The 55,738-nt window shown below is 72.1% G+C and carries 54 protein-coding genes and 1 pseudogene (2 of these 55 running past the window's edge); 27 read left to right on the forward strand and 28 right to left on the reverse strand.

Annotation, left to right across the window (positions count from 1 at the left end):
• The 4 genes from ABZS69_RS03315 to ABZS69_RS03330 all read right to left on the reverse strand — a co-directional run.
• Window positions 1–1,443 carry the 5' portion of a hypothetical protein gene (locus ABZS69_RS03315; RefSeq protein WP_355365662.1) on the reverse strand. It extends 198 nt beyond the left edge of the window, so only the first 1,443 of its 1,641 coding nucleotides appear in the window; its start codon is at window positions 1,441–1,443; its stop codon lies off the left edge, out of view.
• Window positions 1,440–2,639, reverse strand: coding sequence for a sialidase family protein (locus ABZS69_RS03320; protein WP_355365664.1), 1,200 nt, complete (start codon window positions 2,637–2,639; stop codon window positions 1,440–1,442). The genes ABZS69_RS03315 and ABZS69_RS03320 overlap by 4 nt, the downstream gene beginning before the upstream one ends.
• A gap of 19 nt (window positions 2,640–2,658) precedes the next feature.
• Complete coding sequence (locus ABZS69_RS03325; protein ID WP_355365667.1) at window positions 2,659–3,537, reverse strand: dihydrodipicolinate synthase family protein; 879 nt, start codon at window positions 3,535–3,537, stop codon at window positions 2,659–2,661.
• Window positions 3,538–3,743: 206 nt separating this feature from the next.
• Entirely contained in the window at window positions 3,744–4,421 is a 678-nt protein-coding gene (locus tag ABZS69_RS03330; protein ID WP_355365670.1) for a GntR family transcriptional regulator, read from the reverse strand.
• A 176-nt stretch (window positions 4,422–4,597) separates the two neighbouring features.
• Between ABZS69_RS03330 and ABZS69_RS03335 the strand changes: the two genes are divergently transcribed.
• Entirely contained in the window at window positions 4,598–5,947 is a 1,350-nt protein-coding gene (locus ABZS69_RS03335) for an MFS transporter (RefSeq protein WP_355365673.1), read from the forward strand.
• 60 nt (window positions 5,948–6,007) lie between these two features.
• Here ABZS69_RS03335 and ABZS69_RS03340 read toward each other — a convergent pair whose 3' ends face one another.
• A complete protein-coding gene (locus ABZS69_RS03340) occupies window positions 6,008–7,132 on the reverse strand; it encodes a hypothetical protein (protein WP_355365676.1) in 1,125 nt (374 codons plus the stop codon).
• Window positions 7,133–7,250: 118 nt separating this feature from the next.
• Between ABZS69_RS03340 and ABZS69_RS03345 the strand changes: the two genes are divergently transcribed.
• A complete protein-coding gene (locus ABZS69_RS03345) occupies window positions 7,251–8,246 on the forward strand; it encodes a helix-turn-helix domain-containing protein (protein ID WP_355365679.1) in 996 nt (331 codons plus the stop codon).
• Here the strand turns inward: ABZS69_RS03345 and ABZS69_RS03350 are convergent.
• Both ABZS69_RS03350 and ABZS69_RS03355 read right to left on the reverse strand, forming a co-directional pair.
• On the reverse strand, window positions 8,243–9,775 hold the full coding sequence (locus tag ABZS69_RS03350; RefSeq protein ID WP_355365682.1) for an AlkA N-terminal domain-containing protein: 1,533 nt from the start codon (window positions 9,773–9,775) through the stop codon (window positions 8,243–8,245). The two genes, ABZS69_RS03345 and ABZS69_RS03350, sit on opposite strands and share 4 nt — an antisense overlap.
• 84 nt (window positions 9,776–9,859) lie before the next feature.
• A complete protein-coding gene (locus ABZS69_RS03355; protein WP_355365685.1) occupies window positions 9,860–10,738 on the reverse strand; it encodes an NAD(P)-dependent oxidoreductase in 879 nt (292 codons plus the stop codon).
• Window positions 10,739–10,862: 124 nt separating this feature from the next.
• Here ABZS69_RS03355 and ABZS69_RS03360 point away from each other — a divergent pair, with 124 nt between their 5' ends.
• The 4 genes from ABZS69_RS03360 to ABZS69_RS03375 all read left to right on the forward strand — a co-directional run bounded on the left by ABZS69_RS03360 (window position 10,863) and on the right by ABZS69_RS03375 (window position 15,224).
• Window positions 10,863–12,257, forward strand: a complete 1,395-nt coding sequence (locus tag ABZS69_RS03360) for a PLP-dependent aminotransferase family protein (RefSeq protein ID WP_355365688.1) — start codon at window positions 10,863–10,865, stop codon at window positions 12,255–12,257.
• Window positions 12,258–12,380: 123 nt separating this feature from the next.
• The gene (locus ABZS69_RS03365) at window positions 12,381–12,821 is read left to right on the forward strand and encodes a hypothetical protein (protein WP_355365691.1); all 441 of its coding nucleotides are present in this window, start codon (window positions 12,381–12,383) and stop codon (window positions 12,819–12,821) included.
• 41 nt (window positions 12,822–12,862) lie between these two features.
• Entirely contained in the window at window positions 12,863–14,080 is a 1,218-nt protein-coding gene (locus tag ABZS69_RS03370) for a crosslink repair DNA glycosylase YcaQ family protein (RefSeq protein WP_355365694.1), read from the forward strand.
• Window positions 14,081–14,417: 337 nt separating this feature from the next.
• Window positions 14,418–15,224: an N-acetylmuramoyl-L-alanine amidase gene (locus ABZS69_RS03375; protein WP_355365697.1), complete on the forward strand. Its 807-nt coding sequence runs from the start codon at window positions 14,418–14,420 to the stop codon at window positions 15,222–15,224.
• Window positions 15,225–15,719: 495 nt separating this feature from the next.
• On the opposite strand, the gene ABZS69_RS03380 is transcribed toward ABZS69_RS03375, so the two are convergent.
• The 5 genes from ABZS69_RS03380 to ABZS69_RS03400 form a co-directional block, all read right to left on the reverse strand.
• Complete coding sequence (locus tag ABZS69_RS03380) at window positions 15,720–16,346, reverse strand: dihydrofolate reductase family protein (protein WP_355365700.1); 627 nt, start codon at window positions 16,344–16,346, stop codon at window positions 15,720–15,722.
• A gap of 80 nt (window positions 16,347–16,426) precedes the next feature.
• Window positions 16,427–17,827 carry a serine hydrolase domain-containing protein gene (locus ABZS69_RS03385; RefSeq protein ID WP_355365703.1) on the reverse strand — a complete coding sequence of 467 codons (1,401 nt, stop codon included), beginning with the start codon at window positions 17,825–17,827 and terminating at the stop codon, window positions 16,427–16,429.
• Between the two features lie 27 nt (window positions 17,828–17,854).
• Complete coding sequence (locus tag ABZS69_RS03390; RefSeq protein ID WP_355365706.1) at window positions 17,855–19,303, reverse strand: MFS transporter; 1,449 nt, start codon at window positions 19,301–19,303, stop codon at window positions 17,855–17,857.
• A 79-nt stretch (window positions 19,304–19,382) separates the two neighbouring features.
• Window positions 19,383–20,039, reverse strand: coding sequence for an L-2-amino-thiazoline-4-carboxylic acid hydrolase (locus tag ABZS69_RS03395; RefSeq protein ID WP_355365709.1), 657 nt, complete (start codon window positions 20,037–20,039; stop codon window positions 19,383–19,385).
• A gap of 201 nt (window positions 20,040–20,240) precedes the next feature.
• Entirely contained in the window at window positions 20,241–20,765 is a 525-nt protein-coding gene (locus ABZS69_RS03400) for a hypothetical protein (RefSeq protein WP_355365712.1), read from the reverse strand.
• Window positions 20,766–20,861: 96 nt separating this feature from the next.
• Between ABZS69_RS03400 and ABZS69_RS03405 the strand changes: the two genes are divergently transcribed.
• Together ABZS69_RS03405 and ABZS69_RS03410 are read left to right on the forward strand one after the other, a co-directional pair.
• Complete coding sequence (locus tag ABZS69_RS03405; protein ID WP_355365715.1) at window positions 20,862–21,545, forward strand: TetR/AcrR family transcriptional regulator; 684 nt, start codon at window positions 20,862–20,864, stop codon at window positions 21,543–21,545.
• Between the two features lie 150 nt (window positions 21,546–21,695).
• Window positions 21,696–22,925, forward strand: a complete 1,230-nt coding sequence (locus tag ABZS69_RS03410) for a trypsin-like peptidase domain-containing protein (RefSeq protein WP_355365718.1) — start codon at window positions 21,696–21,698, stop codon at window positions 22,923–22,925.
• Window positions 22,926–22,948: 23 nt separating this feature from the next.
• On the opposite strand, the gene ABZS69_RS03415 is transcribed toward ABZS69_RS03410, so the two are convergent.
• On the reverse strand, window positions 22,949–24,244 hold the full coding sequence (locus ABZS69_RS03415; protein ID WP_355365721.1) for an FAD-binding oxidoreductase: 1,296 nt from the start codon (window positions 24,242–24,244) through the stop codon (window positions 22,949–22,951).
• Between the two features lie 129 nt (window positions 24,245–24,373).
• Here ABZS69_RS03415 and sigJ point away from each other — a divergent pair, with 129 nt between their 5' ends.
• Entirely contained in the window at window positions 24,374–25,264 is an 891-nt protein-coding gene (gene sigJ / locus ABZS69_RS03420; RefSeq protein ID WP_355366908.1) for an RNA polymerase sigma factor SigJ, read from the forward strand.
• 21 nt (window positions 25,265–25,285) lie between these two features.
• Here sigJ and ABZS69_RS03425 read toward each other — a convergent pair whose 3' ends face one another.
• The 5 genes from ABZS69_RS03425 to ABZS69_RS03445 form a co-directional block, all read right to left on the reverse strand.
• Window positions 25,286–26,038, reverse strand: a complete 753-nt coding sequence (locus ABZS69_RS03425) for a GNAT family N-acetyltransferase (protein WP_355365724.1) — start codon at window positions 26,036–26,038, stop codon at window positions 25,286–25,288.
• Window positions 26,039–26,082: 44 nt separating this feature from the next.
• Window positions 26,083–26,751 carry a response regulator transcription factor gene (locus tag ABZS69_RS03430; protein WP_355365727.1) on the reverse strand — a complete coding sequence of 223 codons (669 nt, stop codon included), beginning with the start codon at window positions 26,749–26,751 and terminating at the stop codon, window positions 26,083–26,085.
• A complete protein-coding gene (locus ABZS69_RS03435) occupies window positions 26,748–27,920 on the reverse strand; it encodes a histidine kinase (RefSeq protein WP_355365730.1) in 1,173 nt (390 codons plus the stop codon). Before ABZS69_RS03435 ends, ABZS69_RS03430 begins: the two co-directional genes overlap by 4 nt.
• Window positions 27,921–27,943: 23 nt before the next feature.
• Window positions 27,944–28,528 carry a hypothetical protein gene (locus ABZS69_RS03440; RefSeq protein WP_355365733.1) on the reverse strand — a complete coding sequence of 195 codons (585 nt, stop codon included), beginning with the start codon at window positions 28,526–28,528 and terminating at the stop codon, window positions 27,944–27,946.
• A 96-nt stretch (window positions 28,529–28,624) separates the two neighbouring features.
• Complete coding sequence (locus ABZS69_RS03445) at window positions 28,625–28,804, reverse strand: hypothetical protein (protein WP_355365736.1); 180 nt, start codon at window positions 28,802–28,804, stop codon at window positions 28,625–28,627.
• A 155-nt stretch (window positions 28,805–28,959) separates the two neighbouring features.
• Here ABZS69_RS03445 and ABZS69_RS03450 point away from each other — a divergent pair, with 155 nt between their 5' ends.
• Window positions 28,960–30,210: a sensor domain-containing protein gene (locus ABZS69_RS03450; RefSeq protein WP_355365739.1), complete on the forward strand. Its 1,251-nt coding sequence runs from the start codon at window positions 28,960–28,962 to the stop codon at window positions 30,208–30,210.
• Window positions 30,198–30,848 (forward strand): response regulator transcription factor, encoded by a 651-nt coding sequence (locus ABZS69_RS03455; protein WP_355365742.1) that lies wholly within the window; start codon window positions 30,198–30,200, stop codon window positions 30,846–30,848. The genes ABZS69_RS03450 and ABZS69_RS03455 overlap by 13 nt, the downstream gene beginning before the upstream one ends.
• 3 nt (window positions 30,849–30,851) lie before the next feature.
• Here ABZS69_RS03455 and ABZS69_RS03460 read toward each other — a convergent pair whose 3' ends face one another.
• The 4 genes from ABZS69_RS03460 to ABZS69_RS03475 are packed head-to-tail and all read right to left on the reverse strand — an operon-like array spanning window position 30,852 to window position 32,542.
• Window positions 30,852–31,100 carry a hypothetical protein gene (locus ABZS69_RS03460; protein ID WP_355365745.1) on the reverse strand — a complete coding sequence of 83 codons (249 nt, stop codon included), beginning with the start codon at window positions 31,098–31,100 and terminating at the stop codon, window positions 30,852–30,854.
• 14 nt (window positions 31,101–31,114) lie between these two features.
• Window positions 31,115–31,480, reverse strand: coding sequence for a hypothetical protein (locus ABZS69_RS03465; protein ID WP_355365748.1), 366 nt, complete (start codon window positions 31,478–31,480; stop codon window positions 31,115–31,117).
• Window positions 31,481–31,483: 3 nt separating this feature from the next.
• Window positions 31,484–32,068 (reverse strand): hypothetical protein, encoded by a 585-nt coding sequence (locus tag ABZS69_RS03470; protein WP_355365751.1) that lies wholly within the window; start codon window positions 32,066–32,068, stop codon window positions 31,484–31,486.
• Between the two features lie 15 nt (window positions 32,069–32,083).
• Window positions 32,084–32,542 (reverse strand): Hsp20/alpha crystallin family protein, encoded by a 459-nt coding sequence (locus ABZS69_RS03475; RefSeq protein WP_355365754.1) that lies wholly within the window; start codon window positions 32,540–32,542, stop codon window positions 32,084–32,086.
• 142 nt (window positions 32,543–32,684) lie between these two features.
• On the opposite strand from ABZS69_RS03475, the gene ABZS69_RS03480 reads away from it, so the two are divergent.
• Together ABZS69_RS03480 and ABZS69_RS03485 are read left to right on the forward strand one after the other, a co-directional pair.
• Window positions 32,685–33,713 (forward strand): CapA family protein, encoded by a 1,029-nt coding sequence (locus ABZS69_RS03480; RefSeq protein ID WP_355365757.1) that lies wholly within the window; start codon window positions 32,685–32,687, stop codon window positions 33,711–33,713.
• Window positions 33,714–33,829: 116 nt separating this feature from the next.
• On the forward strand, window positions 33,830–35,155 hold the full coding sequence (locus ABZS69_RS03485; RefSeq protein ID WP_355365760.1) for a hypothetical protein: 1,326 nt from the start codon (window positions 33,830–33,832) through the stop codon (window positions 35,153–35,155).
• 46 nt (window positions 35,156–35,201) lie between these two features.
• Here the strand turns inward: ABZS69_RS03485 and ABZS69_RS03490 are convergent, their stop codons facing one another.
• Both ABZS69_RS03490 and ABZS69_RS03495 read right to left on the reverse strand, forming a co-directional pair.
• Window positions 35,202–36,590 (reverse strand): hypothetical protein, encoded by a 1,389-nt coding sequence (locus ABZS69_RS03490; protein WP_355365763.1) that lies wholly within the window; start codon window positions 36,588–36,590, stop codon window positions 35,202–35,204.
• Window positions 36,591–36,692: 102 nt separating this feature from the next.
• The gene (locus tag ABZS69_RS03495; protein ID WP_355365766.1) at window positions 36,693–38,114 is read right to left on the reverse strand and encodes a glycoside hydrolase 43 family protein; all 1,422 of its coding nucleotides are present in this window, start codon (window positions 38,112–38,114) and stop codon (window positions 36,693–36,695) included.
• Between the two features lie 180 nt (window positions 38,115–38,294).
• On the opposite strand from ABZS69_RS03495, the gene ABZS69_RS03500 reads away from it, so the two are divergent.
• A complete protein-coding gene (locus ABZS69_RS03500) occupies window positions 38,295–39,317 on the forward strand; it encodes a LacI family DNA-binding transcriptional regulator (RefSeq protein ID WP_355365769.1) in 1,023 nt (340 codons plus the stop codon).
• Window positions 39,318–39,422: 105 nt separating this feature from the next.
• Here ABZS69_RS03500 and ABZS69_RS03505 read toward each other — a convergent pair whose 3' ends face one another.
• Window positions 39,423–39,803, reverse strand: a complete 381-nt coding sequence (locus ABZS69_RS03505) for a hypothetical protein (RefSeq protein WP_355365772.1) — start codon at window positions 39,801–39,803, stop codon at window positions 39,423–39,425.
• Between the two features lie 148 nt (window positions 39,804–39,951).
• Entirely contained in the window at window positions 39,952–41,046 is a 1,095-nt protein-coding gene (locus ABZS69_RS03510) for an XRE family transcriptional regulator (RefSeq protein ID WP_355365775.1), read from the reverse strand.
• Window positions 41,047–41,415: 369 nt separating this feature from the next.
• On the opposite strand from ABZS69_RS03510, the gene ABZS69_RS03515 reads away from it, so the two are divergent.
• The 3 genes and pseudogenes from ABZS69_RS03515 to ABZS69_RS03525 all read left to right on the forward strand — a co-directional run.
• A complete protein-coding gene (locus ABZS69_RS03515; RefSeq protein WP_355365778.1) occupies window positions 41,416–41,763 on the forward strand; it encodes a type II toxin-antitoxin system RelE/ParE family toxin in 348 nt (115 codons plus the stop codon).
• A complete protein-coding gene (locus tag ABZS69_RS03520; protein WP_355365781.1) occupies window positions 41,763–42,062 on the forward strand; it encodes a helix-turn-helix transcriptional regulator in 300 nt (99 codons plus the stop codon). Before ABZS69_RS03515 ends, ABZS69_RS03520 begins: the two co-directional genes overlap by 1 nt.
• Window positions 42,063–42,257: 195 nt before the next feature.
• Window positions 42,258–42,407: pseudogene (locus ABZS69_RS03525) on the forward strand (substrate-binding domain-containing protein); the annotation flags it as partial.
• Window positions 42,408–42,702: 295 nt separating this feature from the next.
• Here the strand turns inward: ABZS69_RS03525 and ABZS69_RS03530 are convergent.
• The gene (locus tag ABZS69_RS03530; protein WP_355365784.1) at window positions 42,703–43,179 is read right to left on the reverse strand and encodes a hypothetical protein; all 477 of its coding nucleotides are present in this window, start codon (window positions 43,177–43,179) and stop codon (window positions 42,703–42,705) included.
• A 434-nt stretch (window positions 43,180–43,613) separates the two neighbouring features.
• On the opposite strand from ABZS69_RS03530, the gene ABZS69_RS03535 reads away from it, so the two are divergent.
• The 8 genes from ABZS69_RS03535 (at window position 43,614) to ABZS69_RS03570 (ending at window position 50,368) form a co-directional block, all read left to right on the forward strand.
• Window positions 43,614–44,789, forward strand: a complete 1,176-nt coding sequence (locus tag ABZS69_RS03535) for a hypothetical protein (protein WP_355365787.1) — start codon at window positions 43,614–43,616, stop codon at window positions 44,787–44,789.
• Window positions 44,790–44,954: 165 nt separating this feature from the next.
• Entirely contained in the window at window positions 44,955–45,695 is a 741-nt protein-coding gene (locus ABZS69_RS03540; protein ID WP_355365790.1) for a response regulator transcription factor, read from the forward strand.
• A complete protein-coding gene (locus ABZS69_RS03545) occupies window positions 45,692–47,119 on the forward strand; it encodes a HAMP domain-containing sensor histidine kinase (RefSeq protein ID WP_355365793.1) in 1,428 nt (475 codons plus the stop codon). The genes ABZS69_RS03540 and ABZS69_RS03545 overlap by 4 nt, the downstream gene beginning before the upstream one ends.
• An 85-nt stretch (window positions 47,120–47,204) precedes the next feature.
• Complete coding sequence (locus tag ABZS69_RS03550; protein ID WP_355365796.1) at window positions 47,205–47,771, forward strand: NAD(P)H-dependent oxidoreductase; 567 nt, start codon at window positions 47,205–47,207, stop codon at window positions 47,769–47,771.
• A 10-nt stretch (window positions 47,772–47,781) separates the two neighbouring features.
• Window positions 47,782–48,750, forward strand: coding sequence for an ATP-binding cassette domain-containing protein (locus ABZS69_RS03555; RefSeq protein ID WP_355365799.1), 969 nt, complete (start codon window positions 47,782–47,784; stop codon window positions 48,748–48,750).
• Window positions 48,747–49,586 carry an ABC transporter permease gene (locus ABZS69_RS03560; protein ID WP_355365802.1) on the forward strand — a complete coding sequence of 280 codons (840 nt, stop codon included), beginning with the start codon at window positions 48,747–48,749 and terminating at the stop codon, window positions 49,584–49,586. The genes ABZS69_RS03555 and ABZS69_RS03560 overlap by 4 nt, the downstream gene beginning before the upstream one ends.
• Before the next feature lie 78 nt (window positions 49,587–49,664).
• Window positions 49,665–50,081: a hypothetical protein gene (locus ABZS69_RS03565; protein ID WP_355365805.1), complete on the forward strand. Its 417-nt coding sequence runs from the start codon at window positions 49,665–49,667 to the stop codon at window positions 50,079–50,081.
• A 5-nt stretch (window positions 50,082–50,086) separates the two neighbouring features.
• Window positions 50,087–50,368, forward strand: a complete 282-nt coding sequence (locus ABZS69_RS03570; RefSeq protein ID WP_355365808.1) for a hypothetical protein — start codon at window positions 50,087–50,089, stop codon at window positions 50,366–50,368.
• Here ABZS69_RS03570 and ABZS69_RS03575 read toward each other — a convergent pair.
• Entirely contained in the window at window positions 50,352–51,893 is a 1,542-nt protein-coding gene (locus tag ABZS69_RS03575; protein ID WP_355365811.1) for an FAD-dependent monooxygenase, read from the reverse strand. The genes ABZS69_RS03570 and ABZS69_RS03575 overlap by 17 nt on opposite strands.
• 176 nt (window positions 51,894–52,069) lie before the next feature.
• On the opposite strand from ABZS69_RS03575, the gene ABZS69_RS03580 reads away from it, so the two are divergent.
• Both ABZS69_RS03580 and ABZS69_RS03585 read left to right on the forward strand, forming a co-directional pair.
• Window positions 52,070–53,263 (forward strand): cytochrome P450, encoded by a 1,194-nt coding sequence (locus ABZS69_RS03580; RefSeq protein WP_355365814.1) that lies wholly within the window; start codon window positions 52,070–52,072, stop codon window positions 53,261–53,263.
• A 39-nt stretch (window positions 53,264–53,302) separates the two neighbouring features.
• Window positions 53,303–55,738 carry the 5' portion of an AAA family ATPase gene (locus ABZS69_RS03585; protein WP_355365817.1) on the forward strand. Its footprint extends 717 nt past the window's final position, so the window shows 2,436 of its 3,153 coding nt (coding positions 1–2,436); its start codon is at window positions 53,303–53,305; its stop codon lies off the right edge, out of view.

Raw genomic sequence — 55,738 nt, forward strand, 5'->3', positions numbered from 1 at the left:
GGTGGCCGCCCACCGCCGCTCGGTCTCCTCCTCCGGCAGCTCCACGACGGAGGCGCGGCCGATGTCGAGCTGGAGCCGGGCGTCCGCGATGTAGAGGCGGGACCAGACGATCTCGCCCGGCCTGCTCACGCCCTTGATCGTGCCGCCGCCTGCGGGGAAGTACATCGGGTTCTGCCGCCAGCTCACCGCGCCCGCGTACCCGCCCGTCAGGTGGGACGGCGGCACGGAGCCGGAGATCTCGTAGACCCAGACGAAGTCGTCGCCGTACTGCTCGCCCCAGCGCACGTCGTGCAGCGTGGTCGCGGGGTCGAGGCCCATGGCGGTCCACACCCGGTTGGTCACCAGCGCGTCCACGGCCACGCCCTCGTCCGCCTCGTTGAAGTGCGGCAGCGGGGCGCCGTCGAAGAGCACCCGGGCGCCGTCGCGGCTGGTCACCGGCGGGCGTACGACGTTGTTGAGCAGGCCCTCCGCCAGGTCGGAGGCCGGGGTCAGGTCCTTCAGCCCCTGCTGGTACTGGATCCCGACGGCGTCGAGACCGAAGTCGTCGGCGATCCGCAGCGCGGCGACGTACATCTTGAACTGCTCGCGCAGCTGCCGGTCGGTGAGCTCCGTGGTCTCGTCGGCGCCGGTGGCGAAGCTCATCCCGGCGGCGTCCAGCCACTCGCGCACGGCCGCCGCCTCGGCGTCCGGCACCTTGAGCATCTCGGCGTAGAGAGCGCTCTGCGACAGCCGCTCCTTGTAGATCCCGAGGGGGTTGAGCAGCTCGTCGTCGATGATCGCGTTGTACATACCCATGCACCCCTCGTCGAACACGCCGACGATGGCCTTGTCGCGCAGCAGCTCCTCGGCCAGCGCGACGCCGAGCTCCGACTCCGGGCCGGGCGGCGGCGAAGGCAGCGGGCGGACGTGCGAGGAGTCGTGGACGATGGTTCCGGTCCGCACCCAGCTCGCCAGGCCGTCCAGGAAGTAGCGGTCGGTGAAGTCGACCGACCAGATCGTCGAGTACGGGCGGCCCATCTTGGTCAGCCCGGCGTTGAGTCCGAGCAGACCGACCAGGCCCGGCCAGGTGCCGTCGAAGTTGGCGACAGTGAGGATCGGACCCCCGTGGGTGCGGAGCCCGGCCAGCACGTGGTGGCTGTACTGCCACACGGCCTCCGCGACGATCAGCGGCGCGTCGGCGGGGATGGTCTTGAAGACCTCCAGGCCCATCCGCTGGCTGTCGATGAAGCCGTGCCCCTTCGCGGGATCCACCTCGTGCGCGCGGACCACCGTCCAGCCGAGATCGGCGAACGCCGCCGTGACCGCCTTCTCCAGGCTCTCCTGGGCGGCCCAGCCGGCGACGTTCGCCGACAGGCGCAGGTCTCCGCTGGCGATCAGGTACGCGGTGCGCGGCGCGGCGGCCTGCTCCGCGCGGGGAACGGGCAGGCGGTACGGGCTGGTCATGGCTTCTTCGGCTCCAGATCTGCGAGGGGCAGCCGGGCGAGGACGATCCCCCTGCGCTGCCAGGTGTAGGTGACGAGGAGGTCGTCGGGGGTGACGACGGCGAAGGGGTAGCTGTACTCGGCGACGCCGCTGGTCATGACGCCGTCGTCACCGGGCGCGAACCCTGGGGCGGCGGCGCCGGACGGCGGCCGCCGGGGCACGGCCGGATCGACCGCGACCACGCCGTCGTCCAGGGTCGGCCCCGCGTGCCAGGTCAGCCCGTCGTCGTCCGACAACGAGACGACGAGCGGGCAGCGGCTGCCCCACGACTCGGCGGCCGGGTTGTGCACGCAGGCCACCCGCCCGGACGGCAGCGCGACCACCGTGAGGCCGCTGTTGTTGTTCGGCAGGCTCGTGGGCTCGGCGGGCGTCCAGGTGCGCCCGCCGTCCGGGGAGACCGAGCGGTACGCCCGCCCCTCGGTGCTGCGCATCAGCGCGACGGGGCCGTTCGCTCCCCACCACAGGGCGGGCTGGATGTGCCCGGCGCCGGTCAGCGCGCCGTGGTCGACGGGGATCGGGGCACGTGTCCAGCTCTGCCCGCCGTCGTCGGAGACGTCCACGAACGGGTCCCATCGGGGCGGCTCGCCCCACCGCTCCGTCGAGCCGGGTGCCAGCCAGGGGCCGTCCCCGGGGGCGAGCAGGGGCGGGTTCTTGACGGGGCCGCGGCCGCCGGAGCGGTCATCGGGGACGAGTTCGCGTACCGGCTCCCACGTGGCGCCGCCGTCGTGCGAGCGGGTGACCAGCGTGACCCACTCGGAGATGCGCGCGCCCGCCTTGCAGAACAGCCACAGGGCGCCGTCCGGGCCGCCGGCCAGCACGGGATTCCAGTGGGCGACCTCCCGGCCCGTCTCCAGCGTGCGCACCGCGCCCCATCCGGCGTCCGTGCGGCCCGCCTCCGGGGTGCGCGCCGCACCGCCACACCCGGCGTCCGTGCGGTCCGCCTTCGGGGTGCGCGCCGCGTCGACGCCCCGGCCGGTGTCCGTGCCGCGGGTGATGCGGATGCGGTTGTCGGGGGTGCCCTCTCTGGTGCCGGCGAACCACGCGACGACCGGAGTGCCGTCCACCACCGCGAGCGTGGAGGCGTGGCACTGCGTCCAGCGGGGGTCGTCGACGGTCACGAACTCCCGGTGGACCCGCTCGACGCCGGACTCGCTCACTTGGCCACCCGCGCCACGGTCATCGGGCGGTCCCGGCCAGCCGCGCGATGCGCTCCCGCTGGTCCGGGCCGATCTCGGGAGCCGGCATGCGGAGGGCGCCGGTGCCGCGGCCCAGCCGGCTCAGCGCCAGCTTGATGCCCTCCACGGTGCCGCCGAGCGCGGCCAGCACCTCGTCCACCTGAGCCTGGGCGGAACGTTCCGCGTCGGCGTCCCCACTGGCCACGGCGTCGGCGAGCCGCGCGAACGGGCCGGGGAACGCCGAGGACAGACCCGAGACGACCCCGTTGCCGCCGCCGCGTACGACCTCGGCGAGCCGGGTGTCCGAGCCCGACCACAGCCCGGCCGACGCGGGCAGCGCCGCACGGTACTCGGCGAACCGGTCGGCGGCCAGGCCGCTCAGCTTGGCCCCGGCCAGCCCGGTCTCGGCGGCCATCGCGGCGAAGTCCGCGGGCTCGACGACCACGCCGGAGCGCTCGCTGAACAGGTAGCCGTAGACGGCGGCCGGGCCGGCCGCGGCGGTCACGGCCGCGAAGTGCCGGAGCACGGCGCCGTCGTCGGCGGGCAGGTAGTACGGGGTGAGCGCGGCCAGCCTGCGTGCCCCCATCGCGACGGCGTCGCGGGCCAGCGCCACCGACTCCCGGGTGGCCGCGGCGCCGACGTGCACCACGACCCGGTCGGGACCGAACACGGCCAGCGCGGTCTCGGTCACCGCGCGGCGCTCGGCACGGTCGAGCGCCGGGAACTCGCCGGTGGTGCCGCACACGAAGACACCGTCGACGCGGCTCGCGAGATCCGTGAAGTGCGCCTTGGCGGTGGCGTGGTCGAGCTCGCCCGCCTCGTCGAAGAAGGTCGGGACGGCGGCGAGGATCTCGGCGCGGCGTCGGGTGTTTTCTGGCATGGCAAGGCCTCGGTTCGTCGATGGTTCCGGTCGTTGACGAGGCGCTGCGGGCCTCGGCTCGTGAGTGGTGGCAGGCGCAGGAGTCGGTGCAGGCGAGGGAGTCGGTGCGGAGGAGTCGGTGCAGGCGGAGGTGGCGGCAGGCGAAAGACGGCCCCGGACCTGGGACGGGCGGTCCGGCGCGGAGGGCGGGCGGTGCGGGGGAAGTGCTAGAGGCCGGGCTGTGCGCGCTCCCGCTCGATCAGCGTCGCGCGGATCCGGTCGCAGGAGCCGTCGAGGTGCAGCGTGAGCGCGGAGAGCGCGGCGCCGACGTCGCCCGAGCGGATGATGTCCCGCAGGTCGGCGTGGTCCTGCGCGACCGGGACCAGGTCACGGGCGGTGTTGGTGATCTCCAGCACCGCCGCGAACAGCGGCCGGTGCAGCCCCCACGTGGCGGTCAGCCAGCGGTTGTCGCCGATCACGTAGAAGCCGCTGTGGAAGTCGAGGTCGGCGGCGGCGAACTTGGCGGCGTCGCGGTCGTCCGCGGCGGCCCGCATCTGCTCGACGGCCTCGTCGATCGGGACCCAGTCGGCGGCGTCGAGGCGGGCGATGGCCTCCTTGATGGCCAGGCTCTCCAGGGCGCCGCGCAACGAGTAAAGCTCTTGGAGATCTTTGTCGGACAGCCCGCGCACGAAGACCCCCCTCTTGCGCGTCTCGACCAGTCCTTCGATCTCCAGCTGGCGAAGCGCGTCGCGGACCGGCCCGCGGCTCACCCCGAACTGCTCCGCGATCCTGCCTTCGACCAGGTGCGTCCCCACGATCAGCTCGCCACGCACGATGAGCGAGCGAAGCTGGATGAGCAGTTGGTCCCCGAGCGGTGGATTACGCAGGGGATTGGTGATCGTCACCAGCTCTCCTCTCGTCTTCCCGCCCGAAGGTTCTTCGCCGAACGGAGACTATCCCGCACAACTCCATACGGTCAACGTTAACCGATGACCGTTGACGGTTAACCGTCTCCCAAGTAATAGTGTGCGACAACTGAACCACTGCGGAAACAGAAGCCGCCGGCAGAAAGGGAGGCGCCATGGTCGCGACCCTTCCGAAGTCAGACCTTCGCTATACGTGGAAGGTCACGGCATCCAGCTTCCTCGGCAACACGCTGGAGTACTACGACTTCCTCGTCTACGGGACAGCGGCCGCCGTCGTCTTCCCCAAAGTCTTCTTCCCCGACGCCAGCGGCTTCGTGGCCACGCTGTCCGCCTTCGGCACGTTCGCCGTCGGCTTCCTCGCCAGGCCCCTGGGCGGGCTCTTCTTCGGCAGCCGGGGCGACCGGCACGGCCGCAAGTCCACCCTGATGGTCACGCTCGTCGTGATGGGCCTCAGCACCATCCTCATCGGACTGCTGCCGGGCTACGGGACGATCGGGATCTGGGCGCCGATCCTGCTGATTGCGCTGCGGCTGCTGCAGGGGTTCGCGGTCGGGGGTGAGTGGGGCGGATCGATGATCATCGTGCTGGAGTCGGCGCCGCCGAACCGGCGCGGCTTCTTCAGCGCCTGGCCCAACACCGGCGGCTTCTCGGCGCAGATCCTCATCACCGGTGTCTTCGCCTACGTCTACACGCTCTCCGACGAGCAATTGCTGAGCTGGGGATGGCGGATCCCGTTCCTGCTGTCGGCCGTGGTCCTCATCGTGACGTTCTGGATGCGGCGCAGCCTGCACGAGACCCCCGTCTTCACCGAAGCCGTGGCCGCGGACAAGGAGGGCGAGCCGGGCGCGGTCGAGGCGGCGCGCCCCAAGCACGGCCCGATCCGTACGATCTTCGTGGACGACTGGCGCAACCTGCTGCTGATCGTCGGCCTGCGCTTCGCCGAGGCGCTGCCGTACTTCCTGCTCACGGTGTTCGCCCTGTCCTACGGCAGCAGCGCGCTCGGCCTGGAGAAGAGCCAGCTGAACAACGCGATCCTCATCGCCGCCGTGCTCTCCTTCGTCAGCCACGGCGTGTTCGCCGCGATCTCCGACAGGATCGGGCGGCGTCCGGTCTACCTCTTCGGCGCGGTCGTGGTGTTCGTGATGGCCTTCCCGTTCTTCGCGATGCTGCACAGCGGCTCGATGGTGCTGATCGTGCTCGGCTACGTGCTGGTACTGAACCTCGGGCACAACGCCATCAACGCCATCCAGCCCGCGTTCTTCGCCGAGTTGTTCCCCGCCGAGCGCCGCTACACCGGTGCCGCGGCCGGCCGGGAGATCGCCTCCATCTTCGCGGGCGGCCTGACCCCGTTCGTCGCCACGGCCCTGGCCGGCGCGGACGGCTCCCGCTGGCCGCTGGTCGCCGGGTACGTCATGCTCGGCGCCCTGATCACGATGTTCGCGGTGTGGAAGGCGCCGGAGTCCTTCCGCCGCGACCTCAGCGCCACGGGCGAGACCGTCCGCTGACCAGGGTCCCAGCGCTCGACCGGCCCCCGACTGACGGGGGCCGGTCGGTTGCTTTCCCCGCTACACCTCTTCGGCCACCCCCAGGTACATCACCTTGGGGTTCGACGGGTTGAACGCGATGGAGGTGACCCGGTCGTACGCGTTGTGGGTGATGGTGACCCGGTTCTGGCGGGAGTCGTACCTGTAGATGTCGGTGCCGGTCGCCGCCCATCCCGTGCCGAAGTCGAAGTAGACCACTCCGGGGTCCGTCGGGTGGGGGGCGAGCAGCGGGCCGTTGGGGATCGTGACCCCGTTGCCCTGGTCCACGACCGGGGCGAAGCGGCGGCCCCCGTCGAACGAGCGGTAGATGTGCCGGCCGCCGGACGGCGCGCCCGCCTCGGACTCCCCGATGTCGAGGCCCATCGCGTACACGACGTTGGGGGCGGCCGGGGAGATCGCGGCGCTGAACACGTTGACCCTGCCGCCGGCCTGGCTCAGGCCGGTCGAGGCGGTCCACGTCCGGCCGCCGTCGAAGGTGACGCGGGCGCCGGTGTCCGAGCCGCCCACCACCACGTGGTTCAGGTCGTACGGGTCGAACACCGCCGTGTAGACGATGACGAGGTCGCCCTGCCCCCAGGCGGGCACCCCGACGGGCCGCCAGGTGCGCCCGCCGTCCCGCGAGTCGTACAGTTGCCCGCGCCCGTCGGAGACCCGCAGGTGGTCGTCCCGGTAGCGGTGGACGCCGAGCCCGGCCACCTCGCCGGCCGGTGAGGTGAGCGGGGTGACGCCCCCCGAGGTGGCGAGGGTGAGGTTGCCGTCGCGGTCCCAGGCGTAGGCCCGGCCGCCGCGGGCCGCGACCAGCTCGGTCTGCCGGCCGTTCAGCTTGCCTGCCGTCGTCCAGGTGCAGCCCGCGTCCTTCGAGGTCAGCAGCGCGTTGTTCGACATGGCGAGCATCTCGTCCGGGCGGTCGAGGGCGACGAGCCCGGTGGTGTAGACGACCGGCCGCAGCACCTGGCTGGTCGGCGCGATCGTCCTGCCGTCGTTGCGCGTGTACGTCACAGAACCGTCGCCGGTGACGGTCTGGCAGGCCGGCTGACGCCAGCGGCCGGAGCCGAAGTCGTCAGGCTCGTCCACCGCGACGGCGGGCCCGGCGGCCGACAGGACCGCCAGCGCGGTCGCGACTCCGATGGTGAATGCCTTCTTCAACGCTGCCTCCCCGATAGGCCGGACTTACGGGTCCGTCCTATCGGGGAGAGGAACGCCCAGGCCAGGCAATTGGATGGCGGGTTTGTGACATTGCAGGCATCTGACACACTTGCGGATCATGGACACCGATGACAACGCGTTCGCCGCCGTCGGGGTGGACGCCGAGGACGAGCGGATCTACCGCGACCTGCTGCGCCGGCCCCGCGCCACGCTGCCCGAGCTGGCCGCGCGGAGCGGCCGCAGCACGGTGGCGCTGCGCCGGGCCGTCTCCCGGCTGGAGGCACTGGGCCTGGTCAGCCGCATGGCGGGCCGCCCGGCCCGGTTCCTGCCGACCCGGCCCGACGTCGCGGTGGCCGCCCTCATCTCGCGCCGCGAGGAGGGGCTGGCCCAGGCGCGGCTGGCCGCCCTCTCGCTGCTCGCCGAGACGCCGCGTACGGAGAACCAGGCCCCCGAGGAGCTGGTCGAGGTCGTGCAGGGCCAGGCGGCGGTGGTGCAGCGGTTCACGCAGCTGCAGCAGATCGCGACCGAGGAGCTCCTGGTGCTGGACCGGCCGCCGTACGCGCAGGACCCCGGCAAGCAGAACGCCGCCGAGATGGACCGCCTCGCGCACGGCCTGCTGGTGCGCGGGATCTACGACGCCGCCGCCCTGGAGATCCCCGGCAAGCTGCGTCTCGCCCAGGAGGCGGTGGCCGCCGGCGAGCAGGCCAGGATCAGCCCCCAGGTCCCCATGAAGCTGGCCATCGCCGACCGGAAGACCGCCATCCTGCCGCTGAGCACCGCCGCGAGCTCGCATGCCGACAGCGCGGTCATCGTGCACTCCTCGACGTTGCTCGACGCGCTGGTCACGCTGTTCGAGGTCCTGTGGCGCTCGGCACTGCCGCTGCCCGCCAGGCCGGTCGCGGCCCTTCCCTCCGGCCCGGCCGAGTTACCCGACCCGGAGCTGTTCACGCTGCTCGCGGCCGGGCTCAAGGACGAGGCGGTCGCGCGCCAGCTCGGCGTGAGCCTGCGGACCGTGCACCGGCGGGTCAGCGAGCTGATGGACCGGCTCGGGGCGCGTACCCGCTTCCAGGCGGGGCTGCTCGCCGCCCGCCGCGGCTGGTGGGGCGCCGACTAGAGGGCGTCGCCGTGGGCCATCAGGTGGGCCGCCGCCAGCGACCGCCAGGGGCGCCATCGGTCCATGGAGGTGGCGGGGTCGAGTCCGAGATCTTCCAGGGCGGCGCGGAGAGCGGGGTCGGCCAGGGGGAACGCGTCGGGGTGGCCGAGCCGGAAGGCCAGGTCGTGGCGCAGGTCGCGATCGGCGTAGGGCAGGGCGGCCATCGTGTCCGGGCCCGTGCCGTGGTCGAGCACCTCGTGCTCACCGGCCACATCGGCCGCCAGCGCCCCGACCACAGCCGCCTCCTCCCCCGCCGGCGCCCCGACCACCGCCGCCTCCTCCCCCGCCGGCGTCGTGACCACAGCCGCCTCCTCCCCCGCGAGCGCCCCGATCACGGCCGCCTCCGACCTCGTCGGCGCCGTGATCACGTCCGTCTCCGACCCCGTTGCCGCGCCCTTCCCCGCCTGTGTGCCGGTCGCGTGCTCCTCCATCCGCTTGGCGATCGCGGTCGCCTCCGGGAAGGTGTGCGTGAGGCCGCCGGGCAGCCCGGGCACCCGCGTCCCCAGCGTGCGCACGAGCGCGCCGAGCCGGTCCGCGGTCTCCCCCGGCGTCCTGCCGCGCCCGAGCACGGCCCGGACTCCGATGTCGAGGGCGCTCCAGGCCCCCGGCACGGCGAGCCCCGGGCGGGCCCGTACCAGCGGTCCGAGCACCGGGTCGGCCGACAGCGCCGCCACCCCGGCCCCGTGGTCGGCCTCCACGCCGAGCAGCCGCGTGACCTGCCCCACCACGTGGATCAGCCCCTCCCAGTACGGCAGGTGGGCCCGCAGCAGCAGGTGTCCCTCGCCGCCCGGCGACACCTCCAGCACCCCCGGCGCGCCGTCCACGGTGATCGTGCGGCGGTAGGTGTCGCCGTCCACCTCCTCGACCCCCGGCACGGCCCGTACGGCGAGGAAGTCCCGTACCGCGGCCCAGTCGTAGCCGGGCACGAACGGCAGCCGCAGCACCAGCCCGCCGTCGGCCACCAGCCGGTCCGCGCGGCGCCGCCGCTCGCGCAGGTCGGACGGCGCGGCCCGGAACACCTCCCGCATGGTCCGGTTGAACTGCCGCAGGCTCCCGAACCCCGAGGCGAAGGCCACATCGAGCACCGTCAGATCGGAGTCGTCCAGGAGCCGCCGGGCGAAGTGCGCCCGCCGCGAACGCGCGAGCTGGTCCGGCGTCGCGCCCAGATACTTGAGGAACAAGCGGCGCAGGTGCCGCTGCGACAGGCCGATCCGCGTCGCCAGCGCCGCCTCGGTGCCGCCGTCCAGCACGCCGTCGATGATCAGCTGCCACGCCCGGCAGACCAGCTCCGGCGCGCCCGCCTCGACCGAGGCCGCCACCCGGTACGGCCGGCAGCGCAGGCACGCCCTGAACCCCGCGGCCTCCGCGGCGGCCGGATGCTCGTACGTGCGCGTGTTCCCGAGCAACGGCCTGGCCCCGCAACCGGGCCGGCAGTAGATGCCGGTGGTGACGACGGCGGAGTAGGTGGTCATGTCCCAGATGTACGTCATGCGCGGATGGCCTGCAGGTGGCTGGAGAAGTTGACGCTGATCCGGACCCCGGCCGGCGCGGCCACATCCGGACAACGAGTGCGGCTAACCCCCGAACCCGGTGCGCCAGGTGGCGTGCCGGGGCGTCCACCCGAGCGAGCGGGCCAGGCCGTTGTCGGCGCCGCGCTGCCAGCCGGCGCGGCCGCCGGTGGGAGTGGGGGCGGGGGCCCCGACGGCGGCGGCCAGCGCGGGCAGCCACTCGCGGGCGGGGGCGGGCTCGTCGTCCACGATGTTGACGGTGCCGCCCGGCCAGCCGAGCGCGGCGACGGTGGCCTCGGCCGCGTCCTCGACGTGCACGAACGAGCTGACCGCGTCGTCCGCGGCCAGCCCGCTGACGAAGACCGAGGCCGGGTCGTCGGTGGGGCCGCCGTTACGCAGCACGTCCGCCACGAGGCCGCCGGGCCGGTACCACGTGCCGGGTCCGTAGAAGAGGCCGTAGCGGAGCACGACGTGCTCCGCCAGCTCCGCGACCGCCTCTTCCAGCGCCTGGACGCCGCCGATCACGGCCGAGCGCGGGGCGGGCGCGGTCACGTCCAGCGGCGTGTCCTCGGTGGCCGGGGCGTCGCCCGCCTCGTACGCCCAGGCGATGGACTGGGCGACGATGCGGCGCACGCCGGCCCGCTTGGCGGCGTCGACCAGGTGGCGGGTGCCGACCCTGCGGATGCGGCCGTTGTCGGCGGGGGTGCCGCCGTTCAACGCGGTCAGCTGGTGGACGATCGCGTCGGGCGCGGCGTCGGCCACCGCGCGGGCGACCGCCTCGGCGTCGAAGACGTCCAGCCGTACGGCGGCGGCGCCCTGGGCGCGCAACCGGTCGAGGCCGGAGTCGGCGCGGGAGGTGCCCGTGACGCGGTGACCGGCCTCGATCAGCCCTGGGACGAGGTAATGGCCGATGGCGCCCGTGGCACCGGCGACGAAGACGTGCATGAGGGAGGTTCCTTGCGTTAGGCGGCGGGGGCGGTCGGGCGGATCGACGCTCGCACGGCCAGGCTAGGAGACAACTGTCTCAGTATTATGGTCCAGTCATCGGCCGGAAAATTGGACCATTCGCATGACGGACGCGCTCGGGCCCGAGCTCCTGCTGGAGCTGCCCGGCTGGGGCTCCCGTGGCAGGGCGCTGGAGGAGTCGCTGCGGGCCGCGATCCGCGGCGGGCGGCTCGTGGCCGGCACGCGCCTGCCGTCGAGCCGCGATCTCGCCGCCCAGCTCGGGCTGTCGCGGGGGACGGTGACGCAGGCGTACGAGCAGTTGGTGGCCGAGGGCTGGCTGACGGCGCGGCAGGGCTCAGGCACCCGCGTGGCGGCGGGCACCGCCGAGACCCCGGCTCGTTCGGGAGCGTCGGAGGGCCTGGCGGAAGCCGCCGCACCACGTTACGACCTGCGGCCAGGGCGGCCGGACGCGTACGCGTTCCCGCGCGAGGCGTGGGCCCGTGCGATGCGGCACGTCCTGCGGGAGGCGCCGACCGAGGCGTTCGGCTTCGGCGACCCGCGGGGGCGCATCGAGCTGCGTACGGTGCTGGCGTCGTACCTGGGCCGGACCCGCGGCGTCCGGGTCGACCCCGCGAACCTGGTCGTCTGCTCCGGCTACACCCAGGCGCTCGGCCTGCTGGCGGAGGTCTTCACCGAGCTGGGCGTGCGTACGGCGGGCATGGAGGACCCGGCCATGGGCGACCACGTCCGTCTCCTGGCCGGGCGGCTGCGCGTCGCCGCCGTCCCCGTCGACGCGGCGGGCCTGCGCGTGGACGCGTTGCGCGCCTCGGGCGCCGAGGTGGCCGTCTGCACCCCGGCGCACCAGTTCCCGCTGGGGATGAGCATGGCGCCGGAGCGCCGCTCCGAGCTGCTGGAATGGGCGGACGACAGCCTCGGCTGGATCGTCGAGGACGACTATGACGGCGAGTTTCGCTATGACCGCCATCCGATCGCCGCGCTCCAGTCCCGCCGCCCGTCCAGGATCGTGTACGCGGGCTCGACCAGCAAGACCATCGGCCCCGCCGTCCGGCTGGGCTGGATCGCCTGCCCGCCCCTGCTGCTGGAGCCGCTCGCCGAGGCCAAGCGCCGGGCGCACGAGAGCCGGCACCTCGACCAGCTGGCCCTCGCGCGCATGATCGAGCTGGGCGACTACGACCGCCACCTGCGCACGGTGCGCCGGGGCTACCGGTGGCGCCGGGACACGCTGGTCGCGGCCGTGCGATCGGGCCTGCCGGACGTCCGGGTACGCGGCATCGACGCCGGCCTGCACGCCGTGCTCGAACTGCCGTCCGCGCCGTCGGAGCGGGCCGTCGTGGAGGCGGCGCGGGCGGCCTCGGTCGACGTGCACCCGCTGGGCGAGTACGTGCGCGGCGACCGCGACCGGTACCCGCCGTCGCTGGTCGTCGGGTACGCCACGCCGCCGGCCCACGCGTACCCGGCCGCGCTCGACGCGCTGATCCGCGGCCTGCGGCGACTCTGACCCGTACCGGGTAGCCGCCCTGACCCGTACCGGACGGCGCCCCTGACCCGTGCCGGGCGGCGGAACCTCGCGATCGCCGCATTCGTTCCTCCATTAGCACGGGCCCCCGGGGGAGAGGCGGACATGGGCACGAGCAGAACCATCGAACGGCGGCTGAGTAAGCGCGCCCGGCGGCGGGCGGGCAGGTTCGCGTCGGAGCCTCCGGAGCCGCGCCGGCGCCTGACCGAGCGGCAGCGGCGGCGAACGGCGCGCCGGGCCAGGGCGGACGCCGGGCGGGGCAGGTCGGTGTGGCGGGAGTGGGGGCCGCTCACGGCGATCACGCTGATCGCCTTCGAGCTGATCTACTTCTTCCTGGTCGCCGACATGGTCGGGGGGCCGAGCACCACCGGCGTGATCGTGACGGCCGTCATCGGCTGCGCCACGGTCTGTTCCAGGTTCGTGCAGGAGTATGCGATGTGGCGCGGCGCGGGCTCCAGGCTCGTTCCGTTCCTCGTGGTGGGTGTCGTCTCGGTGACCGTGACGCTGGTCGCGATGGGCGCAGAGACGCTGTCGAAGACGATCTGAGCACGTCCCGTGCGAACGTGTTTTCGAGTAAGCTGCCAGCCATGCCGAACCCTCTGGCCCTCAGCCTGGAGAGCGCGCGACGCCTGGCCGTGACGTGCCAGCACCTGGCCGGCCCGCGCCCCGGCGGCGGGGTCGAGGGGCTGCGGCAGGTGCTGCGCACGCTGCGGTGCCTGCAGCTCGACCCGATCGACGCGGTGGCCCGCAGCCACCTGCTGGTGCTCTGGAGCAGGCTCGGCCGCTACGACCCCGCCGACCTCGACACGCTGCTGTGGCGGGAGCGCTGGCTCTTCGAATACTGGGCGCACGCCGCGTCGATCGTGCTGGCGGAGGACTACCCGATCCACCACGTCATGATGCGCGGCTACGCGCGGGGCGAGTCCCCCTACGCACAGCGGGTCCGCGGCTGGATGGAGGCCAACGACGGGCTGCGGCAGCACGTCCTCGACCGGTTACGCGCGGGCGGGCCGCTGCCGCCGGGGGCGTTCGACGACGTCACGAGCGTGCCCTGGCAGTCGTCCGGGTGGACCAACGGCCGCAGCGTCGAGCGGATGCTCGACTTCCTGTGGTCTCAGGGCCACATCATGGTCGCGGGCCGGGTGGGCCGCACGCGCCACTGGGACCTGGCCGAGCGCTGGCTGCCCGCGTGGGCCGACGCCACGCCGCTGCCCCCGCGGGAGGCGGTGTCGCTGGCGGTCGAGCACACGCTGCGCGCCCTGGGCGTGGCCCGCGTGGCCGACGTCGAGCGCCACTTCATCCGCGACCGCTATCCCGATCTCGCCGAGGTCCTGGACGAGCTCCGGCGCTCGGGCCGCGTGGTGACGGCCGAGGTCGAGGGCGGCACGGAGCGCTGGCACGTGCACGGCGACGTCCTCGAGCTGCTGGAGCGCGACTGGGAGCCGCGCACCACACTGCTGTCGCCGTTCGACAACCTCATCTGCGATCGGGCGCGCACCGAGCGGCTGTGGGGCTTCGGGTTCCGTACGGAGATGTACGTGCCCAAGCACAAGCGGCGCTACGGCTACTACATCATGCCGATCCTGCACGGCGAGCGGCTCATCGGCCGGCTCGTGCCCCGCTTCGACCGGCGCAAGCAGGTGCTGGAGATCGAGGGCGTGTTCCCGGAGCCGGGCTTACCCGGCGACGAGGTCTCCGTCCGGGCCGTCGGGGAGGCGGTGGCCGAGCTGGCCGCGTTCGCGGGGGCCCGCGAGGTCGCCTACGCGGACGCCGTGCCTTCGCCCTGGCGAGCCGCCTCGGGCTGAGCTTCAGCGCGTTCGATTCCCCCGATCGCAGGCAAGTAGGGCATGCTAATGATCCGTCAGCATCCGCCCTCGCACCACCACGAAAGCCGTAGTCATCCACCGCGTCACCGCCCGCAACACCCGGCGATGGATCCCCATTGGACGTCTGACCAGCGACGACGTCTCCCGCTCCATCGCCCGCGCGACGGTGCCGCCTCGCCTCCCCCCGCCCGGCCGAGAGCGCCGATCCGTGAGGCAATTACCCATTGACCTGCATTGATCACATAACGCAATCACATGGCTACTTTTTGTTAATCGGCGGTTGCGAGACTCATCGAAAAGCTTGAGGGAGGTCCCCATGCCGTACCTGACCCAGCTGGCCGACGTCGCCCGCCGCACAGGACGCCCAGTGACCGAGGTGGCCGGGTGGCAGACCCGCGGCCACGGGCCGCAGCCCGGGGTGCAGGGCATCGTGTGCCACCACACCGCCGGTCCCGCCGGCGGCGGCGACTACCCGTCGCTCGCGGTGGTCCGCGACGGTCGCCCCGGCCTCGACGGGCCGCTGTCCCACTTCGGGCTCGGCCGATCCGGCCACATCTACGTCATCGCCGCCGGACGCTGCTGGCACAACGCCCCCTCGACGTCCGCGATGCACACCAACTCCGCCTCGCTCGGCATCGAGGCGGAGAACGACGGCACCCAGCCCTGGCCCGACGTCCAGAAGGACGCGTACATCCGGCTTTGCGCGGAGCTGTGCCGCGAGTTCGGCCTGCCCGCCTCGCGCGTCAAGGCGCACCGGGAGGTCAACTCCTCCAAGCCGGACCCCCACTCCATCGACATGAACGAGTTCCGGGCGGCCGTCGCCGCCCTCATCGACGGCGCCCCCGCGCCTGCCCCATCCTGGACGGAGGAGATCGTGAAGCAACTGCCTATGATCCGGCCGGGCGACGACAACTTTGACGTCAAGACCGTCAGAGGCTGCCTGTTCGCCCGGGGCCGAGTTCCCGTGACCGCCTACGCGCAGGCCGGGCTGGAGGACTGGCTCACGTCCACCCGCTGCGACCCGGGGCTCGTCGAGCTCGTCCGCGGCTTCCAGCAGTCGGAAGGCATCGGCGCGGACGGCGTCGTCGGCCCGAAGACCTGGCCATCCCTGCTGCGCGTCTGACCCCCCACACCATCGCCCCCCGGCGGCGCCCACCCAACAACAAGCGCTTCAGCTTGCGGCCGGGCGCTCATGCGGGCCTGCCGTGGCCTCAGGTCGGCGGAGCTGCCGGAAGCCCGAGCGGCCGAACTGGCGAGCGCCTGCCGGAAGCCCAGGCGACCCGATGGCGGGCGGCGCGATGGCAAGGCCCCGGCCCATGGGCGCCCGGCGGCCCGATGGCAAGCGCGCCCGCCGTAGGCCCAGGTGAGCGGACGGCCGGGCGAGCTGACAAGCAGCCACGTGCCCGGGCGAGCTGCCGTGGCCCCACGCCGACGGGCGGCCATGCGGGCCTGCCGTGGCCCCGGGGCGGCGGAACTGCCGGAACCCGGGCGGCCCTGCCTGGCCCAAGCTGGCGGAGCTGCCGGCCGCTCGGGCGGCCGAGCTGGCGGGTGCGCCTGTCGTGGGCCCGGGTGAGCGGGCGTGGGGCGGGTGGGTGGGTGGCTTGGGTGGGTGTGAGAGTTACCAGTTGCCGGTTTCTGGGCCCATGGCGCCGTAGGCGACGGTGCCTGTGCGTTCGTAGGTTGCCGCGATGACCCCCCTGCCCGACGTCGTGCTGTTCGTGAGCCGGAGGCCGGCCGGGACGGTGCCGTGGGCGAAGAGGCGTTTGCCGGAGCCCAGGAGCACCGGGAAGACCAGCAGGTGGAACTCGTCGACGAGATCGTGCTCGATCAGCGTCTGGACGAGGTCGCCGCTCCCGTGGACCTGGATCTCCCCGCCCTCCCCCTGTTTGAGCTCGGCGACCGCCTTGGCGACGTCGCCGGTGAGCAGGGTCGAGTTCTGCCAGGTCACGCTGGACAGCGTGCGCGACGCGACGTACTTGGGCATGCTGTTCAGCTTCGCCCCGAACGGGTCGTCGGCCGGGGCGAGGGGCCAGGAGGCGGCGAAGATGTCGTACGTCCTGCGCCCGAGCAGCAGCGCGGCGCCCCGGTCGACGATCGCGGCCATCACCCGCATGAGGTCCTCGTCGAAGTGGGGCACGGTCCAGCCGCCGTGTTCGAAGCCCCCGTCGCGGTCCTCGTCGGGGCCGCCCGGCCCCTGCATGACGCCGTCCAGTGTGACGAACATGGTCACCATGAGCTTGCGCATCGCCGTTCCCTTCTCTCGTTCACGATCCTGCACCGGTACGAGGAACGGGATCCGCCGGAATCGACACCCCGCCGAAGAAATCAGCCGGAGACCTTCGGCGTGGCGCGCATCCCGACGTAGCACACGAGGGCCCCGCCGGGCAGGGTCGAGAAGACGACGGGCATGTAGTCCTCGCTGAACGACGCGCCGATGCCCGAGGCGGCGAACACCGTCTCCGAGACCGGGGTCAGGTCGGCCTCCAGCGGCGGCGACAGGTCCTTCATGCCGTCGACGAACTCGTACCGGATCCGGCTCGGGCTGATCGTGATGACGACGCCCTCGCGCCTGTACGTGCCCACGAACGGCGTCATGTCCACCACGGGCGGCTGCGCCGGCGGGCCGAACGCGTCCGGCATGCGTACCCCGGCCAGCTCGGACAGCAGCTCGCGGAACAGGGCGGCGTACACCGGCCGGGCCCCGCCCCCGTTGGTCATGAGCGCGACGGCCACGCCGGCCTGCGGAACGACGCGCAGGTAGGCGTACTGGCCGATGGCGGCGCCGTCGTGGCCGTAGCCGAAGACGCCATCCCAGTCGTAGAGAGTCCAGCCCAGCCCCCAGCCGTCCGCGCTGACGGTCCACTTGTCCGGGACGTCCACCTCGCGCCGTTGCATGGCCGCCACCGCGTCGGCGGGCACGACGCGCGTGCCGTCGGGGGCGAGGCCGCCGGCCAGGTGCATCCGGGCGAAGCGGACGAGGTCGCCGGATGAGGTGATGATCCGCCCGTACGGGCCGGCGGAGCGCGGCATCAGGTCCCAGACGGGCGCCGGGTCGGGGTCCTGGCCCGGCTCGCCCAGGTGGCTCATGGCCACGCGGAACCGCAGCGCCTCCTCCGGCAGCGTCATGGAGCGTTCGAGCCCGAGCGGCGTGAACACCAGGTCCCGCAGCGCCTCGTCCCAGGTCCTGCCGGTCAGCACCTCGACGAGGCGACCGAGCACGACGTAGCCGAGGCTGCCGTAGGAGACGGCCGTGCCGGGCCGGCAGTCCAGGGCCACGCCCCGGGCGGCCTCGACGTACTTGGCCAGGCAGTCGTCGCCCCGGCCCGAGTCGTGGGTGAAGTCGTTGGTGACCCCGCCGGTGTGGCTGAGCAGCTGCCGGACGGTGATCACCTTGGTGGCCTCCTCGTCGGGCGTGGCGAACTCCGGCAGCACGTCCACCACCCGGGCGTCCAGGTCCAGCCTGCCCTCGCCGACGAGGCGCATGACCAGCGTCGCGGTGTAGACCTTGGCGATCGAGCCGGACAGGAACACCGAGTCGGGGGTCATCGGCACGCCGGTGGCGCGGTTCAGGACGCCGGTGGCCAGCTCGTGGATGCTCCCGCCGGCCAGCACGGCCAGGGTCGCGCCCGGCACGTGGTGGGCGGCGCACAGCTCGTCGAGCCGCCGCTGCCAATAGTCGGTGGAGAAGCCTCCGGTGTCGCCCGTGGAGGTCCGGTTCAGGTTCATGATCTCTCTCCTTCGGAGCTTCAAGGGTCAGTTGCTCAGGGCGGTCTTCTTGGGCATCACCAGCAGGGCCAGCACGGCGGCCGCCACCACGCCGGCGGCGCTGATGAGGAAGGCGGACGACATGGCCGTGGTGAACGCCTCGCGGGCGGCCTGCGCGATCCCGGCGTCGCCGAGGCCGAGCGCGCTCCCGATCGACAGGCGGGCCGCCGCAGGGGCGGTCGCTGGCATCGCGGTGGTGTAGGCACTGGCGAGCACGCTGCCCAGGACGGCGATGCCGAGGGCAGCGCCGGCCTGCTGGATCGTGTCGTTCAGCGCCGAGCCGACGCCGGCGTGCTCGGCCGGGATCGTGCCCATGAGGGCGGAGACCGCGGCGGGCATGGCCAGGCCGCCGCCGGCCCCCATGAGGAGCAGCGCCACGGCCGCGGTGGTCACGCCGCTCGACTGGTCCAGGGTGCTCAGCAGGCCGAATCCGGCCGCGCTCACGGCGAACCCGGTGACGATCAGCCGGCGGTTGCCGATCCGCGTGCCGAGGGTCGCGCCCAGGGTGTTGCAGGCCAGCGAGGCGACGGCCATCGGGATGAAGGCCAGGCCCGACTCGGTGGGCGTGTAGCCGAGGACGTACTGCAGGTACTGGGTGAGGACCAGCAGCAGGCCGCCGTTGCCGATCTGGACCAGGGTGAGCGAGAAGCTCCCGCCGCTGAAAGTGCGGTTGCGGAACAGGCGCAGCGGGACCATGGGCGACGGCGTCCGCAGCTCCCAGACCACGAACCCGGCCAGCGCGACGACCGCCACGGCCAGCGCCGGCACGGACAGGCCGTGCGGCAGCTCGATGATCGTCCAGACCAGGGCCGACATGCCGGCCACGGACAGCACGGCGCCGATCGGGTCGGGCCTGGTCCGCGGGCCCTTGGACTCGGGCATGAGCACCAGCGAGGCGACGATGGCCAGTGCCGCGATCGGCACGTTGATCAGGAAGACCGCGCCCCACCAGAACCAGGCGATCAGCGCGCCGCCCAGCACCGGCCCGCCGACCAGGCCGACCATGGCGACCGCGCTCCAGGCGGCCATCGCCTTGCGCCGCTCCTGCTCGTCGAACACGGTGATCAGGATCGACAGGGTGCTCGGCATGATGAGCGCGCCGCCGATGCCCATCACCGTACGGGCGGCGATCAGCGTCACCGGGTCGGCGGCGTAGGAGGCCGCCAGCGAGGCCACGCCGAACAGGGTCAGCCCGATGACCATGACCCTGCGCCTGCCGAACCGGTCGGACAGACTGCCCGCCGTCAGCAGCAACCCGGCGAAGACCAGGATGTACGAATCCAGGATCCACTGGATGTCCTGCGCGCTCGCGCCCAGGTCGGCGGTCAGCGGCGGGATCGCCACCGAGAGCACCATGTTGTCGATCACCAGCACGAGCGTGCTGAGGCACAGCACCACCAAGATCAACCAGCGATTTGTGTACGTTGTCCTCGTCATGCGAACACTGTACGCATAAGGGATTGGCGTACGCAAGCCAGGACGGGCCCGCGACCGAACGCGAGCCCGTCCTGCCAGGTCAGCCCTGGTTACGGGTGAAATGGAACGGGCAGTGGGTGCCGCCCAGGCCGATGGTCGTGCGGCGCTCGAATCCGAAGCCGTGCCTGTCGGGCTCGATGGCCTCGATCCAGTTGGCGTCGAACGCGCACATGACCGGGGTCAGCTCGGGGACCCCGTTGGCGACCAGCACGTCGTGGTAGAAGCACCGGCGGACGTCGACGTGGTAGCGCTGGTCGTCTTCGACCGGCCGGTCGAAGACGAACCCCTTGCCGAACGCGTGCTCCTCGCGCGACCTGGACACGGCCACCATGGCCAGGAAGGGGTCGGGAGCGGTGTCCAGCATGGCCCGGGTGCCGTGCCGCGTGGCCTCGCCGAGCGGCTCGACGAACGCCACCCGCACGGCCTCGATCGTCGCCGCCCGTCCCAGCCTGGGCAGGAGCAGCTCGTACGCGGCCACGAGGGCCAGGGTCATGCGCAGGTTGTGGCGGGCGGGCTCGTCGACGATCAGGTGCCGGTTCGCCGCTTCGAGCTCCTCGTGACGGGCCCGCATGGCGGCCACGAGATCGTCGTGCTCGCGGGCGAGGTGGTCGTAGAAACCGTCGAGGAGGAGGGTGGTGTCGCCATCGGGGTCGGGAACGTAGTCGCCCTCGGCGAGCCCGAACTGGTCGGTGGACATCGCGGTCCTTTCGGTACGGGGCTCGGTCCGTACACGGCCGCGATCGCGCCCGGAGGCGGGTCTGGCCGTGCTCGCGACCGAGCGAGCACGCCAGCGCGCTCCACCGACCTACCAGGCGCTGACAAGCTTGAGTTGATGTTGTCCCGGCCAGTCTAGACCCTGAACCACCCCGAGCCGGAGCTCGTCGCGGACACCGCCCGCTCAGGCGATCGCCTCGATCAGGGCGACCACGCCTCCGACGGCCAGCCCGGCCACCACGATCAACGGGCTGCCCTTGAGCGCCGCGACCGCGTGGAAGCCCAGGTCACGGTACTCGGGCATGCCCTCGGTGCCCGGCAGCACCAGCAGCCCGGGCCGCAGCCCCACGAGCACGATCCAGTCGACCACCACCAGGTCGAACAGCGTCAGCGTGGCGAACATGACCGCCCCGGCCAGCGCCGCCGCCACGAACCCCAGGTCCGAGCCCAGCGACGAGCGCAAATGCAGGATCGCGACCGCCATCAGCGGCAGGCAGCACCCTCCCCAGAAGATCACCCCGAACCACAGCGCCACCCGCCGGCCCCGTTCGCTCTTGGGCCTGCCGTAGCGCTCCTGGATGGCCTCCGGATAGTCGTTGAGCAGGAAATCCCTGCTCAACGCCGCCCCGGCGAACACCCCCACCGTGAAGAGCACGCTCATCGCCAGCCCGTAGGCGAGCGCGTAGCCGACGACCATGGACCATTCCATGCCATTCCTCCCTGGTTAGCCTCACCTAAGTTTGGGAGGCTCGACGGCTTAAAGTCAACGCCGTGTGAAGTTCAAGGAGCTGGCTAGCATGTTCCCGTGCGAGACTCGGCTGTCCAGCGGCGCAGGCGTCCCGAATCACGTAAGGGCAGGCCCACCCTGACCAGGGAGCGCATCGCCCGGGCCGCCCTGCGGATCCTCGGCGCGTCCGGCCCGGCCGAGCTGACCATGCGCAACGTCGCCGCCGAGCTGGAGGTCTCGCCGCGCGCCCTGTACAACTACGTCGCCGACCGCGACGACCTGCTGCGCGAGGTCATGGCCGTCTGCCAGGCCGACCGGCCGCACCCGCGCCTCGACCCGGCGCGCTGGCAGGAGAGCCTGGGCCGCTACTGCAGGGAGCTGCGGGGCTGGTACCGCTCGCACCGGGGCATGCTGGCCCTGGCCCACACCGAGGACCTCACCTACCTGGTGGCCCCCGGCCATCTGCGTGCCGACGACGCGCTCGTGGGCTTCTTCCTGGACATCGGGCTGGCGCCGCAGGATGCGTACCGGGCCTGGACGATCACCGTGCTCCAGGTCGCCGGGTTCGCCGAGGTGTGGGACTCCTGGCACGACCACCCGCCCGCCGGCGCCGACCCGGCGAGCTGGACGGGGCCGCCGGCGTCGGCGGAGCTGCCGCACCTGCGGCGGCTGGCCGGCGAGGCCGCGGCGGAGCCGCCCGACGAGCTGTTCGAGTCCGTGATCGCCATGCTGACATCGGGCATCGCGGCGATGGCCGCCTAGATTTTTCCGCCTGTCCCGGCCGCTGCCGGGACGTCGCTGCCTGCGGCGATAAGGCCCGTGTCAGGGCCCGCCCGACGCGGGTATCTTGGGCTTAAGCAGGACTTACCCGCCGTTCGCCACGCTTGTGTCATCGGGACTCTAGGAGATGACATGGACGCGAACACCCCTCGCGAGGACAGCACCGGCGGCTGGAGCCAGTTCGGTGTCACGCCGCCCACCGCCGGGGGCTTCACCCGGCCGGGGCCGGTGCTGCCGCCGCCTCCGCCGCCGCGGCGTGCCGGGTTCGTGCTCACGCGCAAGACGATCGCCGGGCTCGCGCTGGCGGCGTTCACCGCGCTGACGGTGGCCGCGCTCGGGGGCGGCGCCGTCGGTGCTTACGTCGCCGCCGGCGCGCAGCCGACCCCGACCGTCACCAAGACCGTGGCGAGCCCGGTCTTCCGCGCGGCCTCCGGCCAGCTCACGGTGGCCCAGGTGGCGGAGAAGGTGCAGCCGTCGGTCGTGATGATCCAGGGGCAGTCCGCCGAGGGCTCCGGCGTGGTGCTGTCGGAGGACGGGCTGATCCTCACCAACAACCACGTGGTGAGCGGGCAGGGCAGGCAGCTGACGGTGAAGTTCAGCGACGGCAAGACGGCCAAGGCCACCGTGGTCGGCACCGACCCGGCCACCGACCTGGCCGTCATCCGGGCCGAGGGCGTGTCGGGGCTGGCCAAGGTCACGCTGGGCGACAGCGACCAGCTCAAGGTGGGTGACGACGTGCTGGCCATCGGCAGCCCGCTCGGCCTGGACGGGACGGTGACGTCGGGCATCATCAGCGCGCTCGACCGTACCGTGACCGCCGGGAACGGCGGCCAGGGCGGCCAGCAGCTCCCGCCGGGCTGGGGCGGCGGGCAGGAGCAGGCTCAGGAGAGCGAGCCGACCACGCTCGGCGGCATGATCCAGACGGACGCGGCGATCAACCCCGGCAACTCGGGCGGCGCCCTGGTGAACGCGGCCGGCGAGCTGGTCGGCATCAACAGCGCGGTCGCCGCCGACGGCGTCAACCTCGGCTTCGCGATCCCCGTGAACACCGCCAAGCAGGTCTCCGAGCAGCTCATCAGCAAGGGCAAGGTGACCCACGCCTTCCTCGGGGTGAGCGTCACCGACGCCACCGGGGACGTGCCCGGCGCGCTGGTCCGCCAGGTGAGCGCCGGCAGCCCGGCCGCGAAGGCCGGGCTGAAGCAGGGGGACCTGATCACCAAGATCGGTGACACGGTGGTCTCCGGCGGCGACACGGTGGTGGGCCAGGTCCGCGGGTTCAAGGTGGGCCAGCAGGTGCCGGTCACGTACCAGCGGGACGGCAAGACCGACACCGTGACCGTGGCCATGGAGGAGAAGAAGTAGCCCGCCCCGCGCGAACTTCCCGGTCAGGCACCGACCGGGAAGTTCGCGCGGAAGACGCCCCGCGGGTCGCGGGCGCGCTTGATCTCGCGCAGCCGGGCCAGCGTCCCCTCGTCGAAGGCGTCCGCCGCCCGCTCCCCCGCGGTCAGGAACGTGTACGGCTTGCGCCCGCTGACGCGCAGCTCCCCGACCAGCCCCGCCCGCCTGGCCGCCACCGCGTCCTTGAGGTGCGGCAGGCCGAGACCGACCAGATAGACCATGTACGGCTCCGCGACCGCGCCCCGGGCACCGCCGCCGGGCCGCTCCCGGGCCAGCGCGCCGCCCAGGTGCCGCAACTGGAGGCTGAGCAGCGGCGCGAGCGGCGCGTCGAGCAGCACCGACTCGTCCAGCTCCGTCAGCAGCTCGGCGCGGGCCATGGCCGGAGCGGGATCGGTCGGCTCGGCGGTGATGTCGGCCAGGTTCGCGACCGGCAGCGCGGCCCGCTTGTCCACGATCGCCCCGTCGATCTTGTCCAGGGCGGCCAGCAGCGCTCCGCCTTCGGCGGCGTCACCCAGGTAGGCGGCGTCCACGGCCACCATGGGCGGCGCGTCGGGGAGCTGGACCCGGTGGAACCAGACCGACAGCTCGTCCGGCGCGGCCTCGGTGATCCGCCGGTACGCGTCGAACACCTCCGCCGCCCGCGTGCCCGGCCACATCACCCGCCCGCCGTACAGCTCGGGCGCAGGATGCAGGTCGAACTCCACGGCGGTCACCAGCGCGAAGTCGCCTCCGCCGCCCCGCAGGGCCCAGAACAGGTCCGGGTCGGAGCCGGCGGTCACCCGCGACCGGTCGCCGTCGGCGTCCACGACGTCGAAGGCGCGCACGGAGTCCGAAGCCCAGCCATATTTCCTGCCGAACCAGGACAACCCGCCGCCCAGCGTGTAGCCGACCACGCTGATGGCCGGCATGCTGCCGGCCAGCCCGGTCAGGCCGTGCGGCCCGGCCGCCTGGAGCACCTGGCCCCACCGGGCGCCCGCGCCCACCCTGGCCACGCGCTGCCCCGGGTCCACGTCCACGCCGTTCAGACGGCCCGTACGCAGCAGGATCACGCCGTCGGTGTCGCCGGAGGCGCCGTGGCCGTTGGGCTGGGCCGCCACCGTGAGTCCGGCCTTGCGGGCGTACCGAACCAGTGCCGCCACGTCGTCGGCGTCCTCGGCCGTGACCACGGCGGCCACCGGCTGGGCGATCGTCAGGTTCCACGCCTTGGCGGCCGCGTCGAACTCCCCGTCTCCCGGCAGCAGCACCTCGCCCTGCACGGCGTTCCGCAGCTCATTCAGTGTCATGACTTCTCCCGTTTCTGAGACTTCGGGGGCTATGACGAAGCGGGAGAGGGGAAGGTGACCGCGGACTCCGGTCACCTTTGGCGGGTCCATCTCGTCAAGTAGGCAAAAGCCCTGATGGAGGATGTGACCGTGGACGCCGACGACTTTCTTGCCAACCGGTTCGAGGAGCACCGCACCCATCTCAAGGCGGTGGCCTACCGGATGCTGGGCTCCCTCGCCGAGGCCGACGACGCCGTCCAGGAGTCGTGGTTGCGGCTCAGCCGGACGGACTCGGCTGAGATCGACAATCTGGGGGGCTGGCTCACCACGGTCGTCGGCCGGGTCTGCCTGGACATACTCCGCACGCGTACGTCACGGCGCGAGGCCCCGCTGGAGCAGCGGCTGCCCGACCCGGTCGTGAGCCGCGAGGACGGGGGCGACCCGGAGCAGCAGGCGCTGATCGCCGACTCGGTCGGGCTGGCGCTGCTCGTGGTGCTGGAGTCGCTCAGCCCCGCGGAGCGGCTGGCGTTCGTGCTGCACGACATGTTCGCGGTGCCGTTCGAGCAGATCGCGCCGATCGTGGACCGCACTCCCGCGACGGCCAAGAAGCTCGCGAGCCGGGCGCGGCAGCGCGTACGGGGGACGGTCCCGCCGCCCGACCCCGATCTGGGCCGGCAGCGCCAGGTCGTGGACGCCTTCCTGGCCGCCTCGCGCGGCGGCGACTTCGAGGCGCTGCTCGGCATCCTCGACCCGGACGTGGTGATGCGCGTGGACGCGGGCGCCGTGGCCGCGGGCGGGATGTGGACGATTAACGGCGCGGCGGCCGTGGCGAGTCAGGCGGCGAACTTCCGGCGGTTCAGCACCACGTACACGGTGGAGCCGGTGCTGGTCAACGGGGCCGTCGGGCTCGTCAGCAGGGAGAACGGCCAGCCGCGGTCGGTGCTCAGCTTCACCGTCGCCGACGGCAGGATCGTCGCGGTGGAGATCCTCACCGACCCGGAGCGCCTCGCCCGGCTCAGCCTGAGCGCGCCGGGTGAGTGAGCACGAAGGACTGCACCGGCCTCAGCGGAGGGAGATGTAGAGGGCCTCGCCGACCTTGCGGTAGCCGACGCGGGCGTAGACCCGCGCGGCGCCGTCGTCGGCCGGAGTGAGGAACGGGGTCGTGACCCCGGCGGCCGCGCCCTCGCGGGTCAGCAGCGCCGTGACCGCGCCCGCGATGCCGCGCCGCCGGTGCGAGGGCAGCACCGCGATGCCCGCGACCTCGGCGACCCCCTGGTGCGGGCGGCCGAGCTGCCCGGCGCCGACGGCCTCCTCACCGTCGAAGGCGGCGGCGATCAGGCCGCCGCCGTCGAGGACCCGCCGGAACCGGGCGAGGTCGTGCTCGGTGGGCTCCGGCGCGTCGAACGCCGCGTTCATCACCCGCGCGACCTGCCAGAGGTCGGGCTCCTCGGTCACGAGCGCGACCCGTACGTCCACGGGCCGGCCGACCACCTCGCCCGCCGGGCACACCAGCAGCGGATAGCGCCCCTCCTGGGTGAACCCGGCCGCGAGCAGGGCGTCCTCGACCTTCGGCGACACCTGCGGCACGTATTCGAACCGGGGCGTCCTGGCCCGCTCGCGGAACGCCTCGACCAGCGCGGCGACCTCGTCGGCGGTGGGCGCGGCGCCGTCGTCGGGAACGGCGTAGTTGAACGGGAGCGCGTCGTCGTTGTCGTCGAACTTGATCACGAACGGCCCGGACCTGACCGCCCGCTCCCCTGCCATCGACCTGATATAGGCGTGCACATGAGCGCCCAGCAAATCCGTCCCCCTCATCGCGGAATGTTCGGCGCACACGTTATCGCGACGGGCGGCGCGGCCTAATCTCCCGCCCCCGGGACGGTCAGGCCGCTCTCGTAGGCGGCGATCACCGCCTGCACCCGGTCGCGTAGCCCCAGCTTGGTCAGCACGTTGCTGACGTGCGTCTTCACGGTGTGCTCGCTGACCACCATGGCCTGGGCGATCTCCGCGTTGGACAGGCCGCGGGCGATCATGCGCAGCGTCTCCCGCTCGCGTGCCGTCAGGGCAGCCAGCCGCTCCGAGGACGGCGCGGCCGGCCGGGCGGCCGTCCTGGTTGTGAACTCGGCGATCAGCTTCGTGGTGACCGACGGCGCGAGCAGCGACTCGCCGGCCGCCACCACCCGTACGGCGTGGATGAGGTCGTCGCGGCGGACGTCCTTGAGCAGGAACCCGCTCGCCCCGGCGCGCAGCGCGTCGTAGATGTAGTCGTCCAGGTCGAACGTGGTCAGCATCAGGACGCGGCAGCCGCTCTCCGCGCACACGATCCTGGCGGCCTCGATGCCGTCCATGACCGGCATGCGGATGTCGAGCAGGAGCAGGTCGGGACGATGCGCGCGGACGGCCGCGACGGCCTGTTCGCCGTCTCCCGCCTCGGCGACGACGTCGATGTCCGGCTGGGCGTCGAGGATCATGCTGAACCCCGCGCGCACCAGCTCCTGGTCGTCGGCGACCACCACGCGCACGCTCATGCCGCCACCGCCCGGCCGGCCAGCGGGAGCCGTACGAGGACGCGGAAGCCAGGACCGTCGGCGCGCCGGCCGAAGTCGGCGCTGCCGCCGCAGGCCGCGGCCCGCTCGCGGATGCCGATCAGACCGTTGCCCCCCGAGGGGAGCGAGGTGCCGGAGCCGCGGCCGTCGTCGGCGATTTCGATCATGAGGGTGTCGTCCTGCCAGGTGAGTCTGATGTCGGCACGAGTCGCGCCCGCGTGCTTGACGATGTTGGTGAGGGCCTCCTGGGTGATCCGGTAGGCGGCGACCTCCGTGTCGGGGGTCAGCGGCCCCGGCTCGCCGGAGGCCGAGTATGTCACGTCCAGGCCCGTGGCCCTGACCTGCTCGGCCAGGGTGGCGAGCGCGGCGATCGTGGGCTGCGGCGCCCGCGGGCCCTCTTCCTCCTTGAGCACGCTCAGCATGCGGCGGAGCTGGACCATGGCGTCGCGGCCCGCGGCGGCGATCGCGTCGAAGACGGCCTCCGCCCTGGCCGGGTCGCTCCTGACCACCACCGGTCCGGCCTCGGCCTGGACGACCATGAGGCTGACCGCGTGGGCCAGGATGTCGTGCATGTCGCGGGCGATCCTGGCCCGCTCGCGTTCGGCGGCCCGCTCGGCCTCGGCCTGGCGCTCGCGGGCCAGCCGGACGGCGCGTTCCTCCAGCGCGGCGGCGTGGGCGCGGGAGGCGGCGGCGGCCCGGCCGATGGCGTAGGCGGCGGCGAAGAGCACGATGCCGCGCATCGCGGTCTCGGACGAGCCGACGGTGAGCAGCCCGCCGGCCATCGTGAGGACCAGCATGATCAGGCGGGGCCACCTGGAGGAGCAGGCGGACACGGTGTAGAGCGCGATGAGCGAGCCGTACCAGACGGGCTGCGCGGCCACCTCGTCGACGACGTCGTAGAGGGCGGTCGCGGTGAGGGTGACCAGCAGGACGGTCATCGGCGCGCGGCGCCGCCAGATCAGCGGCACCGAGGCGGCGACCACGACCACGTACCCCCACCAGTGCCAGGGCCCGCCGTGCGGGCTCTCACGGGAGAGCAACGGCCACAGCTGCGCGACCAGCACCAGCAGCGCGAGCGCCGCGTCCAGCCAGATCGGCGGCAGCGAGCTCGACCACCGGCGCACTCCGGCGAAAAACCGTATATCGGACACGGCTTCCCATCTTGCCTCGTGCGTCATACGAGCGCGGCAGTGGGCCTGGACGCGGCGGGGACCTGGCGCGCGAGCGGGACGAACGAGACCAGCAGGCACAGGGCGCCGAGCGGGATGAGGTCCTTCTCGATAAACGGCAGGACGAGGTCGGCCAGGACCAGCACGGGCGCCCAGGCCTTGACCCGGCGCAGCACCGCGAGCTGCACGACGAGGGCGAGCTGGCCCGCGAAGAAGAGGAGGGGGACGATGTCGTAGACCACGAGCGAGACGCCGGGGACGCTCTTGACCTGGTCGAACAGCACGCCCATCGCGTCGTGGTCGGCGGACATGAACCCGACCACGATGTCGATGCCGAACTGGCCGAGCAGCGCCATGACGCCGACGGTCCCGGCCGCCGCGCTCGTGGTGGCCAGGGCGTTCCCGCCGGCCATCCGCCGCATCTGCCAGAAGATGGGGACGTACAGGACGAGTGCCGCCATGAAGGCGAGATGGCCGGTAGTCCACGCGATCCCGGGTCCTCGGCTGCCGTCGAGGCCGTCGAGGATCCGGATCACGCCGTAGGCGAGCACGAGCAGGGGCGCGGCGATGAAAGCTGTACGGGAGTTCATGGGGAAATCCTCGGCTTCGAGGGGGTTGTCGGGCATCGCCGGTGAGGGCGATTCCGCGGCTCCCTCTCAGGAGCGAGGACGGGTCCGTCGCACCGGTCAGCTGCGCCGCTGCGCGTAGTGCTGCTGGACCAGCGCGGCCGCGCAGGCCAGCGTGGCCAGGCCGAACCCGATGCCGACGAACATGTTGAGGTCGGAGGTCGAGGTGACCATGTTGCAGACCGCGAAGATCGCCAGCAGCAGCCACAGCACGGGACGGGGGATACGGATGGGGGCCATGATGTGCTCCTCACAAGATCGGGTGACACTCCTAGACGCTACGGATCGCCGCCCGCGACGGGCGATCCCGCCAGTGAGACAGCCGAGGTACAGCAGGCTGTACTGTTCGCCCGGGTATGCCTCCTGTGCCATATGAGATGCCCTATGGTCTGAGGATGCCGACTCCCGACGTAAGGCTCGTACGCCGGTGGGATCTCGTGGCACGGGCCCGTGTCACCCTCGACGCCCTCGAACACATCGTCGGCGGGGTCGGCACCACGATCCTGGCGAGCCTGGCCGTGTTGGGCCTGGTCCTCACCGCGCTGGCCTGTCTCGTCGGCGTGGGCCTGTACCTGGTGCCCGGCGCCCTGCGCATCCTGCGCATCGTCGCCGACCGGGAGCGGGGGCGGCTCTCCCGCTGGGGTCCTGACGTCGTCCTCAGCCCCGACCCGGTCCCCTCCGGGTTACGCGCCGCGATCACGAACCCGGCGAGCCGGCGCGAGGCGTGCTGGGCGCTGCTCCACATGTTCTTCGGGCTGCTGGTCGGGGCGGTCGGCATGACGCTGCCGCTCAACGCGGTGCGCGACCTCACGTTCCCGCTGTGGTGGCGGCTGCTGCCGGACGGGGCGGGCGTGGACCTCTGGGTGGTGAACGACTTCCCGAGCGCCCTCGCGGTCAGCGCGCTGAGCGTGGGCTGGATCGTGCTGACCCTGGCCCTCGTCCCCGGCCTGGCGCGCCTGCAGGCGTGGCCGGGACGGCGGCTGCTGGCCGCCGACCCCAGCACGGACCTGGCGCTGCGGGTCGCGCAGCTCACCGCGACCCGCGCGGAGGCGCTCGACGCGCACGCCGCGGAGCTGCGGCGGATCGAGCGGTCTCTGCACGACGGCACGCAGAACCGGCTCGTCGCCGTCAACGTCATGCTCGGCGCGGCCCGCCGCGCGCTGGCCCGCGACCCGGCCACCGCCGACGCCATGCTCGAACGCGCGCAGGACGCCGCCGAGCAGGCACTGGCCGAGCTCCGCGCGGTCTCGCGCAGCATCCTGCCCCCGGTGCTGACGGACCGGAGCCTCTCCGACGCGCTGACCGGCCTGGCCGCCGGCTGCCCCGTCCCCTGCCGGATCGACGTCGACATGCCCGGCAGGTGCGCCGCGTCCGTCGAGGCCACGGCCTACTTCGTGGTGGCCGAGGCGCTCACCAACGTCGCCAAGTACAGCCAGGCGCGGCACGCGATCGTCACGATCCGGCGGCACGACGACCGGCTGGACCTCCAGATCACCGACGACGGCCGCGGCGGCGCGGACGAGCGGCGCGGGTCGGGGCTGGCCGGGATCCGCCGCCGCGCCGAGGCCCTCGACGGAACCTTCGCGCTGACCAGCCCAGAAGGCGGACCTACCACCATGAATGTGAGCCTCCCATGCGGATTGTGATCGCCGAGGACGACCCGCTGCTGCGCGAGGGCCTCGCGCTGCTGCTGCGGGCGGAGGGGCTGGACGTCGTGGCCACCGCCCCCGACCCGGACGGCTTCCTGACCGCGATCGACGCCCACGAGCCGGACGTCGCCATCGTGGACGTGCGGATGCCGCCGACCCACACCGACGAGGGGATCGTCGCGGCCGTCGAGGCCAGGCGGCGCCGGCCGGAGCTGGCCGTGCTCGTGCTGTCGGCGTACGTGGAGCAGGCCTTCGCCACCGACCTGCTCACCCACGGCAGCGCCCGGCTCGGCTACATGCTCAAGGAGCGGGTCGGGCGGGTGGAGGAGTTCATGGGCGCGCTGCACCGCGTCGCCGACGGGGGCACGGCCATCGACCCGGAGGTCGTCGCGCAGCTGCTGGCCCGCACCAGGCCCGACAGCCGGCTCGACCGGCTCAGCCCGCGCGAGCGCGACGTGCTGGCCCTGATGGCCGAGGGCCTGGGCAACGGCGCCATCGCCGAGCGGCTCTTCGTCACCGACGGCGCCGTGCACAAGCACATCCGCAGCATCTTCTCCAAGCTCGACCTGGCGCCGACCGACCGGACCGACCGCCGCGTGGCGGCCGTCCTGCACTACCTGGAGAACGGGAAATAGGGACTAGGCGCCCAGGTCACGGGCGATGTTGTCCAGCCTGGTCGCCAGCTCCTCCAGGGCCTCCTCGGTCAGGGGGCCCTCCGGCACCCGGCTCGCGATCTCGTCGCGGCGCACGATGACCAGCCGCTTGTGCGCGTCGTCCACCTCATCGGCCGGCAGGACCACGCAGTCACCCTGGACGAACACCAGCGTGGCGTCGGGTTGCTCCGACTGCAGCAGCCGGCGAACGCATTCACGATCGATGAGAGCCATCTCAGCTCCTCTCCTCATCCGAACGTCGGAGGGCCGCCGTCGGCGTGTGAGCGCCGGACGCTGAACGTCACCAGATACACGGCGGCCCCCAGTGCCACGATGGCGGGCGGGACGGCGAGCAGCGGCTGCCCGGCCAGCAGGGCCAGCACGGTCAGGACCACCCCCGCCAGCAGCCCGAGCGCGCCCGCCAGCAGGCGCACGCCGAGCCAGCTCGACGGCGGCGGCGACTGCGGCCACTCTCCGTGGCCGCCTCCGTGCACGTCGGGCACACCGGTGTCGCTCACCACGCCGGAGGAGGTGATCTCCTCGGGCGGCGGCGGCTCGCGCAGCACGGGGGCGAAGAACTCGTCCTCGGGATCCTCGTCGCGCCTGTTCATCATGGATCACCTCGCCGGATCGGCTTTCTCCAGCTCGTGCAGGAACGGGTTGACCACCGCGTTCAGCTCGGCCAGGAGGGCTTCGAGGGACGCCTGGGCGTCGTCGAGGTTCGGCAGGCCCGCGGCCCGCGCGTGGGTGGGCGTGGGCAGGCGGTCGACCGGCAGGGGCACGCGCAGCTCCAGCGTGCTCAGCGCGGTCGGCCGCTCGTACGGCGGCGGCACGTACGTGGGCTCCTGGCGCTGCCAGCCCGACCAGCCCGCCGGGAGCGGGACCGGGGGCGGGGCGGCCAGCTCCACCACCGCCAGCAGGCCCGGCGCCTCCTCCGGGCGGTGGCAGGTCGCGTCCAGCACCCGCGGGTGGCGGCGCACGTAGGCGTGCTCCGCCACCGGGCGCGTGGCCACCTCCCACGCGCCCAGCGCGAAGTGCAGCGGGTCCAGGGTGACGCCGCCCGCGGCCGGTTCGCCGTCCAGGGCTTCGAAGGCATGCCGCCATCTGCGCAGTTCCTCGCCGTAGCGTTCCTGCGCGCTGCCCGGCTCCGCGGCCTCGCGCCCTCGCGCGGCGCCGATCCAGAACGCCTGCGTGCCGGCCATGCGCCTCCCCCGGTGTCAGCCCTTGATCTCGATGCGGCGGGCGCGGCCTTTCTCGGTCTTGGGAACGCGGACGGTCAGGATGCCGTCCGACAGCTCGCCGCCGATGTGCTCGGTGTCGGCGTCGGTCGGCAGGATCGTCCGGTAGACGAACCGCCCGGTGCGCCGCCGCAGCATGTTGCCCTTCTCCTCCTCGTTGATCTCCCCGGACACGCACAGCTCGCTGTCGTTGACCTCGACGCTGATGTCCTCCCGCTTCAGGCCGGGAAGCTCCGCCCGCACGATGTAGGCGTCCGGCGTCTCCTCGGTCTCCGCCACCGGCCGCCAGGCGGCCACGTCGGTCTCCGCGCCCTGCTCGAAGAGCCGCCCCATCTGGTCCCACAGCTGCTGGAACTCGGTGAAGGGATCCCACGACCGCCTCTGCCATGGAACACCCGCCTGCATCGCTCCGCGATTGCGCCTAATCGGCAAAGCCACTGCTTTCTCACCTCCGTGACGCGAGGGACACCGTCGTCCCCCTCCTCCAAATTCATCCCGTACCCGCATTCGCCCGTCGTGAACGGTTTCGTCGCAGGTCAGAGGGTGTGTCGAAGCCATCGGACGGGGAAGCTGGGTGGACATGACCGAGGAAACCGGGACCACGCCGGGCGCGGGCGCCGGGGAATCCGCCCTCCCCACGGTCACGCTGGCGCTCGCGGGCGACACCATGCTCGGCCGCGGGGTGGCCGAGCGGATGAGGCTGACCGCGGACCCGGCCGACTTCTTCGACACCGGCGTGCGCTCGGTGCTCTCCCGGGCCGACCTGGTCCTGTTCAACCTCGAATGCTGCGTCTCGGACCGCGGCCGACGCTGGGACCCGCTGCGCAAGGCGTTCCACTTCCGCGCCCCGCCCGAGGCCGCGGCGATGCTGGCGGAGCTGGGCGTGCACGCGGTCACGCTGGCCAACAACCACGCCCTCGACTACGGCCACGAGGCCCTCCTCGACACCCTCGACCACCTGGCGGCAGCCGGGATCCGCACCGTGGGCGCGGGCGCCGACCTGGCCCAGGCCTGGGAGCCCGCCGAGCTGAAGGTGGGGGACCTCCGCCTCGCGGTGCTGGGCGTGACCGACCATCCGGCCGAGTTCGCGGCCACCGAGCGCAGGCCCGGCGTCGCGTACGCCGACCTCGGGGCCGGGGTGCCGGACCGGCTCACGAGCATGATCGAGAGCCTGGACGCCGACGCCGTCCTCGTCTGCGTCCACTGGGGCCCCAACATGACCGCCAAGCCCGTCACCCACGTCCGCCGCGCCGCCAGGGCGCTGGTCAGGGCCGGCGCGTCCCTGGTGGCCGGGCATTCCGCGCACGTCTTCCACGGGGTGGCCGGGCCGGTCCTGTACGACCTGGGCGACCTCATCGACGACTACATCGTGGACCCCGAGCTCCGTAACGACCTCGGGCTGATCTTCCTCGTCACCCTGGACGAGCGGGGCCCGGTGCGGCTGCGCGCCGTGCCCATCGCGCTGGACTACTGCCGTACCAGGATCGCGAACGACATGGAGTCCCGCTGGATCCGGGCCCGGTTCACCGCCGCCTGCGCCGACCTCGGCACCGAGGTCCGGTACGAAGCCGGCGCGCTCACCGTCGATCTCCGGTCACAGGCGGAGTGAGCGCACATTTCGGAGGACGCGCCATCCACTTCCGGTACGCGGTCAATTACGGACAGTGACCATATCGTGGTGGTCAGTGACCCCATCGGGGTCCGGCACCCAGCGAGAGGATCGGCATGGCGCAGGAACCGAGAATCGACGTCGAGAGCATCGCCCAGTCGGTCAGGAGCAGCCTGACCGAGGAGCAGTCCGAACGGATCTCGGACGCGCTCGGCGAGCAGGGGATCTGGTTCGCGACCCCGCATCCCCGCGTGAACGAGGCGCCCAGGCCCGACCACATCTGGGAGCTGGTGGGTGACAGGCCGCACCTGGGGCGCACGGCCACCGGACGGGCCGCGGTCCACCTGGCCGAGGGGCACACCGCGCTGACCCGGCCGCTGATCTTCGCCGACGGCTTCGGCTACGGCCCCAGCGACCTCGCCGCGCTGTGGGCCCACCTCAACAGCGAGCGCAGCCCCGGGTTCCTGGACCAGCTCAGCACGATGGGCATCGACGTCATCCTCCTGGGCTTCGACCAGCGGCAGACATACATCCAGGCCAACGCGGCCGTGGCGGTCACCTGCGTCCAGCGCGCCATCCAGGAGCGGCAGGGCGACCTCCCGCTGGTCGTCGGCGGCGTCAGCATGGGTGGCATGATCACCAGGTACGCCCTGGCGCGCCTGGAGAGCGAGGGTTTCGACCACCAGACCGACAAGTACTTCTCCTACGACACGCCGCACCTCGGCGCCTGGATCCCGCTGGTGCTCCAGCAGCTCGCCTACCTGCACGAATCGCTGGAGCCGCGCTCGGACGGCCCCGGGCAGGCCGAGCTGATCCGCAGCCCGGCCGCGCAGCAGCTCCTGTGGGCCTGGGTCGAGAACGAGGACTACTCGGGCCCGGTGACCACCGCCAGCCCGCTGCGCACGGACTTCCTGGACGACCTGCGCCGGGTCGGCTGGTTCCCGATCCGCCCGTACAAGCTGGGGATGGCCAACGGGGTCGGCGACGGCACGGGGCGCGACCTGCCTCCGGGCACGCCGGTGTTCGACCTGCACCACGACCCGCTGCAGCTCACGGCCAGGATCCAGCCGGACATGGGCGAGCTGCAGAACATCGGCACGATCAAGTTCGGGGCTCCGGCATGGACGAGCGCCACGTCGCACGTGGCCGCGTTCGACGGGGCGCCGGGCGGCACGCTCGACTCGTGGGGCAGGGTGGCCGACGCGATCGGGCTGCCCGTCCCCGAGCGGTTCCGCCACAGCTGCTTCGTGCCCGCGGTCAGCGCCATCGCCCTGGCCAGGGACCCGTACCAGTGGCAGAGCGACCTCTACAGGGACCTGTCCGAGCTGCCGAAGGACGGGACGTTCCTGGACACGTTCTGCTGCGACACGACCAACACCGAGCACGGCAACGTCTCCGAGGTGCTGATCGACTGGTTCCTGGAGCAGCTCGCCGGCTGGTAGCGGCGGCGAGGCGCCGGCTCACACGCGAGCCGGCGCCTCTTCGTGTCTAGCGGACGCCCCGGTGCACGACCAGGAGCTGGTCGCGGGTGGCGTTCCGGTCGCGGTAGGCGATCGCGGCCGGGGCCTCGGCGCTGTGGTGGCCGGGCAGCCTCTCGTCGGCGCTCCACGAGGAGCCGTCGAAGACGGTCCACCACAGGCGCTGGTCGCTGGCGCCGCGGTGGACGCAGTAGAGGCGGTCCTTGTAGACGGTCAGCGCGGGGCCCTCGGCGGCCGAGTGCATGGTCAGCTTCTGGTCGGGCGTCCAGGCGGAGCCGTCCCAGCGCGTCCACCACAGGCTGGAGTCCTTGCCGGTGTGCACGCAGTAGAGGTGGCCCCGCCAGACGGCCAGCGCCGGGTTGGACCGGCAGGCGTGGTCGGGCAGTTGCTGACAGGGGCTCCACGAGGAGCCGTCCCACCGCGTCCACCACAAGGTGGAGTCGGTCCCGGCGTGCACGCAGTAGAGCTGCCCGTCGAACGTGGCCAGCGCGGGGGCCGACGCGCTGGGGTGCTCGGGCAGCCTGGCGTCGGGGCTCCAGGTGGAGCCGTCCCAGCGCGTCCACCACAGGTTGTCGTCGCCGTCGCCGCGGTGCACGCAGTAGAGCCGCCCGTCGTACGCCGCCAGCGCCGGAGCCGAGTCGCTGACATGCGCGGGCAGTCTCCGGTCCGCGCTCCAGCCCTCCTGGGCGTCGTAGACCGTCCACCACAGGCTGGGGTCGTCGACCTTGCCGCGGTGGACGAGGACCAGCCCGTCCTGGAACTCCGCCAGGGCCGGGGCCGACACGTCGAAGTGCTCGACGAACGCCTGGTCCGGGGTCCACCCCTCGCCGGGCTCGTGCGTCGTCCAGTACAGCCTGCCGCCCTCGCGCCGGTCCTCGCGAGCGGGCACCAGCATGGCGGGCGCGACCCACGGCGAGACCAGCTTCACGCCGTACGGCCGGGCGGCCGAGGTGATCCAGTCGGCCTTGGCGCGCACCTGCCGCTCGATGAGCGGCGCGAGCCAGGAGCCCAGCACGAGGGCCGCGGTCTCGCCGACGAGCTGCGGGATCTCGGCGGCCAGCAGCGCGGCGCTCTCGTTGAGGTGGATCTCGAAACCCCACCACCTGGAGACCGGCCAGACCTCCGCGCCCATGGTGCGGAGCTCGTCCTGGAGCCGGTGTACGCGGTCCTGGGCCTGGGGCGACAGCTCGGCGACCTGGCGCCCGCTCTCCCGCTTGGCCGCCGACCACTCGACCTCGACGGCCTCCCGTACGGAGGAATCGTCCAGCAGCTCGCTCTCGACGGCCGCGTCCACGGCGGCGGCGGCCACCGGATCGTCCTCGCTGTGCAGCAGCGCGTCCTCACCGTCCACCGCCGCCGCGTCGAGCCCCGCTCTGTCGGTCCGGGTGTCGTCAGTCATTTCCAGCCCCCCTGGAGTGATCCGCACCATTCGATGCGCATATGCACCACTATGGTAACCAGACGTAGTCAGTCGATTACTCTCCAGGTGGGGTGGTGGCCGCTACCTCTCGATGTCCACGGCGAACGTGTCGAAGGCCGCCCGGCCCGTCCCGTCCCCCGCCGCGAACAGACCCAGCACCGCACCCACCCACCGGCTCTGCGTGGCCTGGAAGGGTTCGCCGACCTCGCGCAGCCCGTCGCCGGTGTCGGCCAGGAACGTGACGAGCGCGCCGTCCCCGATCCGCGCGCCGACGGTGACGCGGGCGCCGTCCTTCACGGGCACGGGCTCCATGTCCCCGCACACCAGCACGGTCCCGCCCGCCGCGCGCTCCAGCCCGACGTAGGCGTAGGTGAACCCGAGCACGACCAGCCCCGCCCGGCCCGCGCCGTCGAGGGTGAGGCCCGTGGTGACCGTGCAGGGGTCGCCGGGCAGCCGCTGCCCGAGCACGGACGGGCGCTGCGTGAGATCCTCAGGACCCGGCGCACAGGCCAGGCTGAGCGTGCCGTCCCGCAGCTCCCACCAGGAGGGGTCGGGGTTGGCCTGCCAGCTCCACTGCAGGCCGAGCCCGGGGCCGGCGAAGTCGTCGGAGGTGGCGGGCGCGGCCGGCACGGCGCCTGGGACGGGCACGGGGCCGCCGGGCACCGGCTCTCCGGCCGCGCCCATGACCGGCCAGCCGTCCTCCGCCCAGGCCATGGGCTGCAGGTGCACGACCCTGCCGTAGGGGCCGCGGTCCTGGAAGTGCATGAACCAGTGCTCGCCCGACGGGGTGTCCACCCAGCCGCCCTGGTGCGGCCCGTTCACGTCGGTCCCGCCCTGCTCCAGCACGATCCGGTCCTCGTACGGGCCGAAGATCGAGCTCGCCCGGAACACCGACTGCCAGCCCTGCTCCACGCCGCCCGCCGGGGCGAAGACCCAGTACGTGCCGTCGCGCTTGTAGAGCTTGGGCCCCTCCAGCGTCCGGTAGCCGGGCAGCAGGTCGGCGTCGATGATCAGCGTGCCCTCGTCCAGCACCTCGCGGGCGTCCGGCGACATGCGGTGCAGGGTGAGCCGGTTGTTGACGCCGGCGCGGCTCTTGGCCCAGCCGTGCACCAGGTACGCCTGGCCGTCGTCGTCCCACAGCGGGCACGGGTCGATGAGCCCGGCGCCCGGCTTGACGACGTGCGGCGCGGTCCACGGGCCCCGCGGGTCCTCCGCGCTCACCACGTGGATGCCCACGTCGGGGTCGCCGTAGAAGATCCAGAACCGCCCGTCGTGGTGGCGCAGCGAGGGCGCCCACACGCCACAACCCGGCCGCACCTCGTCATGGCCGCTCGTCACGGCGTGTCCGATGATCGTCCAGTTGACCAGGTCGCGCGAGTGCAGGATCGGCAGCCCCGGGACCTTGGTGAAGGTGGAGGCGGTCAGGTAGAAGTCCGCGCCGACGCGGATCACGTCGGGGTCGGACCAGTCGGCGTTCAGCACGGGGTTGCGGTAGGTCGTCATCCCTCACTCCTTGACGGCAACTGCTGCAAGCGGTTGCAGGAAACGTCGCACCCACACGTACGTGCCGTCAAATGCCCCGCGCACCCCCAGGAGGCCGGGAGCAGGCCCTGACGGCCGAATTTCGAAATTTTCGAGGCGCTGGCCTGGCGGTTCCCGGACGCGGCGGGGAGAGTGGGGGGCATGACGGTCGAGGACCAGCCCCAGCAGTTGCCCAAACTGGCCGTGATCGCCCGCGAGGCGGGCGTGTCCGTTGCAACCGTTTCCAAGGCGCTCAACGGCCGCTCCGACGTCTCCGCCCACACCCGCCGGCTGGTCGCCGAGGTGCTGGAGCGGCGCGGCTATCCCAGGCAGCGGCTCAGGCCCGCGCGCGGGAGCATGGTGGACGTCATGCTGCAGGCCCTCGACTCGCCGTACGCGCTGGCGATCCTGGGCGGGGTGGAGGACGCGGCCTGGCGGGCGGGCGTGGACCTGGTCGTCTCGGCGGTGTGCGACCGCACCAAGCACGGCCAGCCCCCGCCCGCGTGGCTGAACCGGATCGGCGCCCGCGACAGCGCCGGCGTCCTGCTCGTACGCACGTCGCCGACGGCCGCGCAGCGGGCCTGGCTGGCCGACCGCGGGATCCCGGCGGTGATCGTCGACCCGCGCCGCAAGCCGCCGTCCGGCCTGCCCACCGTCGTCTCGGCCAACCTGGACGGCGCTCGGGCGGCCACCGAGCACCTGATCGCCCTCGGCCACTCGCGCATCGCCGTCGTCGCCGGCCGCCCCGGGGTCCCGTGCGCGGCCGAACGGCTGGCCGGCTACCGCCAGGGCATGGCCGCCGCCGGGCTCCGGGTGGATCCCAGGTGGGAGGTGTGCGGCTACTTCCAGCAGGCCGACGCCCTGCGCGCCACCCGCCGCCTGCTGGCCTCCCTCCCCCAGCCGCCGACCGCCGTCTTCGCCTGCTCGGACTCCATGGCCGTCGGGGTGTACCAGGCGCTGGGCGAGCACGGGCTGCGCGTGCCCGACGACGTGAGCGTGATCGGCTTCGACGACTCCTGGGCCGCCGCCCACGTCACGCCGGCCCTCACCACGGTCCGCCAGCCCTGGCCCGAGCTGGGCGCGGCGGCGCTGACCGCGCTCCTCACCGACCGCGCCCCGGCCCGGATCGAGCTGCCCACGGCGCTGGTCACGCGTTCGAGCACCGCCCCGGCCCGACCGTCCTGACCACAGGCGCACGCCTGGTGCGCCGCCGTCCCGACCAGATACGCCGCAGGGAGGGCATCCACACGCCGCGACCCGGCCGCACGTCGTCATCGTCGCAGGGACGATCTAGAGAAGCCCGCGGTCTCTGGCCCAGCCCGGAAGCTCGGGTCCTGTGCAGGGAAGGCGCATCCCGGAGGCTCGTAGAGCGTCCACGTGGTTGCAAATCTCGACCAGAGTCATCTTGCCGAGCCCCTGCAGCCGGATCAGCAGCCATATGGTGCCGTGGATCTCGAGTCCGTTCGCCCGGCCGACCTTCGTCGCGTCTCGGTCATCCGTGAGCGCGACCAAGCCGTGTACCTGGGCCGCGGCGAAGATACTGGCCTCTCCCTTGTCGTAATCGTCGCTGGTGCCGAGTAGCTGGCTCCATGCGTCGAAGGCAATGAGCTCTTCGACCGAATCCTGAGGTTGGATATGCAGCCACTCGAGTTCCGCAAGGCGCCGCAGCAAAGGACACTCGTCGGAGTACTTGCCCAGCTCGTCGACAGCTCCGTGACGCTCGATCCTAGAACATCGGGTTGGTCGGCCTTGGCAAAGTGAAGGAGCACCATGGTGTCGGTCACGAGCGGAGGCAAAGGGCCGACAGACTTCGATTCGGTCACGGGCGCTCGTCCGTCTCAGCTATCGGAGGCAGGTCCGTCTCGCTTCTGAGCTGTCCGTGCATGAGCTCCAGAGCTCGGTGACTGGTGATCCGACTGTTCTTGTACGCCGTCATCACCGCGTGGGCGAAAATTGGAGACACGCGGATCTCGTCCAAATCCGGCTGAGGTGTCCAGCCCAGGGAATCCCTGAACTCCGCGAAGGTGGGTGGACAGGTCCGCAGGTCCTTCTCCGCGTTCTGGTCGATCGCATTGGCGACTCTTGCCTGCCGCAGCGCGAGACTCCAGGACGTCCGATACTCCGCCGCGAGACGGACCAACTCCGCTCTGGTGAGGGCAGTCGATGCCGCAGCATGCCGGATCGCCTCAATTGGCAGGAGAAGCTCAGCGGCGAAGGCGTCTATCACGGCTTCACGAGCTTCGCGGGAGGTGCCTACTCCCAGGTCGGTGGAGTATTCATCGCCCAGGATCAGATGCCCGAGTTCGTGGGCGGCGGTGGTTCGCCGCCGTCCAGGATCACCGCTGATGCAGACGACGGCGGCAGCCACGTCACCGTCTATCGCCGAAGCGCCTTCTCCAGAAAGATCGGTCACCAGGACGAACTGGCCGCACCGTTCACACAGGCCGGCGAGCGACTCGATGGGGGCGAGCCCGAGATCCAGCTCAGCTCTCAGCCACCGGGCCGCGTCCGCGGCCGCCGCCGGCCCATCGACCTTGCCGTTGTATCGCTTGATGGGGATGAGTTCCAGCGCCCCGAGAGAAACCAGGAGTCGGATTTCCCGAATCCAGGCCGCGAGAGCCACATCCATGCGGTACGAAGCCTGTGCGGCAGGCGACGCCGTGTCCTCGGCCAGAGGCGGGCGGTGGGACATAACGGCCGGAGGCGCGTTGAGGAAATGACCCATTGGAAGATCGAGTGCTCGGGCCAGTCGTACGAGTTCCAGAGCGTCGAGACGCCTTGTACCGGCCTCGATCTTACTGATCATGGTTCTGTCGAGACCGGTCAGCTCGGCCAGCTGTTCCTGGGAGAGCCGCATGGCCAGTCGGGACTCGCGGACTCGCGCGCCGATGTCGGCCCAATCCAGCGTGCTCATAGTGCGATAATCGCACACTCGTCGGCGAGGCGGCCATTGACTCGCCCCCTGAGTGCGACTTCTTTACCCAAGGCCGCCGCCAAAGCGTGCAATAGCCACTCATGCCACGCTCGCCTATTGGGGCGCGAGGTCCTGTTCAAGAACCCGAACGGCTACTGCGGGATCGGCGGCACAGGCGTGGCCTGCCCGGTTGGGCTCACGTCCGGCGAGGCGTAGGGTCGCGGGGGCCGTGACTACCGGAGTCTCGGGGGTATTCACGTGGCCTCTTCTGCCTGCCGGAGTGGCTGTGGGTAGTCGCGGAATCACTTTGAGCGGTCAAATTCCGTGATCGCATGATCGGGTAGTTTCTGCTGTCATAGCATCGTTGCTATGGTCTGGGGTAGCGTAGAGCTGGAACCGGAAGTTCGGGAGTGGCTGGAGAAGCTCTCGGCAGAGTCGTTCGCCCGAGCGGCTTTCTACATCGATCTACTGGCGGCGGAAGGCCCGCTGCTGGGAGAGCCGTACACGCGACAGCTCGATGGCAAGCTGCGCGAGCTGCGGTTCTACCTTGATGATCTGACAATGCGGATCAGCTACTGGATCGATTCGGATCGGCGGATCATCCTTCTGACCGTTTTCCACAAAACGCGAATGAGAGAAGATCGAGAAGTGGACCGGGCACGGCGGGCGTTGTCCCGTTGCAAGGACGAGGCGCACTCGGTGGACGAGGAGTGGTGATGGCCGAGCGGACCGATTGGGCTGATCTCCGTGACCGACGACTGTCCGAGCCCGGGGCGGCCGAGGCATACGATGCGGCTCGGCTCGCCTTCGAGCTCGGTCGGGCAGTACGACAGATGCGGGAATCTCGTGGGTGGAGCCAGAGTGAGCTGGCTCGTGCGGCCGACATGACGCAGTCGGCAGTGGCCCGTTTCGAAGGAGGAGGCACCGTGCCGACGCTGCCGGTCCTCGAGCGACTGGCCAGGGCCCTGGACGCCGAGCTGGAGGTGCGAATCAGTCCACGTGCTCCCGCAGCCTGAGCCTGATTTATCGCGCGAGATGGAGTGCGACCACCATCAACATCAGACGGGTCCACCCACCCGGCAGACCCGATCGCTATCTCGTGAATTCTTACGTTGCTCGGGCCAAAGCCAAGGCCGTAATGATGGGTGTCGCGCCCAATGCGTGACGCGTATTCATGAGCGCGACCGGCTTCCTGGGCCGCCGCCCACGTCACGCCGGCCCTCACCACGGTCCGCCAGCCCTGGCCCGAGCTGGGCGCGGCGGCGCTGACCGCGCTCCTCACCGACCGCGCCCCGGCCCGGATCGAGCTGCCCACGGCGCTGGTCACGCGTTCGAGCACCGCCCCGGCCCGACCGTCCTGACCACATGCCACCGCAGAGGCGCAACCCAAGCGCCGTTCTTCTCTGGTGATGGGTCGCTCCATGCTTCCCCGGCCCCCGAATTCCCCGAAGGCGAGCCGGTCCGGGGTGGGCAGCAGACGGCCCACTGTCCAACCGGTCAACGGGCGGGGCTGATGGCGCCGGAGGCGCGGGGGGTGCGCCGGAGGCGCCCGAGTAGGGGCGTCTGAGCCCCTGCGCGAAGCGCCCCTGGCGAAGCCCTTTGTCTGGGGCGGGTGTCAGCGGGCCCACCATCCAGAGGGGCGACGGGCGGGCGGCATTACTTGCCGTCGTGGTTGCGGTGGCGGTCGTCGCGCTGCGGGCGGGGGGGCACCACGTCGAAGGTGGCCGTGGCGGTCTTGTTGCCGACCTTGACGGTCACGGTCTTGCTGCCGGGCTTGGCCGTGGCCGGCGCGGTCAGGGTCTTGGTGGCCTTGCCGCCGGAGAGCGCGACGCGGTAGCTCTTGCCCTCGGGGCTGGTCACGGTGGCCGTGCCGGAGTGCAGGCCCTTGGCGACGATCGTCACGTCGTACGAGTCGCCGGCACGCACCCGCTCAGGGTCGACGGAGACCTTCAGCGCGACCTTGCGGGCGTCGTACCCCTTCGCCAGCTGGTCCTGCGGCACGGTGGGCGCGGCCGGGTTGGAGTGCGCCGGCTGCGGGGCCTTGGCGGTCGCCGCCGGCTGCGGCCTGGCGCCGTCGGCGAAGGCGGCTCCCGAGAGGGGCAGCGCGAGCAGGGCGGCGCTGGCGATGGTCACGGCGAAAGGCTTGGAGAAGCGCACTGGAGACGAATCCAATCCGGGAAGGACCTGGCCGAACCTCTGAATTCGGCCCCGAAGGTCATCCCTCGCCAATCACCCTGCCGAGCCAACCTGAGAAACGTCTGTGCCTACCTTATGTATTGGATAAGCGCAGGTAGGGGCCTCGACATGGAGTCAGTGATCTGCAACACATAATTTCTCTTATGTGATTTTCAGATTCTCTCCGGGTTTGCTCTCAGGATCGGCGGCGGCCTTGGAGAATCGCCACGGCGAAGCGATCTTCGCTGGATCACGGCGCGATCACGGCGAGCTGTGCGCCAGCTAAATCCGGACATATCGGGACATGGGGGTTGGGCTCGGAGGGATACGTTCCTGCCTCACAGACGCACCGAACGCTCATGGCGTTCCCGCGACGAGCAAGGAGTATCCCCTTGAAGATCAGGCACACCCTCGTCCCCGTCGGCGGCGGGCTGGCCGCCACGGCGCTGCTCGGCGCCTCGCTGGCGGGCACCGCCCAGGCCGCCCCGCATGTGAAGCCGACCGAGAGCGTCAGCATCACCACCGCCAAGGGCATCGCCGCCTACTGGCTGGAGAACAACGGCGCCGCGCTGAAGGCCGCCACCTACGTCGAGGAGGACACCACCGACGTCGACAAGCTCACCTCCACGGGCACCCCGTCCACCGACACCAAGGCGGGCTCGGTCGCCCCGACCGGCACCACCACGACCACCACCAAGTCGAAGAACGTCAACCTGCCGAAGACCATCGGCAAGGTCTTCTTCGTCGACTCGGCGGGCAAGAAGCGCTGGTGCTCGGCCTCGTCCATCCAGGGCAAGTACGCCAACGTGGTCGCCACGGCCGGCCACTGCGTGTACGACACCGCCAACGACGAGCAGCTCCTGGACAACTGGGTCTTCGTGCCCGGCTACTACCAGGGCAAGGCCCCGTGGGGCGTCTACGTCGGCAAGCAGGCGTTCGTGCACTACGACTACAGCGTGTACGAGGACTACGACCGCGACTACGCGTTCGTCTCGGTCTACAACGGCGTGACCGTCAAGGACTCGACCGTCACCAAGTCCGAGTACGACGCCGACCGGGCCAAGCCGGGCACCGACACCACCAAGGCCGACCACGGCTACTACGACCGGTCGTCGAACACGTACCACGTGATCGACGCCACGGACGCGGGCCGGCTGGGCGACAACGTCGGCGGCCAGGGCATCTCCTGGAACCAGCCGCTGAAGAAGGCGCACTACGTGTTCGGCTACCCGCAGGCCCCGCAGCCCGACGGGAACAAGCCGTTCACCGGCGTCACGCCCAAGTGGTGCTACGGCACGACCACGGCCAAGACAGTGGGCTCGGCCGCCAAGAAGATCGAGGAGCACGTGGGGCTGAAGTGCTCCATGACCGCCGGCGCCGACGGCGGCCCGTGGCTGCTGAAGTACAGCAGCGCCAAGCGGCTCGGCTACCTCAACGGCGTGACCAGCGCGTTCTACGACCAGGACGAGAACGACCGGGTCGACTACATCAGCTCGCCGTACTTCGACGCCGAGACCTACAGCGTCTACGCCTCCGCGGCCAACGTCTGGTCCGGGAAGCTCTTCTGACCGAATAGGGGGTGGCGGCTACGCGTAGCTCTGATCGCGCTTTAAAGGGATAGGAAGGGTCCGGCACGCCGCCGGGCCCTTCCGCGCGTCGCCCCTGAGCGGCTCACAGGCGATTCACAAGCAGGAATCATCAAACCTTCATAGAGGGAGGCCATCGTCACGGATATGCACACGACCAGCCCGAACTCCCTGTCCGAGCCCGTGCGCCGAGCGGACGGCAGCTCGATCAACATCCTCGTCGTGGATGACGAGCCCCCGCTGACCGAGCTCCTTTCCATGGTCATGCGCCAGGAGTCCTGGGACGTGCGCAGCGCGCACAACGGCAGCGAGGCCATCCGCGCGGCGCGCGGGTTCCGCCCCGACGCGATCGTCCTGGACGTCATGCTGCCCGACATGGACGGGATCCAGCTCCTGCCCAGGTTGCGCGCGGTGCTGCCGGGCGTGCCGATCCTGTTCCTGACGGCCCTCGACTCGCTCCAGGACCGGCTCGTGGGCCTGCGCGCGGGCGCCGACGACTACGTCACCAAGCCGTTCAGCCTGGAGGAGGTCGTCATCCGGCTGCGCGGCCTGCTGCGCCGCTCGGGCGCGGCGCAGGCGCGGGCCGACGCCGGGCTCGTGGTCGGGGACCTCACGCTGGACCAGGAGACTCACCAGGTACGCCGGGGCGGCAAGGAGATCAGGCTCACGCCCACGGAGTTCGAGCTGCTGCGCTTCCTCATGCACAATCCGGGCCGGGTGCTCAGCAAGTCGCAGATCCTCGACCGGGTGTGGGCGTACGACTTCGGCGGCCAGAGCAACGTCGTCGAGCTGTACATCTCCTACCTCCGTCGCAAGATCGACGCGCAGCGGGAGCCGATGATCCACACCGTGCGCGGGGTGGGCTACACGCTCAGACCCACCGGATGACGATGTCGCTGGAGACCAAGCTGGTGGTCTCCTCGATCGCGCTGCTGGCCACCGTCTCGGCCGTCATCGCCACCGCGACGACCCTGCTGTTCCACGACTTCCTCACCGACCGGCTCGACGCCCAGGTCACCTCGGCCGCCCGCCGCTCGACCAGCGCGGCGGCGCAGCGGGGCGACGCGCCGCCGGAGGCCAGGGAGGTGTCGTTCCTGCTGTCGCCGGGGCAGTCCGAGGGCACGTTCGGCGCGCGGATCCGCCAGGGCGCGGTGCGGCGGGCCGCCGTGCTGACCGGCATCGACACCGTGCGCGAGGTGCCCGCGCCGCCGTCGCTCGCCGCCGTCTCCCGCGCCCCCGTGACGGTCGATCTGGGGCCGCTGGGGTACTACCGGATGGCCGCCGCCCGCACGCCCGACGGCGACGTGCTGGTCACCGGGCTGCCCATGACCGCCGTGGACTCCATGCTGACCAGGCTCGTCGTGGTGGAGGCCGCCGTCACGCTGGCGGGCGTCGCGCTGACGGCCGCCGCCGGCACCCTGCTCGTACGCCGTGCCGTACGCCCGCTCGGGCGGCTCGCGGCCACCGCCGCCAGGGTGTCGGAGCTGCCGCTGGCCACCGGGGACGTCGTGCGCCTGGCCCGCGTGCCCGAGGTGGACACCGACCCCGGCACCGAGGTCGGCCAGGTGGGCGGCGCGCTCAACCGCATGCTCGGGCACGTCGAGACCGCCCTGGCGGTGCGGCAGGAGAGCGAGACGAGACTGCGGCGGTTCATCGCCGACGCCAGCCACGAGCTGCGCACGCCGCTGGCCTCCATCGTCGGCTACGCGGAGCTGACCAGGCGGAGCGGCGAGTGGCACGGGCCGCAGACGGATCACGCGCTCGGCCGCATCCGCTCGGAGGCCGGCCGGATGACCACGCTGGTGGAAGACCTGCTGCTGCTGGCCAGGCTGGACGCGGGCCGGCCGCTGGAACGGGTGGAGCTGGACCTGTCGCCGATCGTGGTCAACGCGGTCGGCGACGCCTACGCGGCCGCGCCCCGCCACCGCTGGCTGATCAGCCTGCCCGACCAGCCCGCCCTGGTCCTGGGGGACGCCGACCGCCTGCACCAGGTGATGACCAACCTCCTCGCGAACGCCCGTACCCACACCCCGCCCGGCACCACGGTCACCGCGACGGTCCGGCTCGGGGAGCGGGTGCGCGTCGAGGTCGCGGACGACGGGCCGGGCATTCCCGGGCACGTGCTGCCCCACGTGTTCGGCAGGTTCGCGCGGGGCGACGGGTCGCGCTCGCGGCTGGCCGGCGGCAGCGGGCTGGGCCTGGCCATCGTGTCGGCGGTCGCGGCGGCCCACGACGGGCGGGTCGAGGTGCGCAGCACGCCGGGCGACACGGTGTTCACGCTCAGCCTGCCGCCGGTGCCAGACCCGATCTAGCGGCCCTTGCCTGCCGCCGGTGCCAGATCCGATCTAGCGGCCCTTCTAGCGCCTGAGAGGTGACGGCGCAGGAAGGGGGCACACCATGGATCCGCTGCGGGTCGCGGTGATCATCGGCAGCACCCGGGTCGGCCGGGTCTGCGACTCGGTCGGCGCGTGGTTCGCCGGGTGGGCCCGGCGCCGCCACGACCTCGCGGTCGAGACGCTCGACCTGGCCGGCTACGCCTTCCCCCACTGTTACCCGGAGGAGGCGACGCCCGACATGTACAGGTTCGCCGGTGCCGTCGGCGGGGCGGAGGCGTTCGTCGTGGTCACGCCCGAGTACAACCGCAGCTTCCCCGCCTCGCTCAAGCAGGCGATCGACTACGCCTACGACGAGTGGCAGGCCAAGCCGGTCGGGTTCGTGGCCTACGGCTCGGGCTCCGCCGGTCAGTACGCCGTCGAGCAGCTCCGTACGGTCTTCTGCGCCCTGCACGCCGTGACCGTCCGGGACTGGGTCGGGTTCGACCTGCTCGGGGAGGCCGTCGACGAGCACGGGCGGCCCCGCGACACCGACGACCGCGAGCGCGCCGTCTCGGCCGTGCTCGACCAGCTCACCTGGTGGGGCCGGGCGCTGCGCGAGGCCAGGCGCGCCCATCCCTACGTCTCCTGAAAGGACCGCCATGTCAGATCTGGCGATACGAACCTCCGGCCTGGTCAAGGTCTTCGGCGACACGCGCGCCGTGGACGGCCTCGACCTCGACGTGCCGGCCGGCGCCGTGTACGGGGTGCTCGGCCCCAACGGCGCGGGAAAGACGACCGCCGTACGCATGCTCGCCACGCTGCTGCGGCCCGACGGGGGCGAGGCGACCGTGTTCGGGCACGACGTGGTGCGCGAGGCGGACGCCGTACGCGCCCGGGTCAGCCTGACCGGCCAGTACGCCTCCGTGGACGAGGAGATGACCGGCGCCGAGAACCTGATCCTGCTCGGCCGCCTCCTCGGCCACCGCAAGCCGGCCGCGAGAGAGCGGGCGGCGGAGCTGCTGGAGGCGTTCGGGCTGACCGAGGCCGCCGGGCGGCAGGTCAAGACGTACTCGGGCGGCATGCGGCGGCGCATCGACATCGCGGCCAGCATCCTCAACACGCCTGACCTGCTCTTCCTCGACGAGCCCACGACCGGGCTGGACCCGCGCAGCCGCAACCAGGTCTGGGACATCGTGCGCGTCGTCGTCGCCCACGGCACGACGGTGCTGCTGACCACCCAGTACCTGGAGGAGGCCGACCGGCTGGCGAGCCGCATCGCGGTCATCGACCACGGCCGGCTCATCGCCGAGGGCACTCCCGGCGAGCTGAAGGCGTCCGTCGGGTCCGGCTCGGTCCACGTACGGCTGCGCGACCCGGCCACCCGCGCCGACGCCGAGCGCCTGCTCGCCGAGACGCTGGATGCGCCCGTCTACCTGGAGGCGGACCCGGTGGCGCTCACGGCCCGCGTCACCGGCGAGGGCGGGGAGGCGGCGCAGGCCGCCCGCGCCCTCGGGCGGCTGGCCGAGGCCGGCATCGTCGTCGACGACTTCTCCCTCGGCCAGCCCAGCCTGGACGAGGTCTTCCTGGCCCTGACCGACCGTCCCGCCGCCGAGGAGGCCGCAGCATGAGCACCACCACCACCGAGACCGCGTACGCGCCCGCGGCCGAGACGCTCGGCACCGTCCTCGCGCCCACGGCCCGGCCGCCGCGGCCCAGCGCCTGGTCGGCGTCGGTGACGTTCGGGTGGCGGGCCATGCTGAAGATCAAGCACGTGCCCGAGCAGTTGTTCGACGTGACGGCGTTCCCGCTGATGATGACGCTGATGTTCACCTACCTGTTCGGCGGCGCGCTGGCCGGGTCGCCGACCGAGTACCTGCAGTTCCTGCTGCCGGGGATCATGGTGACGAGCGTCGTGATGATCACCATGTACACGGGTGTCGAGGTCAACAAGGACATCGAGAAGGGCGTCTTCGACCGGTTCCGCACCCTGCCCATCTGGCGGCCCTCGACCATGGTCGGCTACCTGCTCGGCGACATGCTGCGGTACACGCTGGCCTCCACGATCATCCTCGTGATCGGGCTGGTGCTGGGGTTCCGCCCGCAGGGCGGGCTCGGGGGCGTGGTGGCCGGGATCCTGGTGCTGCTGGGGTTCTCGTTCGCGTTCTCGTGGGTGTGGACGATGTTCGGGCTGCTGCTGCGGAGCGAGAAGTCGGTGATGGGGGTCAGCATGCTGGTGCTGTTCCCGTTGACCTTCCTGAGCAACGTCTATGTGGATCCCTCGACGATGCCGGGGTGGCTGCAGGTCTTCGTGAACGCAAATCCCGTCTCGCATCTGGTGGCGTCCGTGCGGTCGCTGATGGCGGGCTCGCCCGACGGCGGGCAGCTCGCGTGGGTGCTGGGGTGGTCGCTGGCGTTCATCGTCGTGTTCGGCGCGCTCACGATGCGCCTGTACAACCGGAAGTAGTTTTTGCGCCGAGTTATCGCGACCCTTTCGAGGGCTTTCCGTGACAGGGCGTCATCCGGTGCTACGTTTCAGTGGATCATGTCGCGAGAAATGACGGGAAGCGCATTGAGGGCATTCGTACGCATTGTTGCGAGCGTCGCGGTCGGATGCGGTGTCCTGCTGTCCCCGACCGCCGCGTCGGCCGCACCGGAGCCCGGCGACGGCTCCCTGCTCACCGAGCTGGTCGGCGCGGATCTCGGTACGGTACTCAGGACACTTCCCGGCGTTTTCTGTGGAAATCGCCTGATCGCCTACAACTCGCCGTCCCCCAATTCTCCGACCACATGCGTGAACGGCCCGGAGAACAGCGGGAACTCGACCAACAGCGGGAATTACCACAGCGAGGGAAATCCCATCAACAGCGGCAACTTCGAGAATGCGAACGGCGCCGTGAACAGCAACAACACCTCCAACGGCGGCAACACCGCCAACGGCTCCCAGTCCGTTCACCGGTGACCGCGATGAAGACCTTCAGGCGGAGAACCGGAGTGGTCGCGGCACAGCTCGCGCTGCTGTTGGCGCTGCCACCCGCCCTTCCCGCTCTCGGGCACGGATTCCCCGAGGACAGCGGCAACCCCTGGAACAGCGGCAACTTCCGAGGCAAGGGCCGCCAGGTGAACAGCGGCAACTTCAACAATGCGAACAGCGCCGTGAACAGCAACAACACCATCAGCGGCGGGAACTTCGCCAACGGACCCCAGTGCGTCGTCGAACGCAGAGCCCTCCTCAAGGGCGGCTGCTGACGGAAGGCCCGTCGAGACGGTGACCGAGCGCCCGGCGTAGAGCGCCGTCGGGGTTCTCACCCCGGCCGTCGGGGTTCCCGCCCCGCCAGGCGACATGCTGGTCGGGGCGGACCAGCGTCAGGGGCACGCCCGGCAGGTCCACCGCCCGCAGCGGCACTCGCAGCTCGCGCGCCTGCCCGGCCAGCGCGGCGGCTCCTGGGGCGCTCTGGTCCCCGACCACGCTGAAGCCCCGGCCGAGCCGGTCGTACAGGGACGATCCGGGAGCCAGCCACCGATGCGGCAGGCGTTCACCGGTACCCTCCGCCACGATGGGCGAGCCCGCGTAGGTGTAGCCGAGCACCAGGTCCAGGCTGTGGAACTCGCTGTCCTTGGTCCTGCGCACCGCCTCCGCCACGGCGGGCCGCACCTTCTCGAACGCGGCCTCCTCCCCCGTCAGCGCCGGGTCGGCCAGTTCGGGGGCGAGAGTGGCCATGTTCGCGGCGGCGGCCTCGATGGTGTCGGCCGCCACCGGGCGGCGCTCGGTCTCGTAGGTGGCCAGCAGCGTGGCGGGCGCCCATCCGCGCAGCACTGCGGCCAGCTTCCAGCCGATGTTGACCGCGTCCCCGATCCCGGTGTTGAACCCGTGCCCGCCGTACGGCGGGTTCTGGTGCGCTGCGTCGCCCGCCAGGAACACGCGCTCGCTCCCGTACCGGTCGGACAGCAGCATGCGCGCGTTCCACGGGTCGGTGGCCAGGATCTCCGCCTCGATGTCGGCACCCGCCAGGTTGCGGACCAGCCGCATCGGATCCGCCCCCTCGGCGGGGACGCCCTGCGCGATGCACCACCAGGTGTCCTCCAGGTCGAGGCGGCCGACGATGCCGGGCTGGTCCGGGTTCAGCACCCAGTAGTGGACGGCGGGGCCGTGCGGCATCCGCTCGGCCAGGCCGGGGGCGCGGAAGACGATGTTGAAGTTGGGCCTGGCGTCCTGGCGGCCCTCGTACCGGGCGCCGATGGCCGCCCTGGTCACGCTGCGCGGGCCGTCGCAGCCGACCACGTACTGGGCGCGTACCTCACTCTCCTCGCCGGCGGCGGACACGACGCGCACCGACACCCCGTCGGCGTCCTCCCGCAGCCCCGCCACCTGCCGGCCGGTGAGCAGCGCGTCCCCGACGGCCTCCCGCAGCACCTCCTCCACCAGCGGCTGCGGCACCTGCTGGCCCGGCTCGGCGGCCAGCTCGGAGCCTGCCAGGTCCAGCCCGAAGCACCCGCCGATCCTGGTGATCTCCCGTCCGAGCAGGCTGCTGACGAACACGGCCTGGTCCGACCACCCGACCGCCAGCGGGGCCCGCTCGCGTACCTTCTCCGCCAGGCCCCACCTCCGCAGCAGCTCCATCGACCGCGCCGACGTCGTCTTGGCGCGCGGGCGCAACCACGACACCTCCTGGCGCGGCTCGACCACCACGCACCTCACGCCCTGGTACGCCAGCTCCACGGCCACCGCCAGCCCCACGGGCCCGCCTCCGGCCACCAACACGGGCACATCCACGGGAACCGCCTTTTCATTCGTAAGGATCAAGGGCATGCTGACCCTCCCCCAGTGACCATCGCAACCCCCACGCCGCGCGCCCGCCCTCTCGTGGAGGGGGTGACCGGGGGCCCTGGAGACCGCACCGGTGGGTTGTTACGGTTTACGCCTCAACCGACGATCATCAAGGGGTTTGCATGACCGAGTCCTCGACGATGCCGCTGCACATGCGGCGGGTGGGGTTCGACCCGGCTCCGGAGCTGGCGACGGTCAGGGACGAGGAGGGGATCAGGCGTGTCACGACCCCGTTCGGCCTGGACGTCTGGCTCGTCACCAGACACGCGGACGTCCGCGAGGTCCTGGGCGACGCCGAGCGGTTCAAGCTCGCCCAGCAGACCGTGGCGCGCCTGCCCGGAGCGCCCGAGATGACCCCCGAGCAGTTAGCCAAGATCCAGGCGGGCAACCTCCTGGGCGTGGACCCGCCCGAGCACACGCGGCTGCGCAGGATGCTGACCCCCGAGTTCACGAACCGGAGGATGCAGCGGCTGGAGCCGCGGATCAGGCGGATCGTGGACGACCACCTGGACGCCATGGAGGCCGCGGGTTCGCCGGTCGACCTGGTGCCGGCGTTCTCGCTCCCGATCCCGTCGCTGGTCATCTGCGAGCTGCTCGGCGTCCCGTACGAGGAGCGCGAAGGCTTCCAGCACCGCACCAACCGGATGCTCGACCTGTCGGTGCCCGGCGATGAGCGGCTGGGGCTGCAGTTCGAGTCGCGGGCGTACATGGAGGGCCTGGTCCGCCGCATCCAGCAGGACCCGGGCGAGGAACTGCTCGGCATGCTGGTACGCGAGCACGGCGACGACCTGACCACGGACGAGCTCGTCGGCATCGGCAGCCTGCTGCTGTTCGCGGGCCACGAGACCACCTCCAACATGCTGGCCCTGGGCACCCTGGCCCTCCTGCGCCACCCCGAGCAGCTCGAACTCCTCAGGAAGGAGCCCGAGCGCATCGACGCCACGGTGGAGGAGCTGCTGCGCTGGCTGAGCATCGTCAACTCGGGCACGACCAAGGTCGCGACGACGGAGGTCGAGCTGAGCGGCCGTACCATCCAGCCCGGCGAGCTGGTCCTGTGCGCCCTGCCCGCCGCGAACCGCGACCCCGCCCTCCTGCCCGACGCGCACACGTTCGACCTCTCGCGCGGCGCTCCCGGCCACGTCGCCTTCGGCCATGGCATCCACCATTGCCTGGGCGCCCCGCTGGCGCGCATGGAGCTGCGGATCGCCTTCCCCGCGCTGCTCCAGCGCTTCCCCGGCCTGCGCGAGGCGGGCGCCGCGGACTTCCGCTCCTCCCACATCGTGTACGGCATGAGCTCCCTGGAGGTGGCCTGGTAGGGAGAAATTGTCGGCCGCGGCGGATAACGTGCGAGCGTCATGCCTATCGACGTCGCGGCACACGAGCTGATCGGCAGGGAGCACCCGGCCGCGCTGCTGCGTGCCGAGATCGCCAGGGTGATCGGCAGCCACGGCGGCCTGGTGCTGGTCACCGGCGAGGCGGGCATCGGCAAGACCACGCTCGTCACGAGCGCGGCGGGCGAGGCCAGGCGGCAGGGCGCGCTGGTGGTGGGCGGCGCGTGCTGGGATTCCGGCAGCGCCCCCGGTTACTGGCCGTGGGTCCAGGTCGTCCGGGCCCTGCGGCGCGCCGCGGAGCCCGAGGAGTGGGCCGCGGCGGAGAAGGCGGCGGGCGCGAGCCTGACCGCCCTCCTCGGTGAGAGCCAAGGCCAGGCGCACAACCCGGGGCAGGGGCAGGGCTCGGGGCAGGGCGCGGGGCAGGGGCAGGATCCGGCGCCCGAGGCGTTCCGGCTCTATGACGCCGTCACCTCGGCCCTGGTGTCGTTGTCGCAGCGGCGCCCGGTCGTGGTCGTCATCGACGACCTTCACGTGGCCGATCCGGCCTCGCTCCGGCTGCTGGAGTTCGCGGCGCAGCAGACCTGGTTCGAGCGGCTGCTGCTGATCGCCACCTATCGCGACACCGAGGTCGAGCCGGTCGACCACCCGCTGCGCGACCTCCTCTCGCCGCTGGTCGCCCGGGCCACCACGATCACGCTGACCGGGCTCGACAAGGTGGGCGTCGGCGCGCTCATGGCCCGCACGGTCGGCCACGACCCGCCGTCCGAGCTGGTCGCGGAGGTCCACCGGCGCACGGGCGGAAACCCGTTCTTCGTCGAGCAGACCGCCAGGCTGTGGCGCAGCGGCGGCTCGGCCGACGCCATCGCGCCCGGGGTGCGCGACGCGCTGCTGCGCCGCCTGTCGCTGCTGCCGCGCCCGGTGGCGGAGCTGCTGCCCACCGCCGCCGTGCTCGGGCGCGAGTTCCACCGGCAGGTGCTGGCCGCGACCGCGGCGGCGCCCGTCGCGCACGTCGATCGGCTGCTGGAGCTGGCCGTGGTCGCCAAGCTGGTGGTGGCCAAGGGCGGCGGGAGGTTCGCGTTCGCGCACGACCTGGTGCGCGAGACCCTGTACGACTCGCTGGACGACCCGGCCGAGCGGCACGCCGCGCTCGTCCGCGCCCTAGACCGCTCGCCGGGCCTGGCGGACAAGGTGCTCCCGAGCGACCTGGCCGGGCACGCCCATCTCGCCCGCGACCACCTCGACCCCGATCGGGTGATCGACCTGCTGCTGGACGCCGCCCGTGACGCGAGCGGGCGGCTGGCGGGCGAGGAGCACCTCGGCCACCTGCGCCGGGCGTACGAGCTGAGCTCCGCCGTCGACCGGCGCAGGCGGGCCATGGTCGCGCTCGACCTGGGCAGGGAGCTGGGCCACCAGGGCGGGCTGGACGCGGCGCGCCAGGTGTTCGACGAGGCCGCCGCCATCGCCCGCGACCTCGACGACCCCGAGCTGCCCGCCCGCGTCGCGCTGGTCCTCCACAGCGCCTACGGCCTGGAAGGGGCCCTCGGCCAGTTGCGGCAGGCCCACGCCCGGCTGGTCGGCGGGTCGCCGCCCGACGAGCGGCTGGCGCTCGACCTGGTCTTCCACCTCGCCACGCTGGCCAGGCAGGACGGCGACGACGACGCGCTGGCCTTCAGCCTGTGGGCGCACCACGACATCATCTGGGGGCCGGGCACGGCCGACGAGCGCCTGGCGCTGACCGGCGAGCTGCTGGAGGTGTCCAGGCGCACGGGCGACTGGAGCCTGGCGCACTTCGCCGCCGCGCTGCGCTGGGTGGCCATGATCGAGCAGGGCGACCCCCGCTACCACGACGCCTTCCACGACTACGTCGCCAAGGGCCGGCGCAGCGGCCGGCCGCAGCTCGACCTGTCCACCTCCGTCGACGTGAGCATCGTGGCCGCCCTCACCGGCCGCTTCGGCGAGGCGGAGGCGGCGCTGTCGGAGCTCCGGCTGGACTCGGTGGACGATCATTTCGCGTTCATGGTCATCCATCACCGGTGGGCGCTGATGTCGCTGCAGGGCAGGATCGAGGAGGCGGGCGAGGTGCTGCGCGAGCTCAGCGGCGGCGGCCACCCGTGCCCCTCGCTTCTGGCGGCGCTGACCGCCCTGCGGGCCGACGACCTCGACACCGCGCTCCGGCACCACGCCGACGGGCCGCCGGGCAGCCGCATGGTGGCGCCGCTCTGGCTGCGGTTCCAGGCGGAGATCGCGGCGGCCACGCGCGATCCGGAGCTGTGCGCGACCGCGCGGGCCGCGCTGGAGCCGCATCGGGGCCGGTGGTCGGTGTCGCTGTTCGGCTGGGACGTCAGCGGGCCCTACGACCTCTGGCTGGCCCTGATCGACGCCGCGGAGGAGCGCTGGGAGGCGGCCGTCGAGGGCTTCACGTCCGCCTACCGCTCGGCCGACCGGATGCGGGCGCGGCCG

This window comes from Nonomuraea sp. NPDC005650, assembly GCF_040605375.1.
In the GTDB taxonomy this organism is placed as follows: domain Bacteria; phylum Actinomycetota; class Actinomycetes; order Streptosporangiales; family Streptosporangiaceae; genus Nonomuraea.

Coding starts and splice junctions, on each gene's coding strand:
- ABZS69_RS03325 (WP_355365667.1), bottom strand. CDS start 3,537: ATGCCAGAAAACACCCGACGCCGCGCCGAGATCCTCGCCGCCGTCCCG.
- ABZS69_RS03335 (WP_355365673.1), top strand. CDS start 4,598: ATGGTCGCGACCCTTCCGAAGTCAGACCTTCGCTATACGTGGAAGGTC.
- ABZS69_RS03345 (WP_355365679.1), top strand. CDS start 7,251: ATGGACACCGATGACAACGCGTTCGCCGCCGTCGGGGTGGACGCCGAG.
- ABZS69_RS03350 (WP_355365682.1), bottom strand. CDS start 9,775: ATGACGTACATCTGGGACATGACCACCTACTCCGCCGTCGTCACCACC.
- ABZS69_RS03355 (WP_355365685.1), bottom strand. CDS start 10,738: ATGCACGTCTTCGTCGCCGGTGCCACGGGCGCCATCGGCCATTACCTC.
- ABZS69_RS03360 (WP_355365688.1), top strand. CDS start 10,863: ATGACGGACGCGCTCGGGCCCGAGCTCCTGCTGGAGCTGCCCGGCTGG.
- ABZS69_RS03365 (WP_355365691.1), top strand. CDS start 12,381: ATGGGCACGAGCAGAACCATCGAACGGCGGCTGAGTAAGCGCGCCCGG.
- ABZS69_RS03370 (WP_355365694.1), top strand. CDS start 12,863: ATGCCGAACCCTCTGGCCCTCAGCCTGGAGAGCGCGCGACGCCTGGCC.
- ABZS69_RS03375 (WP_355365697.1), top strand. CDS start 14,418: ATGCCGTACCTGACCCAGCTGGCCGACGTCGCCCGCCGCACAGGACGC.
- ABZS69_RS03380 (WP_355365700.1), bottom strand. CDS start 16,346: ATGCGCAAGCTCATGGTGACCATGTTCGTCACACTGGACGGCGTCATG.
- ABZS69_RS03385 (WP_355365703.1), bottom strand. CDS start 17,827: ATGAACCTGAACCGGACCTCCACGGGCGACACCGGAGGCTTCTCCACC.
- ABZS69_RS03390 (WP_355365706.1), bottom strand. CDS start 19,303: ATGACGAGGACAACGTACACAAATCGCTGGTTGATCTTGGTGGTGCTG.
- ABZS69_RS03395 (WP_355365709.1), bottom strand. CDS start 20,039: ATGTCCACCGACCAGTTCGGGCTCGCCGAGGGCGACTACGTTCCCGAC.
- ABZS69_RS03400 (WP_355365712.1), bottom strand. CDS start 20,765: ATGGAATGGTCCATGGTCGTCGGCTACGCGCTCGCCTACGGGCTGGCG.
- ABZS69_RS03410 (WP_355365718.1), top strand. CDS start 21,696: ATGGACGCGAACACCCCTCGCGAGGACAGCACCGGCGGCTGGAGCCAG.
- ABZS69_RS03415 (WP_355365721.1), bottom strand. CDS start 24,244: ATGACACTGAATGAGCTGCGGAACGCCGTGCAGGGCGAGGTGCTGCTG.
- ABZS69_RS03425 (WP_355365724.1), bottom strand. CDS start 26,038: ATGAGGGGGACGGATTTGCTGGGCGCTCATGTGCACGCCTATATCAGG.
- ABZS69_RS03430 (WP_355365727.1), bottom strand. CDS start 26,751: ATGAGCGTGCGCGTGGTGGTCGCCGACGACCAGGAGCTGGTGCGCGCG.
- ABZS69_RS03440 (WP_355365733.1), bottom strand. CDS start 28,528: ATGAACTCCCGTACAGCTTTCATCGCCGCGCCCCTGCTCGTGCTCGCC.
- ABZS69_RS03445 (WP_355365736.1), bottom strand. CDS start 28,804: ATGGCCCCCATCCGTATCCCCCGTCCCGTGCTGTGGCTGCTGCTGGCG.
- ABZS69_RS03450 (WP_355365739.1), top strand. CDS start 28,960: ATGCCGACTCCCGACGTAAGGCTCGTACGCCGGTGGGATCTCGTGGCA.
- ABZS69_RS03455 (WP_355365742.1), top strand. CDS start 30,198: ATGCGGATTGTGATCGCCGAGGACGACCCGCTGCTGCGCGAGGGCCTC.
- ABZS69_RS03460 (WP_355365745.1), bottom strand. CDS start 31,100: ATGGCTCTCATCGATCGTGAATGCGTTCGCCGGCTGCTGCAGTCGGAG.
- ABZS69_RS03465 (WP_355365748.1), bottom strand. CDS start 31,480: ATGATGAACAGGCGCGACGAGGATCCCGAGGACGAGTTCTTCGCCCCC.
- ABZS69_RS03470 (WP_355365751.1), bottom strand. CDS start 32,068: ATGGCCGGCACGCAGGCGTTCTGGATCGGCGCCGCGCGAGGGCGCGAG.
- ABZS69_RS03480 (WP_355365757.1), top strand. CDS start 32,685: ATGACCGAGGAAACCGGGACCACGCCGGGCGCGGGCGCCGGGGAATCC.
- ABZS69_RS03485 (WP_355365760.1), top strand. CDS start 33,830: ATGGCGCAGGAACCGAGAATCGACGTCGAGAGCATCGCCCAGTCGGTC.
- ABZS69_RS03490 (WP_355365763.1), bottom strand. CDS start 36,590: ATGACTGACGACACCCGGACCGACAGAGCGGGGCTCGACGCGGCGGCG.
- ABZS69_RS03495 (WP_355365766.1), bottom strand. CDS start 38,114: ATGACGACCTACCGCAACCCCGTGCTGAACGCCGACTGGTCCGACCCC.
- ABZS69_RS03500 (WP_355365769.1), top strand. CDS start 38,295: ATGACGGTCGAGGACCAGCCCCAGCAGTTGCCCAAACTGGCCGTGATC.
- ABZS69_RS03510 (WP_355365775.1), bottom strand. CDS start 41,046: ATGAGCACGCTGGATTGGGCCGACATCGGCGCGCGAGTCCGCGAGTCC.
- ABZS69_RS03515 (WP_355365778.1), top strand. CDS start 41,416: ATGGTCTGGGGTAGCGTAGAGCTGGAACCGGAAGTTCGGGAGTGGCTG.
- ABZS69_RS03520 (WP_355365781.1), top strand. CDS start 41,763: ATGGCCGAGCGGACCGATTGGGCTGATCTCCGTGACCGACGACTGTCC.
- ABZS69_RS03540 (WP_355365790.1), top strand. CDS start 44,955: ATGCACACGACCAGCCCGAACTCCCTGTCCGAGCCCGTGCGCCGAGCG.
- ABZS69_RS03545 (WP_355365793.1), top strand. CDS start 45,692: ATGACGATGTCGCTGGAGACCAAGCTGGTGGTCTCCTCGATCGCGCTG.
- ABZS69_RS03550 (WP_355365796.1), top strand. CDS start 47,205: ATGGATCCGCTGCGGGTCGCGGTGATCATCGGCAGCACCCGGGTCGGC.
- ABZS69_RS03555 (WP_355365799.1), top strand. CDS start 47,782: ATGTCAGATCTGGCGATACGAACCTCCGGCCTGGTCAAGGTCTTCGGC.
- ABZS69_RS03560 (WP_355365802.1), top strand. CDS start 48,747: ATGAGCACCACCACCACCGAGACCGCGTACGCGCCCGCGGCCGAGACG.
- ABZS69_RS03565 (WP_355365805.1), top strand. CDS start 49,665: ATGTCGCGAGAAATGACGGGAAGCGCATTGAGGGCATTCGTACGCATT.
- ABZS69_RS03570 (WP_355365808.1), top strand. CDS start 50,087: ATGAAGACCTTCAGGCGGAGAACCGGAGTGGTCGCGGCACAGCTCGCG.
- ABZS69_RS03580 (WP_355365814.1), top strand. CDS start 52,070: ATGACCGAGTCCTCGACGATGCCGCTGCACATGCGGCGGGTGGGGTTC.